This window comes from Bradyrhizobium sp. AUGA SZCCT0158, from assembly GCF_018130065.1.
Lineage (GTDB): Bacteria > Pseudomonadota > Alphaproteobacteria > Rhizobiales > Xanthobacteraceae > Bradyrhizobium.
In genome coordinates, this window is the sequence record NZ_JAFCME010000001.1 from 170594 (window position 1) to 227332 (window position 56739).

The following is a 56739-nucleotide window of genomic DNA, read 5'->3' on the forward strand; positions in this document are numbered from 1 at the left end:
TTCCGGGACCTCATCGGGCAAAAAGCCACGCACCGAGCGGCGGCGCCGGATCGCCTGATCGATGCTCATGGCCGGCCGTTCGCGCATGCTCATCGTTCTTCCTCGATCAACGCGACACCGCGCGCGGCATAGGCCCGCGCCAGATGCCGTCCGACACGCGCCGCGTCCGGCAACACCCCGGTGCCGAGATCGCCGCGCGCAGCGACGCCGGCGCTGCCTACCGCGCCGCGAAACATCGCGAACACCTGATGGAAACGCGTGAGGCGCTCGGTCGCGCCGGACAGCTCGTAATAGAGCTCCAGATAGTCGCGCTCAGACGGAATCCCCATCTCCTCGAGCGGCAGGCCGAGCAATCCGCCGTTCTCGTCCGGCGCCATCAGCCAGGCCTGGCTGTTGAAGGCGAGATCGACGAGGGGATGCCCGAGCGTCGAGAGCTCCCAGTCGAGCACGCCGATCACGCGCGGCTCTGTTGGATGGAACATCACGTTGGCGATGCGGAAGTCGCCGTGGCACAGCGCGACGGTCTCGCTTTCGGGCAGGCGCTCGGCTAGCCAACGCACCATCCTGTCGAGCGCGGGGTTATCATCGTCGCCGCGACGGAATTTTGTCCATTGCTCCGACCAGCGCTTGAGCTGGCGGGCAAAATAGTTGCCGGGCCGGCCGAAATCCCCCAGCCCCAGCGCCCGATAATCCAGCCTGTGGATGGCGGCCAGTGCGGCACACATCGAGCGGAACAGCTCGGCGCGCTCGGCGCGGGCAAGTCCTGGGGTGCCGAACTCGCTGAAGACGCGGCCGTCCAGCCATTCCATGAGATAGAACGGCGTCCCGACGATCCCGCGATCCTCGCAGTACCGATAGGGTTTTGGCGTCGGGACGGAACTGCCTTGCAGCGCCGTTAGCACACGAAATTCGCGGTCGATCGCATGCGCCGACGGCAGCACGTTCTTCGGCTGCTTGCGCAGCACCGCGCGCCACCCGCCGCGGCTGACAAAATATGTCGGGTTCGACATCCCGCCATGCGTGCGTTCCACCCGCGTCGAATCAGTGCCGCCGAGCCAATCCTTCAGATATTCATCGAGCCGCGCCACGTCGAACTCGATGCCGCGGTCGGAGGCATCAGCCCCGGTCATCCGCTGCTCGCACGCTTGCCGCTGAAGTTGAACAGGTATTGGGCGACGCGCCTTATCTGCACCTCCTCGGTGCCCTCGGTGATCCGATAACGGCGATGGTGCCGGTAGATGTGCTCGAACGGCATTGCACGGCTGTAGCCGATGCCGCCATGCACCTGCATTGCCCGATCGGCCGCCTCGCAGCACAGCCGGTTGGCGCGGAAGTTACAGATCGAGACCATGTCGCTGATCTCCAGCGGGTTCTGGCGGTCCATCTGCCAGGCCGTGCGGAAGATGAAGTTGCGCACCAGTTCGTATTCCGACCACAGCTCGACCAGCGGAAACTGCACCGCCTGTTTGCGCGCGAGCGGCTCGCCGAAGGCGACGCGTGTCTTGGCGTATTCGACCGCCTTCAGGATGCAGTAGCGCGCGGCGCCCGCGCTCGCCGCCGCCTGGCGCACGCGGTTCTCGTGCACAAAGCGCTGCGCGACGACGAGGCCCTCGCCCTCCTTGTGCAAAATCGCGCTGTCGGGCACGCGCACATTGACCAGTTCCGTCTCCGCATGATCGCTGGGCATGTTGAACGTCCAGTGATTGTAGAGGACGTGATGACCGGGCGTGTCGGTCGGAACGATGAAGGCAGTGATGCCCCTGGCCTCGCCCGGCTTGCCGGAGGTGCGCGCAAACACCAGATTGGCATGGGCGCGGGCCACCTGGCTGTTCCAGCGCTTACGCCCATTGATGACCCAATGATCACCATCGCGCACGCCTTCCGTTTCCAGCCACGTCGCGTCGCTGCCATGCCCGGGTTCGGTCAGGGCGAAGGAAAGGTGTTTCTTTCCGGTGATGATGCCCTCGATATAGCTTTTCTGCTCCTCGGTGCCGTAGTCGGCGAGCGCCGGAATGATCGGGAAATTGCCGACGATCGAGGATTCGTCCTGCAGATCGTTGTGCAGACCGAGTCCCTTGGCGGCGAGGTGCTCGCGGATCGCCGCGATCGCAAGATTGGATGCAGCCTGGCCGCCGCATGATTTCGGCAGGCCGTAGCGCAGATGCCCTGCCTTGTCGGCACGGCGCTCCATTTCGCTGATCAGCGTGCGCCATTCGGTGCGCGGGCGTCCGTCATCATCCCAGTCGGTTCGAGCATTCTCGCGGCGATGATCGAAGAACTTGATGTTGTCGCGCTCGAGCGGCTTGATCTCGGCTTCGATGAAGGCGTCCAGTTCGGCCAGCTTGTCGGTGATTTCCTTGGGCAGTTCGAAGTCCATGGCGCCTCTCCCGGTGCTCTCTTTTGTTTTGGGTCGCTGCTAGAGCGCGATCCGCCCATAAGGGTGGGTACTGCTGACGCCGCCGTCGACCGAGAGCAATTGTCCGTCCACATAGGAAGAATCATCGCTGGCCAGGAAAGCAGCGGCGGCGGCGATCTCCTCGGAGCGCCCGGGGCGTTTCATCGGCGTCACATGGCCGAGCTTGGCTTCGACGCCCCGCGCGCGCGCATCTTCGAACACTTTTCGGGTCAGCTGCGTTTCGACCAGCCCCGGCAGCACGGCGTTGACGCGTACGCCGGTGCCGGCAAAGGCATTGGCCGCCGTCTGCGCCAGATTGTTCACCGCCGCCTTGCTCGCGCTGTAGGAAATGGCGCCGGCATTGGCGCGCAGCGAAGCGGCCGACGAGGTCAGGATGATGGAGCCGTAGCCCTGCGCCGTCATGTGCCGGCCGGCATATTTGATGGCGAGAAAGCAGCTGATGGTGTTGATGCGGTAGACTTCAGACCATTCCTCGACCGTCTGCTCCAGCAGCGGCGTGTTGGTTCCGGTGACGCCGATATTGGCGAAGAAGATTTCGAGACCGCCGAATTCCGCCACGCAGCGCCGGACGATCTCGGCAACGTTTTCCTCGACCGCCGCGTCCGTGATCAACGCCGATGCAATACCGCCTTCGCCCCGGATCGCTGCCGCGGTTTCCTCGGTATTGCCGGCCCGGCCGACCACCAGCACGGAAGCGCCTTCGCGTGCGAAACGGATCGCGCTGGCGCGGCCGATGCCGCTGCCGCCGCCGGTAACGACCGCGCGCTTGCCCTCCAGTCGCTTCATCGCGCTTCTCCTATCTGGCAGGGATGGTCCAGCCGCCGTCGGCGGTGACGACGGCGCCCTGGATGTAGCTCGCGTCGTCGCTGGCGAGGAATGCAGCAAGGGCTGCGATCTCTTCCGGTTCGCCAAAGCGGCCGGCCGGCATCTCGGCCTGACGCGTGGCGATCGTTGCTTCATCGAATTGCGCGATCGAGGCCGGCGTGCCGATCATGCCCGGCGCGATCACGTTGACGCGAATTTTCTTTGCACTGAGTTCGATCGCCGATGCCCGGGAGAGGCCGACGACGCCAGCCTTCAGGGCGGAATAGGCAATCGAGTCCTTGGCGGGGTTGAACGCCGACACGGAACTTAAATTCACGATCGAGCCGCCGCCGCGGCGCTCCATCTGCGGCGCCGCCGCTTGCGTGGTCCAGATCAGGCCGTGCACCCCCACCGCGAACATGCGGTCGACGGTCTCGACTTCGATCTGCGCCAGCGGCTCGAAGCGCGCAAAGACCGCATTGTTGACCAGCACGGCTACCGGCGCCGCGAACTCGCGCTCGATCCGCGCAAACAGGGCATGGACATCGTCGCGCTTGCCGACATCGACCTCATAGGGCCTGGCGTCGAACCCCTTGCTCTTCAATCCCTCGACCGCAGGCTCCAGCCGGCGCGCGCTGACGTCGACACAGGCGATACGACCGCCCTCCTGGCCGAAGCGCTCGGCGATCGCAAGGCCGATTCCGCGCGCGGCGCCGGTGACGACGCACACGCGGCCCTGAAGGCGGGAATTCATGCGCTGGCCTTGTGCGGCGGTTCGGCAAAGGCCTTTGCGATCTCCCGTAGCTGGAATTTCTGCACCTTGCCCGCCGGGGTCTTCGGCAGATCGGCGACGATCTCGACGCGTTCCGGCCAATACTGTTTCGCGACCTTGTGCTCCGCCATCAGGGCCTGCACGGCGGCCAGATCGAGCGTCTGGCCGGGACGCAGCACCACGAATGCGCAGGCCCGCTCGCCCAGTCGCGGGTCGGGATACCCCACGATCGCGGTCGAAAGCACGGCGGGATGCTTGAACAGCAGGTTCTCGATATCGAAGACCGGCACGTTCTCGCCGCCGCGGATGATGATGTCCTTGATGCGGCCGTCGATGCGGATGTAGCCCTCGTCGTCCATGTAAGCCATGTCGCCGGTGTCGAACCACCCCTCGGCGTCGAACGGCTCCATGTCGGCGCGCTTGTAGTAGCCGAGGCACATCTGGGCGCCGCGCACCTTGAGCAGCCCCTTCTCGCCGACCGGCGCCGGTGATCCATCCATGCGAAGCACCTTTACGGCAACGCCCTCCAGCGGGCGACCGTCGGTCTTCGACGATTTCTCGAGCGCGCGCTCGGGCTCGGTCAATGTGCTCGACAGCGATTCCGTCATGCCCCACAGCGAACAGACCTTGAGATCGAGTTCGCGGTAGACGCGATCGATCAACGCCGGCGGAATTGGCGCACCGGCGCACAGGAATTTGCGCAGCCGCGCAGGCTTTGCCGCGCCCGCCGCGACCGCCTCGCACATGTCGGCGAGGAACGTCGCAGCGCCAGCCGAATAGGTTACGCCCTCATTGGCCATGATCGCGATGCCGCGTTTCGGCTCCCACACGTCCTGGAAGACGACGGTGGCGCCGATCTTGAGGCCGAGCAGCATGCCGGCCGCAAATCCGGTCATGTGGCCGAGCGGCGAACAGACCAGCATGGTGTCGTTGGTGTCGAGGCCGAAGCGGCCGGCCAGCGCGATATTGCAGGCCAGCAGCGTATTGAGGCAATGCATGACGCCCTTGGGCGAACCTGTCGTGCCCGAGGTGAACATCAACACGGCCATCTGATCTGCGGGCAGCGCGCCGATCTCGCCGATCGGGGGCGAGCCGAGACGATCGCTGCCGGAGAGCAGCGCCTGGTCGAAGCTGTTCGCCCCCTCGCCGTCGACGACGATGATGTGCTGCAGCTTTGACAGTTTGGGCCGCAGCGACTGCGCCATCGCCTCGTGATCGAAGCCACGGAACAGTTTTGGCACGATCAGAAGCTTGGTTTCCGCGAAGTCGAGCATGTAGCTCAGCTCATGTTCGCGGAAGATCGGCATCAGGGGGTTGACGACGGCGCCGACCCGGAACGCGGCGAGCGCGATCACGGCAAACTCCCACCAATTGGGAAGCTGAACCGAGACGACGTCGCGAGGACCGATCCCGAGGCCCTTCAAGGCGGCCGCCGCCCGCGAAATCAGATCGCCGAGTTCGGCATAGGTGAAGCGCTTGGCCTCGGGGCGATCGGCGCGGTCGGCCAGAAGGGCGAGCTTTCCCGGCGTGGCCGCGATGGTCGCTTGCAGAAACTCGTCGAAGCTCTTGTCGATCCAGAAGCCGCCTGCGCGCATCGACGTTGCGTGGGCGACGGGATCAAATCGATTTCCGCTCATGCGTTCTCTCCCTGAAATCTTATCGCGGCGCTTGACGGCCTATTCGTTAGCTAGTGTACTAGTTTTAGAATGAACCGCAACTGCAAAATCGACCGGTCCGTTCACCTATCGACACCGGACCGCATCCCGACCGCGGCGGGCGCGACGGCGCCTTGAGGGAACAAGCACAGGACGCATATGATAAACGTGTGTCCGAATACCGGAACGCGCGACGGGCAAAGCAGGAGAAGGCACCATGAAAGCGGCGGTCCTGGAACGGCGCGGAGCCGAAGGCGTCAGCTGGCGGGATTTTCCCGATCCGGCCCCTGCCCCCGGCGAGTCCGTACTCAAGGTCGCAGCCTCGTCGCTCAATCGCGTCGATCTCTATATGCGCGACAACGGAGCGGGTATCACGCACACCTTGCCGCAGGTGATGGGCGTAGAGGCCGCGGGCGAGATCGTCGAGGCCGAGTCCGGCAGCGGGCTGAAGCCCGGCATGAAGGCCGTCCTGTTTTCCGAGGCGTTTTGCAACAAATGCCGCTATTGCCTCGCCGGCGACCAACCGCTGTGCGAGAACGTGAAGATCATGGGCGAGCACCGCCATGGCGGCTTTGCCGAATATATCGCGATGCCGAGCCGATGTTTCCTGCCCCTGCCCGACGACGCCGATCTGGTCGCGGCCGGCGCGCTGATGACGGGCCACCTCACCGCCTGGCGCATGCTGTTCGGCAAGAAGACCTTGCAGCCCGGCGAGAGCGTGCTGATCGTCGGCATCGGCGGGGGCGTCGCCGTCGCCTGCCTGCAGCTCGCAAAACTGGTGGGCGCGCGGGTCTTCGTCACCTCGTCCAGCGACGCCAAGATCGAGCGCGCGATCGCGCTGGGCGCCAGCGGCGGCGTCAACTATCAAAAAGACCGGGTTTCGAACGCGATCCTGCAAATGAGCAATGGCGGCGTCGATATGGTGATCGACAGCGTCGGCGAAGCAAGTTGGGGCGAATCGCTGCGGTCGCTGCGGCGCGGAGGGCGGCTTGTCACCTGCGGCGCGACGACGGGCTCCAACCCTCCGGCCGATCTGCAGCGCGTGTTCATCCGCCAGTTGGAGATCTACGGGTCGACCGGCGGCAGCCTCGCCGAATTCCGCCAGCTGCTCGATGTGTTCAATCGCGGTCTGGTGAGACCGGTGATCGATACGACCTTTGAGATGGCGGACATACGCGCCGCATTCGATCATCTCGCGTCCGGGGCGCAGTTCGGCAAGGTGTCGCTGGTGGCGTGACAGGCAGGCTGCGAAAGGGCGCCGCCCGGCAAAGACAATTCGGCGCCGGTATCGAAACTTGATCGACATCGGCGCCGGATTGCTCACTTCTTGCAGGCGGGATCGACCGGCGGAATGATGTCCGGGCCCGGCTCGATCTTCTTGATGTGGTAGGTCGGCTTGCCGTCCTTGCCCGGCAGGATCTGGCTGATCGCCATCCGCCGCACGGCCTGGTGGTCGCCCGCGCGCATCTCCACGTCGCCAAGCACCGTATCCGCCTTGAGGCCCGACAGCGCCGCCCGCACGGCGTTGATGTCGGTCGAATTCGCCTTGTTGAGGGCGGCCGCGATCAGCTCAATGGCAGCGTACTGGTCAGCGCCGGTGTAAGGCGGCAGTTCGCCGTTGTACTTTTCGCTGTAGGCCTTCACGAAGGCTTCGGCCTGTGCGCCCGGAAAACCGGCAACGAAGCCGATGTTCTGATAGACGCCGAGCACCGTGTCGCCCTGCGCGGGCAGCGTTTGCGGGATCACGAAGGAATTTCCCAGCACCATCTTGTACTTCTTGAAGAGGCCGAACTGCTGTTGCTGCTTGGCAAGGTTGATGGCGTCGCTGCCGAAGATCGTCACGAACAGACCATCAGCCGGTTCTGCGCCGAGCTCGGAAATCTTGGCGCCGAAGTCCGGCGTTCCGAACGGGGTGAACAACGTCTTCGCGATCGTTCCACCCTGCGAGGTAATCAGGCCCTTGAATTTGTCGGCGGAGTCGCGCCCTGCCGCATAGTCGACTGCGATGATGTCCCATTTCTTGACGCCCTGGTCCTTCAGGAATTCCCTGTAGGAACCCATGATCATCGAATCGTTGGCGTTGACCCGGAAATAGTTCGGCGAACAGCCCTTGCCGGTCAGACTGTCGGCATTGGCCATCACTTCGACCATCAGCGCTTTCAATGCGGGAAGCTTTGCCTGCAGCGCAGGCGAGACGGATGAGGTGTCCATTCCGGTAATGAACAACGCGCCATCCTTCTGGACGGCACGGGTGGCGCCGTCCACGGCAGTGTCCGGCGTGCCGGGATAGGTGATGAAGACGGCTTCAAGCTTCTTGCCGGCACCACCGCCGGCGGCATTGATCCGCTCGATCGCCAGATTGACCGCTTTGGTCTGGGTTTCCTTCAGGCCGGCCAACGGGCCGCTGTCAATCAGCAGGACGCCGATCTTGACGGTATCGTTGGCGGAAGCTGTGGTCGGCGCCGTCGTTGCCATCGCGATGGCGAGAGCCGCCGAAAGCAGCGCGCCGAAGCCCGTACTGGTAAGTGCCTTCCTCATATGTCCTCTCCCTACGCCTGGTTTAAACTTTCTGATTACAACGCCATCAGTGCCTGGTTCTCAGGCGCACCGATCGCCGGTGTCGGTCCTGAACCGACGACTTCTCCCTTGGCCAGAATGATGAAACGATCGGTCGCGCGCTTGACCAAATTCAAATGCTGCTCGACCACCAGCACGCCGGTCCCGGCCTGGCGGATCGTATTGAGCGCGCCGACCAGCCCGTCGATCAGCACCGGCGAAAGGCCCTCTGACGGCTCGTCGAGCAAGACGAGGCTCGGATTGGCCATCAGCGCCCGGCCGATCGCCAGCATCTGCTGCTGGCCGCCGCTCAACATGGTGCCGGGCCGGTTCGCGCGCTCCTCGAGTACCGGGAAAAGTTCGTAGACGGCTTTCAGATCCCAATACCCCGCCCTGCCCGTCGCCTTGCTGAGCAGCAGGTTCTCCTTGACGGTCAGATTGGGCAGGATGCGACGGCCCTGCGGTGCAATCGAAATGCCGAGTTTCGCCGCCATATAGCCGGGCAGATGATCGACCCTGCTGTCATGTACCCAGATCGCGCCGGAGATGATGTTGGTCTCGCGAAAAACCGAGAGCAGCAGCGTCGATTTGCCCGCCCCGTTGCGGCCCACGACGGCGACCGATTCCCCTTCATTGACCGTGAGGTCGATCCCGTGCAGCACCGTCGAGGCGCCGTAGCCGGCAACCAGTCTCTCGATGCGGAGCGCGCTCATGCCGCGGTTCCGAGATAGGCGGCGACGACGCGATGGTCGGCGCGAATTTCCTGGGGCGTGCCGGTGGCGAGGTGGCGGCCGAGGTCGAGCACGGTGACCTTGCCGCAGCAGGCGAATACCGCGTCGACATCATGCTCCACCACGACAGCCGCGATCTTCCGTTCGCGCACGAGATCGCGCAGATGCTCGAACAGATGCAGCGTCTCCGCCGCCGAAAGCCCTGCGCCCGGCTCATCCAGCAACAGCAAATGCGGGCGGCCGATCAAGGCCAAAGCGACGTCCACCCTGCGCTGCACACCATAAGCGATACGGCCGGCCTTCTGGTGCAGATAGCCGGCGAGATCCATCACCTCGATCACGTCATCGAGCCTGTTATCGCCAAGATGCTGCGCAACCAGATGAAGCTGCTCGTGAACGGTCAGTTCCTGGAATACGCTGGTGCGCTGAAACGAGCGCGCCATGCCCTGCCGGCGCCGCCAGGCCACCGAGCGCCGCGTGATATCCTCGTTGCGATAGTGAACGGTTCCCGCAACCGGACGGCGGCGGCCGCAAACCGCGTCGAGCAGTGTGGATTTACCGGCGCCGTTCGGACCAATGACGCCGTGAAGGATGCCGTCGCCAAGGACTTCCAGGTCGACGTCCGACAAGGCGCGGACCGATCCATAGCTCACCGAAAGATTCTCGATCTTGAGCATGTCAGGACGTCTCCCGTCGTCCGCCGAACGCAAGCTTCCGCAGCCATGCCATGCTCGACAGTCCGCCGACGACACCGCGCGGGAAAACCACGATGAACACGACGATGGCGATGCCGGTCAAAAGCTGCGTGAGCCCGCGCGCGCCGAATTCATCCTGCGCAAAGGAGAAGATCACGCCGCCCAGCAGCGGTCCCACGGAGCCGGCGATGCCGCCCATCAGGGCTGCGACCAGCGAATTGGTGCTGACCGAGATCCCGAGGCTCTCCGGCGAGACGAAGCCGGCGTTGAGTACATGCAGCAGGCCGGCGACGGCGGCGACGATGTTGACGAGGACATAGGCGATCAGGCGCGGCAAATAGGTGTCGAACCCCGAGAACCGCATGCGCTCCTCGTTCTCCCGCACCGCGCGCAGGATGGCGCCGAGGCGGGAGCGGCCCACGGCCCACAGCGCCAATCCGGAAAGCCATGCGGCGACCCACATCACCACCCAGAACCGCGCCGGGCTGGCAAAGTCCGCAGCCTCCATGCCGAATACCGTACCCTTGAAGCTGACGACGAGGCCGTCGGCGCCTCCGGTATAGTCGCGCAATGCCTCCAGCATGACCGCGTGGCTGATCATCTCGCCGGCGGCAAGCGTCAGCATCATGAAGGCGAGCGGATTGGTACGCACGATCAGCGCGCCCAGAACCGTGGCGTAGACGACAATGATGAGAAAGGCGGCGCACAACGCCCACGCCGGGGGCAGATTCCAGTCGTTCATCGCGATGGCGAACAGCAAACCGGAGCCGCCGTAGATGCTCGCCGCGCCCAGCGCCACCAGTCCGGCCTGGTTCATCAGGAACGCGACGCTGAGGGCGAGCATGCCGAGCAGCAAGCCTTCGTTGGCCAACCGGAGCACGAAATCGCCGGCGAAGCGGGTTGGCGCCACCGCGCCGACCACGACCACGATCGCAACCGCGACAAGGGTCAGCGGCACGCGCAAGGAAGATCCGCCCATCGCGCCTAGCGGCGCAACGCGCTCGCTTGCCGCGGTCGTTGTCCGGTTACTCAATTGAGCACCCTGCCGCGCCCGATGCCGCGGGGAGCGACCAGCAACACGATCATCAGCAAGATGTAGGGAACCAGGGCCGCGATGTTTGGCAGGAAGACCGATCCCGCGACCTGCATAAAGCCGAACAGCAATGCTGCAACGATCGCGCCGCCGATGCTTCCGGTGCCGCCGATCACCACGATGATGAGGCAGTTGACGATCATCGTGACGTCCATTCCCGGGTCAATCGACAGATAGGGACCCGCCAGTACACCGGCGACACCGGCGAACGCGGTGCTGAGACTGGTCACCAGCAGGCTGAGCCGGTCGGCATTGATGCCCATCATGCGCGCGACGGACGGATCCTGACTCACCGCGCGGACATAGAGTCCCGACGATGTGTATCTGAGCCAGAGCGCCAGCAGCGCGCACGACCCCAGCCCCATGACGATCAGGAAGATGCGGTAGACCGGATAGGACAAGTTCAGGACTGTGACCGAGCCCGACAGGATCTGCGGCGCATCGACGCTGCGCGCAACGCCGCCATAGAAGAAGATGATGACCTGTCCGAGGATGATGCCAAGGCCGAGCGTGACCAGCGCGACCTCGATATGCGACCGGCCTTGCAGCGGCCGCAGCGCCAGATATTCGAAGGCAATGCCAAGCAATGCGAGCAGGATCGGCACCACGATCAATGCCAGCCAGAATCCGCCGACCAGCGAGACGGTGTAGCCTAGATAGGCGCCGAGCATGTAGATCGCGCCGTGACCGAAATTGATGACGTCGCGCAGCCCGTAGATCAGCGCGAGGCCGCTGGCGAGCATGATCAGCAGCGAGGCAAGCGCCAGCGAATTGGCGATCAACAGCGCGATCACGCCGGCGCCCTTCCGTCATGCGTCCGCGGACGAAACGCGTCCGTCCGATACGCCGCCAATTTGCGCACCCGCTTCCGCAAAGCATCCTCCCGCCTCGTTAAGCGCGCGCCGACGATCCGATCGCGGGCGTGACGCCGAACTGCTTCTTTTCCCGCCGTGCCGGCGGAGCCGGGTCTATGCCCGTTATTTAGTACACGTGTTTATCATATACTTATATGTCCCGCAAACGCAAAACGCCGACTGGCCTGCGCTGCTCTGCCACACGTATGCCGTCACGCCGGGAGTTTGCTCGTCGAATTAGTACGCAAGCTCAACGATGCGACGGATTTCGGCGCGCGCAGCTGCAAGCCAACGAAGATCAACTATCGAGCGCATCCAGGTCGGCCATCGCCGTCGTCATCCGCTCGATCATCGTCAGCGTCGTGGCCTCGGGCTGCATGTTCGGCAACAGTGGCGAGTGACACAGCGTGATCGTCCACATTGCGAGCGCGTGCACGATCTGCTGCCGGTAGCGCTGGAAGCTGAGATCAAAGTCCGGCTTGACGCCGGTATTCTCCGCGAACCGCTCGATATAGCGGGCCAGCAGTTCACGCTCCCAGCTCCGGCGATTCTCGGGCGTCAGCGACGCCGTCACGGCGTAGCTAAAATCGCGTGACCAATGGCCGCGCGAAAGGCATTGCCAGTCGCACAGTCCCATCTGGCCCGCGCCTGTCCGGTACCAGTTGCCGATATGCACGTCGGAGTGAATGAGGCCCTGCGGCTCGCTGTCATGCAGCGCAAGAGCGCGCATCGTGGCCGGCCAGACATCGTCGCGGCGCGCCATGACCGCAGCCGGAATGACGTGAGCGGCGGCGTCAAACGCTTTCCTTGTGTAATACTCCGTGCCCATTTTTGCAGCCCCGATGGTGAACCATCGGGGATAGCTAGCGAGCCAGCGGTAGCGTTCGGCCAGCGTCGGATCGCCGTAGAAGCGGCCGTGCAGCGCCGCCAGGAGATCGATCATGTCGTCGGCCATGGCGCGGGTGACGTATGTCTTGTAATTGCAGAACGTCGCCGACTTGGTTGCGACCAGATCTTCCAGCAGATGGATCGCCGCGAACGTTCGCCGATCATAGGCGGAATGATAGCACAGCGGGGCTTCGATCTCGAGCTGGGGGCGGATCTGCGTAAAGAAGCTGCCCTCCACGCGCGCCGTGCCGTTGAAGCCGCCGATCATGCGGGTGACGATGCTCGGCAGCGACTTGGTGAAGATCGAGACCGGCAGGCCGGCGCGGCGACCTTCCTCGTTGTAGGAGACCTTCAACTGATGCCGCTCGTGGGTGCCCGCACTCGCAGGCTTGACTTCAACGTCTGTGACAATGGCCCCCGGGACCTTGCCGCAGATCACCGCCGTCAGCCATTCCGGCGTGACGGCGTAAGGTGTGCAGGGCACATCGTCGAACCGGCGCGCCATTGGCCGCGCCAGGCGCTCGTAAGCGACACGTCCACTGATTTTCAGCGCGGCCAGGGCCGTATCTGTTGATTGTCCCATCTTCTCAATTTCCCCTTAAGCGGCGCAAAGCTCAGCCGATCACACGTTCCCGACGCAATTCGCCGATTGTTTCGGATGACAGACCTATTTCACCCAGCACATCGTCGGTGTGCTGTCCCAGCACCGGCGGCGGCCTGCCTGCGCGACGTTCCGCGCCGTTGATCAGTACGGGGTGACCGACACCCTTCAGCCTGCCCGCGGTCTGGTGCTCGTACTCGACAAGGATGCCGCTCGCTTGGGTGTGCGGATGGTCAAGCAATTGCGCGATCGAATTGATCGGCGCGCAGGGCACGCCGACGCCGGTCAGCACCTCGTTCCAGTGCGCGACGGAATTTTGCCGCAGCGCCGCCTGGACGTGGCCGAGGGTTTCCTTGCGGTGCGCAACGCGATCCGCATTGGTCCTGAATCTGATATCATCGACGATCGTGCTCAAGCCGGTGACCGCGCAGAACTTGCGCCAGAGATTGTCGTTCGCGACCCCTATCATGATCGGCCCGTCGGCCGCCTCGAAGGCCTGATAGGGACACAGCGATTCATGGCTCGAGCCGCATTTCGGCGGCTGAACGCCGCGCTCCCAGAAGGTCTGGAGATTATAGCCCAGCAGGCCCAGAGCAGTTTCGAACAGCGAGACCTGGATCTCGCCGCCCTTCCCGGTTTTTTCTCGCGCATACAGCAACGCCAGAATGCCGCTGAAGGCGTGCACGCCGGTCATCTGGTCGATCGGCGAGATCGGACTGCGGATATATCCGCCGTCCTGGTCGCCGGTCATCGACATCACCCCACAGAACGCCTGCAGGATCACGTCATAGCCGGGCGAGTTCTTCAGCGGCCCCGCACGGCCAAACCCGGAGATGCTGCAATGAATCAGGCGCTCATTCAGGGTGCGAAGCGTCGGTGCATCGATGCCCAGCCGTTCGGCGACACCGGTTCCAAAGCTTTCGATGGCGACGTCGGCGGATTTGGCCAGCGCATGAACGATCTCGCGCCCCTTCTCCGATTTCATGTCGACGGCGATGCTGCGCTTGTTGCGGTTGGCGCTGAGAAAGACCGTGCCGAGGCCCGGCGCCGGAAACGGCGGCCAGCCGCGTGTCTCGTCGCCCTGCCCGACGGTCTCCACCTTGATGATATCGGCGCCGAGATCACCGAGATATTGCGCACATAGCGGACCTGCCAGGACCTTCGACAGGTCGAGGACGCGGATGCCGGTCAGAGGTTTTGACAATGTCGTTCTCTCAATTGAGTTGCGCGAGCCGCGGTAGCTGAAGTTTCGACGCCGGCATCAGTCAGGCGCCCGGCTGAGCGGACGAGAAGACACCTGCCATGTAGGCGGGAAAGCCGTATTTCGTGACCAGCAGATAATCCGCCGCGCGGCGCTGATCCTCGGAGAAGGTGGCCCGCCATTGGTCTGCCACGGCATACGCCTGCGCCAGCCGTTCGCGCAGCGCGCGTTTACCGTCGGTGACAGGCTCCGCCTCCAGCCAGAACATTGACTGCGCAATGACGCCATCGAATGCCGGCGCCTTTCCTGACCCATGAAAGCCGGCGCGCGCGAACGCATTTGCAAGCGTTGCATCCGCTCCGACTTGCAGCGCTCCGGATACCGCCGTCACGGCCTGTTCGACGGGAGGGGGAATGCCTCCCGCCTTGCGAAAACGGTCATGATCGAGCCGGCCGAGAAACAGCGTCCTGATCATGTTGCGCGGCTCGCGCCGCTGGATGAGCTTCGAGAAGATCTCCATCTCGGTGCGCATCGCCGCATCAAAGGGCTGCGGCAATCCCTGCGCAACGCAATCGAGAATGGCCAGCGGCGCTGGATAGTGCCCGAGGGTCTCGGCCAGAACGCTCTCGCGCTTCCGTGCGATGATCGAGGCGGCATCATCGACATCCGCTGGCCGCCATCCGGAACGATCCCAAGGCTGCGACGCCGCCGGGTATGACAGCACCCATCGCTCCGCCGCCGCCACCTCTTCACCGGCAGGAACCAGTTGATCGACCACGCCGGCGCTGACAGCCGCCTGGCCGGACAGCCGCGCACCTTCCAGCAGGATCGGAAATGCCTTCTCGATTCCGGTCAGACGCGGCAGCCGTTGGGTTCCCCCGCCTCCCGGCAACAGCCCGACCAACGACTCCGGCAGGCCGAACGCGACCTTGGGATCGTCGACCATGACCCGGTGATGGGTCGCCAGCGCCAGTTCGCCGCCGCCGCCGAGCGCCAGGCCCGCGATCGCCGTCGCGACCGGCTTGCCCGCGGTTTCGATTCCACGCAGCGCCTGACTGAGACGGAAGAAATGGTCGAACGCCACGCGATCGCGCGTCTCGGCCGGTGCTGCCATGATCATGTCGTAGGCCAATCCCAGTTCGGCGAGATCAGCACCGGCACAGAATGCCGATGGCTTTCCCGAGCGGATCACCACGCCCTTGACGTCGCTGTCGCGGAGCCACCGGCTGAAAATGGCGAGCTCGGCGATCGCAGCGTTGGAGAACACATTCATCGGGCGGCCGGGCATGTCGAAAACAAGGTGCAGGACATTGTTTTCGCTGCGTTCGGCCCGGAATTGCTGCAACTTTCCCAGTTCGTCCATGGATTCTTCTCCGTCGCCGTTTTTCGCCCTATAGCATATCGTATATCTGTGTACTAGTTTAAACGGATGGTTTTGCCGCCGCGAAAACTCTACAGCGGTTGCAGCGCTGATCTGGCGGCAACGCACGCGAAAGTCCTGACACTGACGTCGTCGACCCATAATGCAAAAAGCCCGCGGCGCCAGCTTGCCTTTTACCATCCCGGAACATATAGTACACTACCTAACTAAATTGATGTGGACGGATGTCGATGATCGAGCGCACCATTTTCCGTGAGGAACATCATATTTTCCGGGAATCGGTCCGGCGCTTCGTCGATCGCGAGATCGTGCCGTTTCATGCGCAGTGGGAGAAAGACGGCATCGTGCCACGGGAACTGTGGCTCAAGGCCGGCGCCGAGGGGCTGCTCTGCTGCACCGTTCCGGAAGAATATGGCGGCATGGGCCTCGACTATCTGTTCGACGTGGTCGTGTTCGAGGAATTATGGCGCTCCGGCGCGAGCGGCCCGGGGTTTCTGATCCACACCGATCTCGTGGCCACCTATCTGCTTTCGTTCGGCACCGAAGCGCAAAAGCGGCAGTGGCTGCCGAAGATGGTGTCGGGCGAAGCGATCGGCTCGCTCGGCATGACGGAACCGCATGCCGGCAGCGACCTCAAGGCGATCCGGACCCGCGCCGTGCGCGATGGCGATGATTTCGTCATCAACGGCCAGAAGGTCTTCATCTCGAATGGCCAGCTCTGCGATTTCGTCGTGCTGGCGACCAAGACCGACGGCAGCGCCGGCGCCAAGGGCGTCACGCTGTTCATCGTCGAGAGCAACCGGCCCGGCTTTGAGCGCGGTAGAAATCTCGAAAAGATCGGAATGAAGGCCCAGGATACCTCCGAACTGTTCTTCGAGAACATCCGCATTCCCGCCACCAACATGCTCGGACAGGAGGGTAAGGGCTTTGCCCTGATGATGACGAAGCTGTCGCAGGAGCGGCTCGCCCAGGCGATCCGATCGGCCACCGTCACCGAAACCGTGCTGGACTGGACCGTCGAATACACGTCGGATCGCAGCGTGTTCGGGCAAAAGCTCGCCAACTTCCAGAATACCCAGTTCAAGCTCGCCGATCTCAAGACCAAGGCGACGGTCGCCCGCGTCTTTACCGATCGATGCATTTCGCTTTTCATGGAAGGAAAGCTCGATCCGGTCGACGCTGCGATGGCCAAGATGTTCACCTCCGAACTTCACTGCGAAGCGGTCGATGAATGCCTGCAATTGTTCGGCGGATGGGGCTATATGACGGAGTACCCGATCGCGCGCGCCTATGTCGACGCGCGAATCGTCAAGATTGCGGGCGGATCGATCGAGATCATGAAAACCATCATTGCCCGCCAGATGTTCGCCCAATGTGGCTTTGCGCTCACCAAGAGCGGTTGATCGCCATTCAGGGCACACGGCCGGCGGACGCCAAGGGGTCCGCCGAGACAGAACAGACGACCAAAGCGTCGCAAACCAAGGGAGTGAGATTTGAGAGGCTTATCAGGCAAGGTAGCGATCGTTACCGGCGGCGGCCAGGGCATCGGCCGCGCCATCACCCTTCGGCTCGCCGAGGAAGGCTGCAAGGTCGCGATTTTCGACATCAATCCCGACGCCGGACATGAGACCGCGAAACTGGCGCCGAAGTCGGCGATCACGACCTACACCGTCGATGTCGGCGACCGCGCCTCGGTCGATCGCGCGGTCGCGCAGGTCGAAGCCGAACTCGGCCCGATCTGGGTTCTCGTCAACAATGCCGGCTGGGACCGGCCGATGCCGTTCCTGAAGACCGACAAGGAACTCTGGGACAAGATCATCCGGATCAATCTCTATGGTCCGCTCAACACCCACCACGCCATTGCGCCGCTGATGGTCGAACATGGCGGCGGCCGCATCATCAATATCGCCTCCGATGCCGCCCGCGTCGGCACCAGCGACGAGGCGGTTTACTCGGCCTGCAAGGGCGGCCTGATCTCCTTCACCAAATCGATCGCCCGCGAACTCGCCCGCAAGAACGTGCTGCTGAACGCGGTGTGTCCGGGTCCCACCAACACGCCAATGATGGCGGCGGTGCTGGGCGAAGGCGAACAGGCGGTAAAGTGGAAGGACGCAATGGTTCGCGGCATTCCCTTAAAGCGCATGGGCGAGCCCGACGACTATGCCGGCATCATCGCCTTGCTGGCGTCGGACGACGGCAAATTCATCACCGGACAGGCCATCTCGGTCTCCGGCGGCATGAACATGATCTAGCAGATGTGAGGACAATACGATGTTCGACCCCAGCAAATTCACCGACGTAATCTATGAAGTCCGCGATCGTGCCGCCTGGATCATCATCAACCGGCCCAAGGTCTACAACGCCTTTCGCGGCCAGACGCTCGAAGAACTGATTCAGGCGTTCCAGATCGCCGCCAACGACCGCAATGTCTCCAGCATCGTGCTGACCGGCGCCGGCGACAAGGCGTTCTGCACCGGCGGCGACCAGTCCGCCCATGAGGGCCAATATGACGGCCGCGGCGTCGTTGGCCTGCCGATCGACGAGCTGCAGGGCCTGATCCGCGACGTGCCCAAGCCCGTCATCGCGCGCGTCAATGGCTTTGCGATCGGCGGCGGCAACGTGCTGGCGACGCTGTGCGACCTGACGATTGCCGCCGACACCGCGCAATTCGGTCAGGTCGGACCGAAGGTCGGCTCCGTCGATGCCGGCTGGGGCACCGCCCTGCTGGCCCGCCACGTCGGCGACAAGAAGGCCCGCGAAATCTGGTTCATCAACGACCGCTACACCGCCGAACAGGCGCGTGAAATGGGCCTCGTCAACAAGGTGGTTCCGGCCGCCGAACTCGATGCCGCGGTCAAGGACTGGACCGACAAGCTCGCGCAGCGGTCACCGACCGCGATCGCGCTCGCCAAGCGTTCCTTCAATGCCGACAGCGACAACATTCGCGGTATCAGCAACCTCGCCCTTCACGCCGTGAAGCTGTTCTACGATACGGCGGAATCGAAGGAAGGCGTCGCTGCCTTCAACGAGAAGCGGACGCCGGACTTCCACAAGTTCACTTAGCCATTTTGGCAATGAACACGTCGCTTCCCCCGCGTTCGCCGATGCCCTCGCCCCGCATCGGCTGAACGCGCATCGCAAGAGGAAAACACCGTGCCGGCACGTAAGGTCATCATTTCCTGCGCAATCACGGGATCGATCCATACGCCCTCGATGTCGCCTCACCTCCCGGTGACGTCGGCGGAGATCGCGGAATCCGCTCTGGGGGCGGCCGAGGCAGGCGCCGCGATCGTGCACCTTCACGCCCGCAATCCGATAGATGGCCGGCCGGACCAGTCGCCGGAAGCGTTCGAGCCGTTTCTTCGCGTGATCAAGCAGCGATCCGACGTCGTCGTGAATCTGACGACCGGCGGCTCGCCCTATATGACCGTCGAAGAGCGGATCAAGCCCGCGGCGGTCTGGAAGCCGGAGGTCGCCAGCCTCAACATGGGCTCGATGAACTTCGGCCTGTTCCCGATGCTCAAGCGGTACAAGCAGTTCAAGCACGACTGGGAGCCCGCGATGCTGGAAGGCTCCCACGACCTCGTCTTCCGCAATTCCTTCAAGGATATCCGTTACGCGCTCGAAACGCTCAACTCGACCGGTGCGCGCTATGAGTTCGAGTGCTACGACACCAGTCACCTCTACAATCTGCATTACTTCTGGACCGAGGGCCTGGTGAAAGCGCCGCTGTTCATCCAGACCGTGTTCGGCCTGCTCGGCGGCATCGGCGCGCATCAGGAAGACGTCATGCATATGAAACGCACCGCCGATCGCCTGTTCGGCGACAATTATCGCTGGTCGGTGCTGGGCGCCGGGCGCGCGCAAATGCCGGTCGCGGCGATTGCAGCGGCCATCGGCGGCAATGTGCGGGTCGGCCTGGAAGACAGCCTCTGGATCGGCGCCGGCCAACTCGCAGCGTCAAACGCTGATCAGGTGACGCAGGTTCGAAAGATCATCGAAGGGCTGGGACTGGACGTCGCGACGGCCGACGAGGCGCGCGAGATCCTTGAGCTCAAGGGCGGCGACAAGGTCGCGTTCTGACCGCTGCGGCGGCCGGATCGCCAAACGCAATCATCGGGAGGCCTCAATGCTGCCCCATCGCAGGGTTTACGACGAAGAACATCAACAGTTCAGGGAAACGGTACGGCGCTTCGCAGCATCAAAGATCGCGCCGGATTTCGCACGATGGGAAGAAGCCGGCATCATCGACAGGTCGCTCTGGGGCGCCGGCGGCGCGGCCGGCCTGCTCTGCCCGCAGGTCCCCGAAGAGTTCGGCGGCGCCGGCGGCGACTTCCGGCACAATGCGGTCGTGATCGAGGAATTGAGCTATTCCGGCTTCGCTGGTCCCGCCACCGACTTCTCCGTGCACAACGATGTCTGCTGCGGCTATTTGCTCAGCTACGGCACCCCTGAACAGAAGAAGAAATGGCTGCCCCGCATGGTCTCAGGGGAGACTGTCTGCGCCATCGCGATGACCGAGCCCGGTACCGGCAGCGACCTGCAGGGCATCCGCACCCGCGCGGTACGCGATGGCGACGAGTTTGTGATCTCGGGCCAGAAGACCTTCATCTCGAACGGGCAGATGTGCGATCTCGTCATCGTCGTTGTCAGGACCAACCCGGAAGGTGGTTCACGGGGAATGAGTCTGGTTCTGGTCGAGACCGACCGGCCCGGATTCCGCCACGGCCGCAACCTCGAAAAGCTCGGGCACCTCTCCTCCGATACGTCAGAACTGTTCTTCGACAGCGTGCGCGTCCCGGTGACCAATTTGCTGGGAGCGGAAGGCGGCGCGATGGGCGCGCTGATGAGCGAGCTGCCGCAGGAGCGTTTGACCATCGCGCTGCATTCGATCGCCGCCGCCCAGAAGGCTTTTGATCTTGCCAAGGACTACGTGCAGCAGCGCAATGCCTTTGGATCGCCGATCGGCAGCTTCCAGAACACGAGGTTCAAGCTGGCCGATTTGAAGTCCGATCTTGCGGTGGGCTGGGCCTATGCCGACCAGTGCCTCCATGACCACATCAATCACGAACTGACGACCTACGCGGCATCGACGGCAAAACTCTGGATCACTGAAATGCATGGCCGGCTCGTCGACCAATGCCTCCAATTCTTTGGTGGTTACGGCTTTATGCGCGAGTATGAGATTTGCCGCCTCTATGCGGATGCACGGGTGCTGCGGATTTACGGTGGCACGTCGGAAATCATGCGCGAGCTGATTTCGCGTAATCTCTGATCCTCCTAATAACTCTTCGGCAGCTCCAGCACTTTTTCGGCAATAAAGCTGAGGATCAACTGCTCGGTGATCGGCGCCAGCCGCGTGATCGAGACTTCGCGGAACAGCCGCTCGACGTGATACTCCTTGGCGTATCCAAAGCCGCCATGGGTCATGATCGCCTGCCACGCCGCGTCGTGGCCGGCGCGGGCGCCGAGGAACTTGGCGGCGTTGGCTTCGGCGCCACAGGGTTTGTCGTGATCGTAGAGCCAGGCGGCGCGCATCGCCATCTGCCAGGCTGACTCCAGATACATCCAGTTCTCCGCGAGCGGATGCTGGATGCCCTGATTCTGGCCGATCGGCCGGTCGAACACCACACGCTCGCGCGCGTATTTTGCTGCCCGGCGCAGCGCGTCCTGGCCGATCCCGATCGCTTCGACCGCAATCAGGATGCGCTCGGGGTTGAGGCTGTGCAGGATGTATGAAAAGCCCTTGCCCTCCTCACCGATCCGGTCGGCCTCCGGAATAAACAGGCCGTCGATGAAGATGGCGTTGGAATCGACCGACTTGCGGCCCATCTTGGGAATGCGATGAACGTCGATCTTGGACCGGTCGAGATCGGTGTAGAAGATCGTGATGCCGTCGGTCGGCCGCTTGCAATCCTCGTACTTGGTGGTCCGGGTCAGCAGCATGATCTTGTTGGCGACCTGCGCGGTCGAGGTCCAGACCTTCTGGCCATGCACGAGATAGCCGCCGGGGACCTTCTGCGCGAAAGTCTTGATCCGGGTCGTGTTCAGCCCGGCATCCGGCTCGGTAAAGCCGAAGCAGCATTGATCCTCACCGGCGACCAGCCGCGGAACCCAGCGCGCCTTCTGCTCCGGCGTACCCTTCACGACGATCGGATGCGGTCCGAACAGATTGATATGCACCGCCGAGGTCGCGGACATGCCGCCGCCATGGCTGGCGACTTCATGCATCATGATCGCGGCCTCGGTCACCCCGAGGCCGGAACCGCCATATTCCTCCGGCATGGTGATGCCGAGCCAGCCGGCGTCGGCCATCGCGCGATGAAATTCGAACGGGAACTTGCCGTCGTCATCGCGCGCCAGCCAGTAGTCGTCGCCGAAGCGGGTGACGACTGAGCGCACGCCTTCGCGAATGGCCGCCTGATCGTCTCCCGGCTCGAACTCGTTGGCCAATGCACTCATGTGACGTCCTCCCCGGCCGAGGCGAGCGCGCGCTTGGCCGCGATCAGATGCGGCATGTCGTACATCTTGCCGTCGATGCCGAGCGTTCCCGCATCGGGCTGCGCCGCGAACGCCGCCACCACGCGGCGCGCATGCGCCAGGTCGGCCTCCGACGGCGTGAAGCATTCGTTGATCGTCGCGACCTGAGCGGGGTGAATGGCGATCTTGCCGACAAAGCCGTCGCGGCGCGCGATCCGGCAGCTTTCCGCCAGTCCCTTCTCATCCCTAAAATCCCCATACAGCGTGTCCAGTGCCATGGCACCCGCAGCCCCCGCGGCGAACAGACACTGCGCCCGCGCGACCTGATACGGGAACGTCCAGCTTCCGTCGGCTTCCTTGTTCGAGAGTGCGCCGAGCGCCGCGCCCAGATCCTCGGCGCCCCACGTCATGGCGACCAGGCGCCGGTTTGGCGTTGCATAACCCGCAAAGCCGATCATGGCGGCCGGCGTCTCGGTTGCGACCACCAGCAGCTTCACGTGATCCGGCGTGACGCCGGTGGCGACCTCCAGCACGTCGATGTAATTCGAAATCAGTTCGATGTCCTGCATGCCGTTGACCTTGGGGATCAGGATGCCGTCGAGGCCGGGTCGGACAATCGCCGCGAGGTCGTCAAGCGTCAGGCCGCTGCCGAGCGGGTTGATGCGCACCAGGAACACCCAGTCGCGCGCCGGACCGCCCAGCAGATTTTTCACCATCTCACGCGCCAACGCCTTGCGCGGCGGCGCCACGGCATCTTCAAGATCAAGGATCAGCGCGTCGGCGCCGATGCCGGATGCCTTGGCGAATTTGTGTTCGCTGTCGCCAGGCACAAACAGAAGGGAGCGCAATCTCATGCGGGGCGCCTCATCATCAGACCTATGCGGCGGCAATAGGCGACTTCCTCATTGTGCTGATTGAAGCCGCGATGCTCGAACGTCACGATACCCTGGGTCGGGCGGGACTTGCTCTCGCGCACCGCCAGGATCTTCGTTTCCGCCCTGATCGTATCACCGGCAAAGACCGGGCGCGGAAATTTCGTGTCTTCCATCCCGAGATTTCCGACCGTCGTGCCCAGCGTGGTGTCCTGCACCGACAGACCGATGACCAGGCCGAGGGTGAAGATCGAATTCATCAGCGGTTTGCCGAATTCGGTCGATTTGGCGTATTCGTGATCGATGTGCACCGCTGCCGGATTATAGGTCAGCGACGAGAACAGGATGTTGTCCATGTCGGTGACCGTCCGCCGGATTTCATGAATGAAAGTTTGTCCGACCGAAAACTGCTCGAAATAGAGTCCCGCCATCTGGTTTCCTCGCCTTTCTTGTATTCGTACATACGCGTACGAAATCTTCGCTGCCCGACGGGAGTCAGGGCGCTTTCTTCAACGCCTCCGGAAGCCTGGAGCGATGAAAGCCTTCAAAGGGCGCGCTACGACTATGCGGCTCGAGCCTCCACGTCGTTCGCGCATTCGGCGTCCCCCCGTCCACCCGGATGCAGGAACCGGTGACGTAGGCTGCAGCCGGCGACAACAGATACACGATCGCCGCCGAGATTTCGGCCTCGGTGCCGAACCGCTGCAGCGGCACACCGGCGGTGAAGTCATGCAGCTTCTTCTGCATTTCGGGCGTGTAGGTATCGAACCCGCTTGACACGATACCACCGGGGGCGACCGCGTTGACGCGCACGCCCGAGGAAGACCATTCGCACGCCGCGGTTTCGGTCAGCGTCAGCATGCCGCCGCGCGCAGCTCCCGAGTGCGCGAATTCGGGCCAGCCATGCCAGATGTCGGCGATGATGTTGACGATGGCCCCGCCATTGGCCTCCATCCAGCGATTGTAGACCTCGCGCATGAAAATGAACCCGCCGGTCAAATTGCTGCGCACCACCGCCTCAAAACCCTTGGTCGAGATGGTTTTCATTGGCGCGCGGTATTGACCGCCGGCGTTGTTGACGAGCCCGTCGATGCGGCCGTAAGTGCCGAGCACGGCGTCGATCGCCGCGATTACCATCGTCTCGTCGCGGATATCGCAAACCTGGGTGAGAACCCGTCCGCCGTCGTCCTCGATCTCCGACCTCACCTCCGCCAGCTTTTCGGCGGTGCGACCGAGGATCGCGACATTGGCGCCGAGGGCCACCAGTTCGTGCGCGGTGCAACGACCGATCCCGCTGCCACCGCCGGTGACGATGATCGTCTTGCCCTTGAACAGATCCGGCCTGAAAACCGATTGATACGGCATCGTGCTCTCCGAAGGGATGGGCGCGATCGGCAGTTGACCGCCCCGCGCAACAAAAATTAGTACACTATATTATGATATGGTGTATTCTGTTTCGCAAGCGCTTTGCTGAGCGCCTCGACAGGCCGAAGACGACTTGGAACAATCGGCCGCTTATGGCCATCCACACCGCACCGTGACATCCTGCTGTCCTGGCGCGAATGGGAAACGCACGACATGGACAAATTCACCACCATCACCGTCGAGCAACGTGACACCATTGAGATTCTTTCCCTCAATCGGCCGGATGCCCTCAATGCGGTGACACCCGCGATGGCCGACGAGTTGATCGCCTATTTTTCGGGGCTCCACGATCGCCTGAGCACGCGCATCGTCATCTTCCGGGGCAATGGGCGGGCGTTTTGCGCCGGGGCCGAGCTCGGGTCCGATGCGTTCGCAGCGCCCGGCGCGGGACGTCCGCAGCGGCAGCTCGACACGCAGCAGCGTTACTCGCGGATCATCCGCCTGATGCGGAGCTGCCCGCAGCCGATCGTGGCACTTGTTCAGGGCGCGGCATGCGGCGCCGGGTTTTCTTTGCTGCTGGCCTCCGATGTCAGATTTGCGACGCCGGCGGCGCGGATGAACGCCGCCTACATACGCGTCGGCGTCGGCGGCTGCGACATGGGGTCCGGCTATCTGTTGCCGCGGCTGGTCGGTCTTTCGGTGGCGTCGGAACTATTGCTGACCGGACGGTTTCTGGGTGCGGACCGGGCCAAGGCCGTGGGCCTCGTCAGCGACGTTGTTGACGACGACAAATTGCTCAAGACCGGCCTTGCCTTCGCCGCCGAAATGGCCCGCGCCTCGCCGATGGGTTTGCGTCTGACCAAGCAAACGCTGAACGCGCTGATTGACGCGCCCGGCATCGATGCCGCATTGATGATCGAAGACCGTCAGCAGGTGATGCTGCTCGAAACCAGCGATCACCAGGAGGCTGTCGCGGCATTTCGCGAGAAGCGCGACCCGACCTACCGGGATCAATAGAACTACCGTCCCGCAAATGTCGGTTTGCGCTTCTCCCTGAAGGCTTTTACGCCCTCCTGGGCGTCCGCCGTTCGCGAGATCGCGGCCAGCGTTTGCGCCTCGTCTTCCAACTGGCTTTCAATGGAACGGTTGAGCGTCTGCAGGAACAGGCGCTTGATCCCGCCATAGGCTTCGGTGGGGCCGGAAGCCAGTTCGCGCGCGATCTTCTCGGCCTCGGCAACGACCGCATCGTCATTCACGACATAGTCGACCAGTCCAGCCGAAAGCGCGGCGTCGGCGTCCATCGTTTCCGCCAGCAGGAAGAACCGCCGGGCACGGGCGACCCCGATGCGCCGCGTCACGGTTGTCGTCGAGCCGCTGTCCGGCGTGAAGCCGATCTTGGCGAATGCGGATGAAATACGCGCCGATTTGCCGATCACCACCAGATCGCCTGCGGCCATCAGCGAAACACTGCCGCCCGCGACATTGCCTTGCACCGCTACCACCACCGGTGCACGCATGCGGACCATCCGCACGATGGCCGCATGCAAATCCGCCGTCCACGACTTGATGGTCACGGGCAGCGCGGCGCCACGGGAGGCGAGCGCTGCGAGATCGCCGCCGACACTGAACAGCCTTCCGCGCGCGGAAATCAGCACCGATCGTACATCGTCACGCTCGCTCAATTCTGCCATGCAAAGGCCGAACTGGCGGCAGAAGTCGCCGTCGATCGGGTTGCCGCGTTCGGGCTGATTGAGAACGATATGCGCGAGGCCACCGTCGATCGTGCATTCGAAGCTGGTGGTAGCGTTTGCCAGACCCATTGCGTCTCTCCCGGTCGTTCGGACTTGTTGGAAATGCGTTCGAGGCCGGCTCTTCGCCACCGGCCTGGTGTCAGGCTGACCGGCCTTCCTTTTCCTTGCGCGTCGAAGCCTGAATGGCCTCGCGCGCCCGCTGCCAATCGTCAGGCGAAAGTTTTGAAAGCCCGGCAAACGTGCTTGGCGCCGCCAGATGATGCCCGCCGTCAATGCTGATGGTGTCGCCGGTGATGTAGCTGCAGCCATCCGACATCAGGAAGATCATGAGATTGCGCAGCTCATCCATCTTGCCGAACCGCCGCAGCGGAACTTCATCCGCCTGGGTCGCCCCCACGCCGGTCTCCGCCAGCGGATTGAGCTTGTCCCAGGCATTTTCGGTCGGAAACGGCCCGGGCGCCACCGCGTTGACGCGGATGCCCTTCGGTCCCCATTCGACCGCAAGCGACATCGTCATCGCATGGACGGCGGCCTTGGCCATCGCGGCCGGCACCACATAGGCCGATCCGGTCCAGACCCAGGTGACGAGATTGCTGATGATCACGCCGGGAAGCCCCGCGGCGATCCAGCGCCTTCCGCAGCCCTGCGCCGCGTAGAACGAACCGTCCATGATGGTCGACCTGATCGCCTCGTAGCCGCGAGGCGACAACGTCTCGGTCGGCGCCAGGAAATTGGCGCCGGCGTTGTTCACGAGGCCCGTGAGAGGTCCGGTGGCCCAGATTTCCGCCATCATCTTTTCAATGCTGTCGGGATCGCGAACGTTGGCGACCAGCGCCTCGGCCTGCCCGCCCGATCGCGCGCGGATTTCGCGAGCCGCCTGCTCGAGAATTTCCGGCCGGCGGCCGCAGATGAAGACATGCGCGCCGTGCGCGGCGAAGCCTAAGGAAATCTCCTTGCCGAGTCCCGTGCCGCCGCCGGTCACGAGGATGCGCTTGCCCTTGAGGACGTCACGGCTGAACATGAACGGCAAATCCCGCTATTCGAAGCTTACATGACAGCCGAGCCAGGCCGCCAAGCCAAATTAATACACTAATGTACTTCATCTGTAAATCGCGATCGTCCCGGCTCAAAGATGTCCCCGGGAGCTCGATCCGGCTCAACTCCCAGCAAATAGAGCCGATTCCTGGGGATACGCCCCGCCGGGAATCGCCACGGCCGGGTTCGCCGCGGTGCGTTCCTTTTAAAATACGCTTGTGTATGATATCAGTTGAATCGCCAGGATCGACACGCATCGGTATCAGGCTTCTGACGAGGAAAAACGACATGGTCGACCGGCCCGACTGGGATCTCCGACTAGGCTACCTCATCCACGACGTTTCCCGGCTGCGCCGGATGATGTTCGATCGCGCCCTTGCGCCGCTCGGCATCACGCGGTCGCAATGGTGGGTGCTCGCCTTCATCTCGCGCAAAGACGGGCTGCCGCAGACGCAGCTCGCCAATGAGCTCGACGTCGGCAAGGTCGGCGTGGGGGCGCTGATCGACCGTCTGGAGTCTTCCGGCTTCGTGCTTCGGCAGGCGGACCCGGTCGACCGCCGCGTCAAGCGCGTCTTTGTCACCAAGCAGGCGCGCGGCTTCCTGGAAAAACTTCGCAAGGAGACCGACAAGTTCAATGCCCAGCTGACCCAGGGGATTGACCGCAAGGCACTGGAAGCGGCGTCGGACGCGTTGCTGGCGATGAAGCACAATCTGCTGGCGATGTCCGATGGAAACGCCCTGCCGAGCGAAAGCGAAGAGGACGTCGGCAAGAAGAGTAAACCGCGAAAGAGCAGGAAAGCGGCGTAGCCGCTCATCTTCCCTGCTTGCCGGGCGGACCGCGTCGATCGTTGGCGATGCGGTGGCGCTCTATGACACGATGTCTCGCCCCCAAATATCGGCATTGGGGCGAGCCTGCTTGATCAACTCGGCAATTTTTGCGCCCAGCTCGTTGGGATCCTCGACCGGCTCTATCCCCGGCCCCGCGTGCCAGCCTTCCGCAATTTTGAGAATGCCATCGCCCGCTTCGAACACGCGGCCTGTCACATCGCCGGATTCCTCGCTGGCCAGCCAGACGACGATCGGCGCGACCCAGCGCGGATTGCGCCGCTTGATCTCTTCCTCGGTGCGCTCCCTCAATCCCTCCGTCATCCGGGTCTGCGCGCGCGGCGCAATGGCGTTGACGGTTATTCCGTATTGCCGGAGTTCGGTCGCGCTGATGATGGTGAAGGCGGCGATGCCCGCCTTTGCCGCGCCGTAATTGCTCTGACCGACATTGCCGAACAGGCCCGACGCAGAAGACGTATTGATCAACCGAGCGCTCACCCGGGAACCGCGCCGCTTGGCCTCCTGCCGCCAATATTGCGCCGCATGGTGCGAGGGCGCGAATGTCCCCTTCAAATGCACCTTGATCACGCTGTCCCATTCATGCTCCGTCATGTTGACCATCATGCGGTCCCGCAGAATACCGGCATTGTTGATCAGGACGTCGAGGCGCCCAAAAGTCCCGACCGCCTCGTCGATCAGCGCCTTGGCGCCGGCCCAATCACTCACATCATTGCCGTTCACGATCGCCTCGCCGCCGGCCAGCCTGATCGCTTCGACAACCGACTGCGCCGGCGTCAGATCGGCGCCCTCGCCGGCCGCGGTGGCGCCGAGATCGTTGACGACGACCTTCGCCCCCTGCTCGGCCAGCATCAGCGCGTATTCACGCCCGAGGCCGCGGCCCGCACCCGTCACGATCGCAACACGTCCCGCACACAGATTTCCCATTTTCAACATTCCTGGATCGTTTCGTTTCACTGACACATACACAGGAGAACTCGCCATCGCCGCAGCGCCATTTGCGCATTTCGACGAACAGCCGAGCGCCGTTCACTTCTTCTCGATCTTCGCGGTCGCGACGATCTCGGCCCAGCGCCTTGTATCGGCTTCCTGAAAGGCTCCGAGCTCCTGCGGCGTCGAGGGAAATGGCGCAGCACCAATCGTGGTCAGGTACTTTCTCGCCTCAGCGCTGTTGACGAAGCCGGTGACCAGAGCGTTGAGCCTTGCGATGATTTCGGTTGACGTCTTTGCCCGGACGAAGACGCCGACCCAGGCCGTTAATTCGTAACCCGGCAATCCGCTTTCCGCGATGGTGGGTAGCTCCGGCATCGTCTCCAGACGCTTCGCGCTGGTCACGGCCAGCGCCCGCAGCTTGCCGTCCTGTACCAGCCCTTGCGCGCTCGCGGGATCAGCGAAGACACAATCGATCTGCCCGCCCATCACGTCGGTCAAAGCCTGCGGCATGCCGCGATACGGCACGTGCTGCATTTCGATGGCCTGACGATATCTGAATAGTTCGGCCGCGCCCCTGCTCGATGTATTGCCGCTGCCAAAGGACAAGGGCTTCTCGCGTTGCTTCGCCAGAGCGACGAATTCGGCAACGGTCCTGGCCGGAAAATCAGCCTTTACCGTCAGCATCATCGGTATCGTCATGATACCGGCGACCGGCGCGAAGTCCGTTTTGGGATCGTAAGGCAATGAATGGAACAGGCTGATGTTCGCCGCCTGCGTCGAATTCGTCGTGACGAATGCCGTATAGCCGTCGGGCTCCGCTTTCAGGACCGCGAGCGCGGCAAGATTGCCGTCGGCGCCCGGCTTGTTCTCGACCACAACGGTGGCGTTGGTCGTTGCACGAATGCTTTCCGCCAAATGGCGCGTTACGCTGTCGGTCGCGCTGCCGGGCGGGAACGGAACGATCAGGGTGATACGCTGCGAGGGATAGGGTTCCGCAGCAGCCGCCGGGAAGCAAGCGGCCAGGAGAAGTACGACGGCAGCGACAGCCCGCGTTAAATTGGCCCTCAAGCTGATCTCTCCCCTGTTGGCGTACGGGCGGCATCGCCTTCCGGATCGACCTCGACATAAAGGCCTTGTCCGATATAGTACACATACGTACTATCTTTGCGGACTAATGCAAGAGGATCGGTGGGACGCTCGTCGCGTTCGCGCACCGCATACCCTCCAACAGGAACCGTTGGCCATGAAGAACAATCGCAATCGTCAGGTCATCCTGAAATCCCGGCCGACCGATATTCCTCAGGCCGATAATTTCGAAATCATCGAGTCCGATGTTCCCGATCTGCGGGACGGTCAAATCCTGGTGCAGAACCTTTATCTTTCGGTCGAACCTGCCATGCGCGGCTGGGTCAGCAATGTCGCCAATTATTCGGAGCCGGTGCGCATCGGCGAAGTGATGCGCTCATTCGCCGCCGGCGAGGTGCTGCAATCGACACATCCCGACTTAAAGCCGGGCGACAGGGTGATAGGCATGTTCGGATGGCAAGAGTTCGCCGTCGTCGGACCTGCCGCGATCACGCGAAAGATCGGGGAAGACGGACTGCCGCTTTCGCTCTCGCTCGGCGTCACCGGTCTCAATGGCATCACTGCCTATTTCGGGCTGCTGGACGTTGGCCAGCCGCGCCCCGGCGACACCGTCGTAGTGTCGACCGCGGCCGGCGCGGTGGGATCGGCGGTCGGGCAGATCGCGAAACTCTCTGGCTGCCGGACGGTCGGGATTGCCGGCGGGCCGGCGAAGGTCGCCCAATGCCGCGAGCTGTTCGGCTACGACGCGGCGATCGATTACAAGAGCGACAATCTGGAGACCGCGCTTGCCGCGGCCTGCCCAGGGGGTGTCGACCTCTATTTCGACAACACCGGCGGCGCTATCAGCGACGTTGTGCTTCGCCATCTCGCCGTCGGCGCGCGCGTCGTGATTTGCGGAACCGCGTCGGTCTCAAGCTGGAATCCCTGGCCCAACGGGCCACGCGCCGAGCGTCATTTGCTGGTCAAGCGCGCACGCATGCAGGGATTCGTCATCTTCGACTACGCGTCCCGGTTCGAAGAGGCCGTCACCCGTCTGGCCCAGTGGATCCGCGATGGACGATTGCGCTATTCCGAAGACATCCTGAACGGCATCGAACACGCGCCGGGAGCGATCGCCGGTCTTTATCGCGGCGAGAATACCGGCAAGCGGCTGATCAGGATTTGCTGACGGCGGGTAACAGGCTTCATAGGCGTAACTCCGAAGAAGGCATTTCGCGAGCTGCGTCGCCCTACGCGCAAGCGCAACCTTGCGCGCCGCCTGCGACAAATCAACCCGACGGGCAAATCACTTCTGATATACGGAAATCGTGTCAAGCCCTGAAATCAAAAATATTTCTGTTTACCAGTAACTAAAATCAGGAGCATACATCTGCCCATCCCGTCCCACTCAGAGGGCGTCGGCCGTCGTCACGGACGTTGGACGGGTTGCGGTGGACGCCGATGTTGCGGAGACGTAACGCGACAGAGGCGTACGGCGAAGACGCGTGGTCCTGGCGCCCGTTGCCGGCGTCAAGTTCCTGAGAGGCCAAAAGCTGATCAGGGGCGACGGAGTCAATCGAGAACTCGTCTCCGGGGAGAGCGCGTTATAAGCCGTAAAGCCATTGCGCAGGGAATGTCGGATGTTCTCCGCTGCCCTGTATGCTCGTGTGCAGCCTACTTAGCACAATCCGCACACGAGACCGCGGGTGCAGCGCGCATCCGGCATTCCCTGCGCCCTCTATTTGCAGAGGGCGGGAAGGTTCTGGCAAAGCTCGGGCACAATGCGTCGCGAGAATGCGAAGTTACGTTCTGAATGATTGCGCATCTACAATCACCGCCGTCGTCCCGGGCTTGAGCTCAGATGCGCAATTGCGCATCTGAGCTCAAGGCCGGGACGACGTTAGGGATAGTCACGCCATCACCCCCTCACCGCTCCCTGCCCGCCTCATCCAAGGCCTGCATGATCGGCGAGAGCAGATATTGGATGACCCGCCGTTGGCCGGTCTTGATCTCGGCCTGCACCGAGAGCCCGGGGCCGAGCGCCTGCTTGCGGTCGCGGACGCGGTTGAGGACATGGGCCTCGACCTCGATCTCGGCGCCGTCGGGGACGATGATCATCAGGGCCTGCGCCGGCTGCATGACACCGCCGATGGTGGTGACGGCGAGCTGCTGTACCGTTCAGCCCATCCGCCGCTTGCCGATCAGCTTGAGCGCGCCGGCGGCGGCCTTCTCATCCGTCACCAGCACCTTGCCGATCCGCCCCTGCAGCGCCGCCGCGATGACCGGCACCTTGTTGGTGCCGCCCGCGATCAGCATCACGGTCGGCGCCCGCGCCAGCTTCTCGATCGGCAATGCGATGGCGCGCGCATTGATACCGTGGTTGATCTGCCGGCCGGACTGCTCGAGATATTGGCCGAGCACGTCACCGACGGCGCCGGCGGCGCGCAGATCCTCGATGCCGACATCGGGCGGCAGCCCGTGCCGAACCAGGAGCGAACGCGGCGAGAGGTCGCCCATGCTGAGCAGCGCAAGATCGATCCGCTCAACGCGGTCCAACACCTCCGCATAGACCTCCTGCGCCATGAAGGTGTCGCGCGAGCGGCGGCTGCTGGCATAGATCGGGGCCGCCAGATAGCTGCACTTGGCGTGCAGCCGGCGCGCCAACTCGCCTGCGATCTCGAAAGTATTGAGTTCGAGCCCGCGCGAGAGCCCGCCCATCATCGAGACGATCCACAGATCCGGATACTCCGCAGGCGTCACATGGCGGATGGTTTCGCGCAAGGTCGCCCCCCAGCCGATGCCGATGGTGCGCGGCTTCTTCTCTTCCAGGAATTTCGACAAATAGGCTCCCGCGGCCATTCCGATCAGGCTTGCCACCAGTTCGGGATTTTCCGGACTCGGGATCACCACCGCGTCGTCGAGCCCGCATTGCTGCCGCAACTGATGTTCGAGTTCGGTGCAGCTTGCGAAGGCCGAGTTCAGCCGGATACTCACGATGCCGCTGTGCCGCGCCTCCGAGAGCATGCGGTTGACGCGCGCCCGCGTCAGTCCGAGCCGCTCGCCGATCTCGGCCTGGGTCAGGTTCTCCATGTAATAGAGCCACGCGACCCGCAGGATGGTTTGGTCACTCAAAGCGCAATCTCCTCGAGCAACCGCAAAAGCTCGTCATGAATGTGACCATTTGAAGCGATCTTTTGCAGATCGTCAAACTGCGAAGCCTCGCCCGCGATCGTGGTCACGCATCCACCTGCTGCGCGCACCAGCGGCATTGCCGCAGCGTGCGAGACGAGATCGGCCTTGATCGACACGAAGGCGTCGAGTTGGCCGGCCGCGATCCATGTCATCTCGAGCGCGCCCGAGACCACGATGCGGACGCCGCGAACTGCCGAGCCGAGCCGCTCGATGATGGCAGCGGCCGTCCGCACCTCGTCGGGTTGATAATGCGATGTCAGGATGACCGATACCACCGCATCGGAAAGCGACCGCGTGCTCGACACCCGCACGGGTTCATCGTTCACGGTGGCAAGCGCGCCCTGCGCGTAGCGGGCGCAGACATCGGCCAGCGGCGATTGAACCAGGCCGACCAGCGCCTCACCTTCATCATGGTAGGCTGCGCTGACCGAATACCACGGCAGCCCGGAGGCGTAGTTCACGGTGCCGTCCAGCGGATCGACGATCCAGCGCGGTCCGCTTGTGTTGCCGCTAAAACCCCGCTCCTCCGACAGGATCGCCGCGCCTGGTGTCAGCGTCCTCAGTCCATCGATCACGATCCTTTCCGCGGCAAGGTCGGCGTCGGTGACGATGTCACGTAGTTCCTTGCGTGCGGTCGCAAGCGGTGCGCGCTGCATCGCGACCAGCGTCGCGGCCGCCTCCGCCACCACCGCCTCGGCGCCGCGCATCAGCGCCATCAGATCTGTCCTGGCGGATGTCGGCATCAGGCCGCCTTCACGCCGGGCGCACCATCCTCGACCACGAAGGTCGCGAGCCGGCGCACACTGCTGTTCACATCCTTGACGTCGTCGAGCGCCTCGAAACCGACCGTGCAGGATCGCGCATCGAGCTCGACGGTCGCATAGCCACGCTTGTCGCCCCGCGCATAGGTCAGACCCGGATTGTCGGCGAGCGCCCTGGCCACACTGCTTCCGCTCGGCCCCTCGGAAGAGATCGAGGTGCCGACGAATTCGGTCGCGATGGTCGCTTCATGCGGCTGCGAATAATCGCGCTTGAGGTCGGCTGCAAAGTAAGCGTGGCGATCGCCGCCGATGACGACCGGGTTGCGCAATTTGTGCGACACGATCGAATCGAGCAGCCGGCGGCGGGCATTGGGGTAGCCGTCCCAGCCGTCCATCCAGAAGCGGTTGCCGTCGTCCGCCTTGCGCTTGCTTTCGGCCATCAGAGTCTGCTGCGCTACGACGGTCCAGCGCCCGCGGCTGTCGCGCAACCGTGCGTCGAGCCACTGCTCCTGCGGCCGCCCGAGCATGGAGCGTTCCTCCTCGGTTCGCTCCGGACAGTCCGGCACCGTGGTCGGGCGCCCTCCCTTCACGCAGGCGGGCGCGGAGCGGTACTGCCGGTCGTCGAGCAGCATGACGTCCAGCATGTCGCCGAAACGATAATGCTCGTAGATGGTGGCATTCGGTCCAAGCGGGCGGGCGGATGGCGGCAACGGCATATGCTCGTAATAGGCCTGATAGGCAGCGGCGCGCATCTTCAGGAACTGCCCCGGATCGCGCGTCGTGTAGGAGCGGTCATTGGCGTAATCATCCGCCACCTCATGGTCGTCCCAGATCGACAGCCACGCAAACGCGGCGTGCGCCGCCTGCAGGTCGGCGTCGGATTTGTACAGCGCGTAGCGATTGCGAAACTCGGCAAGCGTGGTTGGAATCCCGACGCCGTGCTGACGGACGTGACGCGAGCCCCAGGACTTTTCGTAGATGTAATCGCCGAGATGCACGACCAGATCGAGATCGCGCGCCGCCATGTCGCGATACGCGGCGAAATAGCCCTGCTCATATTGCTGGCAGGAGGCAAAGGCGAAGCGAAAGCGGCTGTTGCCGACGGCCGGCGCGGTGCGGGTACGCCCGACCGGGCTCACCGCCGCACCGGCGCGAAACCGGTACCAGTAGACGCGGCCCGGCCGCAGGCCTGTTGCCTCGGCATGCACCGAATGCGCGAGCTCCGCGGTCGCCTGCACGACGCCCTTCGCGGCGACGCGCGCAAATCCTTCATCCTCCGCGACCTGCCACTCGACGTCGACCGGCGCAGGCGGCATGCCGCCCTCTTCGAGCGGTCGGGGCGCAAGCCGTGTCCACAGAATGATGCGGTCCTCGCGCGGGCAGCCGGAGGCTACGCCGAGCGTGTATGGGTCCGCGTTGAACGCCACCGGCGCACCGCGCACGATCCCGAATGGCGCGGCCATCGCGGCACTGGCCAATGAGCCTGCCAGGAATCGCCGGCGCGGGATCGTGATGCCGCTCATGACGGCACAGATGCCGACGTCAGTTCGCGCCTGATCTTCACGGCGAGATCGGGCCGGTCGGTGGTGATCTGCCGCACCGGCTGGGCGAGCCAGTGGGCGATATCCTGCGGCTCGTTCGTCACCCAGGCACCGAGCCGTTCGCGACCGAAGACTTTCAGTGCCAGCGGCAGTGTCAGCGTCAGCAGCGACTTCTCGACCGCAACGATGCAATCGGGTATCGCGGCGAGACGGTCGAACGCCGGCGAGATGCCGCCCATCATTTCCGCCGACCTGCGGTCCAGCGAGGCCAGCACCCGCGCCTGCGGCGACAGCCTCCGCAACGTCGCGAGCACGTCAGGGACAAAGCAGGTGAGCACCGCGCGCCGCTCCAGCCCGCGCCGCTTGACCGCCTCGATGAGGCGCCCTTCGATTCCCGGATAGGGATTGCCGAAGGCGTCGGTCTTGATTTCGATGTGAAGCTCGAGCGGTAAATCGCTGTACACGTCGAGCACGGCATCGAGCGTTGGGATGCATTCATCGCCGGCCTCGCGCAGACGGATGGCGGTCAATTGTTTCAGCGTCCGAACGCCGACCGGACCGGTGTCGTGCGCGGTGCGATCGAGCAGCGGATCGTGGATGACGACCAGCGAACCATCGACGCTCTGATGAATATCGAACTCGACCGCGTCAACGCCTAGTCCGCGCAGATTGCGAAAGCCGAGCAGGCTGTTCTCCGGCCAAAGGTCGCGGGCGCCGCGGTGTCCGGCGATAAAAACCATGATGGGTCCCCTATTTACTGCTGTCAACGAGCCCTTTGAGGAACCAGCGCTGCAACAGCAAGATCACCAGCGTCGGCGGCAGCATCGCGAGCAGTGCGCCGCTCATGGCGATGTTCCAGGCCGGCTCGCTGTCGGCGCGCGGGATCAGATTCTTCAGCGCGATCACGGCGGTCGCCATGTCCTTGTCGGTGGTGAACAGCAGCGGCCACAGATACTGGTTCCAGCCGAACAGGAACAGGATGATCGCGAGCGCGACGATGTTCGAGACCGACAGCGGCAACAGGATGCTCCAGAAGAACCGCAGCGGCGACGCGCCATCGAGCCTTGCCGCCTCACACAACTCATCCGGCACGGTGAGGAAGAACTGTCGGAACAGGAAGGTCGCAGTGGCGGACGCAATCAGCGGCAGGATCAACCCCGGATAGGTGTTGACCATGTTCCATTCCAGCGCGATCGTCACGTCGTGGCCGCTGATCCACTTCCAGAGATCGACAACATGCAGCATATCGGCGAGCCACTGCAGGGGCAGCGCGGCGTTCGCCACCGCCTCGAACGTCGGCACGATCCGCACCTCGATCGGCAGCATCAGCGACATGAAGATCAACCAGAACGCCAGCATGCGGTAACGGAAGCGGAAATAGGTGATGGCGAAGGCGGAGAGCAACGATACCACGATCTTTCCGGCAGTGATTCCGAGCGCCACCACAATGGAATTGAGAAAGCTGCGGCTGAAGTCGGCCTTGACCCAGGCCGTCTGCAGATTGGCAAGAAACTGGTCGCCCGGCAGCCACGGCAGCGGCACCTTCTGCACCTCGGCGATCGTCAGCGAGCCCGCGACGAACGCGAAGTAGAGCGGCACGCACACCAACATCGCGCCGGCGATCAGGATCGCGTGGCAGATCATATCGAGGATGGGTGCGCGCTCCACCATGCGGTCAGACCCCGTAATTGACCTTGTGGTCGAAATAGCGGAATTGCAGCAGCGTGCAAATCAGCGCGAAGGTCATCAACAGCACCGACTGCGCCGCCGAGGAGCCGAGGTCGAGGTTGATGAAACCATCGACGAAGACCTTGTAGACCAGGATGTTGGTCGCGCCGGCCGGCCCGCCATGGGTGACGGCATCGATGATCGCGAAGGTTTCGAAGAAGCCGTAGATAAAATTCATCACGGCGAGAAAGAAGATGGTCGGCCCGAGCATCGGCAGCGCGATGAGAAAGAACCGCCGGATCGGCCCGGCACCGTCGACGGCGGCGGCTTCCATCAGCGAGACCGGCACCGCCAACAGGCCGACCACCAGGAAGATGTAGTCGTAGCAGATGTGCTTCCATGACGCCGCCATGATCACGAGCCACAGCGCGTCGTTCGGGTTGCGATTGGGATCCCAGGAGATCCCGAGCGCGTGCAACATGTGTGCGAGCGGCCCAACGACCGGATTGAAAAGGAACGCCCACAGGATGCCGGCGATCGCGGGCGCGATCGCATAGGGCAGCAGGATGAGGGTCCGGTAGACCGATCGCGCGCGCACCACCCGGTCGGTGGCGAATGCCAGCACGACGGCAATCGCCAGCGTAATGACGTTCTGCGCCACCGTGAACCAGACCGTCGTCACGAGCGATTGGCGATACTCGCCGTTCGCAAACAGCGCCTTGAAGTTGTCGAACCAAACGAAATGGACGGTGGTGCCGAACGGATCGCTCAACAATACGGACTGCGTGAGCGCCCGCAGCGACGGGATGAAGAAGAAGAACACCAGGATCAACACCTGCGGCAGCAGCAATAGCGTCGGCAGGCCGACGCCGCGGCCGAAATTCGCTCGCTTCAGTCCGGGCTCCCGATCAGGCTGGCCACGCTTGGGCGTCCACGCCTTACTGGCCCGTTCCGTCACAGCCCTACGCCCGGCGGCAGTTTCGCCGGGCGACTTGTGCTGCGATCTGGCCAGGCCGGAAGGCGAGTCTGCCGGCGCCTCCGGCCAGATCGACGAAGGTGCGATCGGCGCGCTTGCCTTCATTTCGCCTCGGGGGACCACTCGGTGCCTTTTCCGGCGTTGAGCTTCTCGAACTGGCGCAGGATCTCATTGCCGCGCTTGACGGCATCATCCATCGCCTGTTGCGGCTGCTTCTGGCCGGTGAACACCGCTTCCACCTCGCTGCGCTGCGCCAGCATTGTCTGCACGAAATTGCCAAAGCGGAAGCCGCGCGAATTGTCATTGGGCGTGCCGCGCGAGAGTTGCAGCACCGCAATCTCGCGTGTCGGATGGTCCTTGTAATAGCCGCGCTCGCGCGCCATCGCATAGGCTTTGTTGGTCGCCGGGACATATCCGGTCACGCCATGCCACCACACCTGCGTCTCCGCCTGGGCAACGAAATCGAGGAAGGCGGCGACCGCGTCGTAGCGTTCCGGCGTGTGGCCCTTCATCACCCAGATCGCGCCGCCGCCAATGGTGCTGTTGAGCGGAGGATTGATATCGCTCTCGTGCGGCAGGAAGGTGGCGCTCCAGTTGATCTTGGCGTTGCGTTCGATATTGCCGTGCGACGCGGTCGAGTTGACAAAGGTCGAGCAGCGTCCGGAGGTGAACAACTGTTCGGGGCTAAAGCCCTGACCGGCGATCTGCATGACGCCATCATCGAGCCATTTTTTCAGGCGCGCGACTTGCGAGACCACCTTGGTCTTGTTGTAGACGAATTCGGTGCCAAGTCCGTCGAAGCCGTTGGCGAGCGTACCGTAGGGCTGGTTGTTGATGGCGCTGTAGTTTTCCAGCAGGCTCCAGAAGAAGTCGCCCGGCAGCACCGTGCCACATTCACTGACGCCCTTGGCCTTGATGGCGTAGAGTTGTTTCTCCAACTCCTGCCAGGTTGCGGCCGGCTTGTCGAAGCCGGCTTTCTGGAAGTGGTCCTTGTTGTACCAGAAGATCGGCGTCGAGGAGTTGAAGGGCATCGCCGACATCCGCCCCTTGTAGCTCCAGAAGCTCGCCACCGGCTTGACGAAGTCGGAGAAGTCGACCTTGTAGCCCTTCTGGTCCAGAAGTTCCTGCACCGGCACCACGGCGCCCGACAGCAGCATGGTCATGTAGCCGCGTTCGGCGATCTGCACCATTTCCGGCGGCCGCTTGGCACGATAGGCCGCGATCACTCCATTGGTCACTTCGTCGTAATTGCCCTTGGCGACCGCCACGACGGTGTATTTATCCTGCGATGCGTTGAACTTCTCGACCAGCTCGTTGAGCCGTTCGCCCAGTACGCCGCTCATGGCGTGCCACCATTGCACCTCGACACGCGCCGCCTGAGCGGGCGCGGCCAACGCCAAAACCCCGAACAATGCCGCAATGAATGCCATCTTCTTCACGGGTGATCCTCCCTCAGCGGTCCAGCGAGCCGGCGCTTCAAACCCGGCTTCGATCATTTGTATTTCTACAATGACATATGTGTCGCTTTGATGAAAGGGGGCCCGATACACGGATTTTGTTGCGGGGAGCACGCGTGCTCAGGCCCGGCTGGTCAGTGTATGGTGGTGTATGGCGCAATCGACCGGGAGCGCGGCGCCAATCGCCGACAGCCGCCCTCTCTGAAATCAACGCGAGCCCTCGGAAAGAGCCCCTCATGTCAGATAAAAAATCCGCTCATGCCAAAGACCTCTCGCTCAAGGCCGAGGTCGACGCGCTTCTGATTGAACTCGGTGTCGAACCTGTCAGCTATACCGGTGGCACGCTGGTCGCGAGAACCCCGATCAGCGGTGAAACCGTGGCGCATGTCAGGGAGGTCGACGCCGCCGGCGCGACCGCGGCGATCGAAAAAGCCCATGCGGCTTTCCTGCAATGGCGTCTGGTCCCTGCTCCCAAGCGCGGTGAACTGGTGCGGCTGCTCGGCGAAGAGTTGCGCGCCAGCAAGCGTGCGCTTGGCCGGCTGGTTTCCATCGAGGCGGGCAAGATCGAGTCCGAAGGTCTCGGCGAAGTGCAGGAGATGATCGACATTTGCGACTATGCCGTGGGGCTTTCCCGGCAGCTCTACGGCTTGACGATCGCGACCGAGCGCCACGAGCACCGGATGGCGGAGAGCTGGCATCCACTCGGTGTCACCGGCATCATCTCCGCATTCAATTTTCCGGTCGCGGTCTGGTCATGGAATGCAGCGCTGGCACTGGTCTGCGGCAACAGCATCGTCTGGAAGCCGTCGGAAAAGACGCCCCTCACCGCCTTGGCGACCGACGCGCTGTTCGCCCGCGCCCTGAAGCGCTTCAAGGCCGATGGCGGCGCAGCGCCCGACGGGTTGTCTGCCGTGCTGGTCGGAGGGCGCGAGATCGGTGAGGCCCTCGTCAACAACACCAGGGTTCCCTTGGTCTCGGCAACCGGTTCGACCGCGATGGGACGCGCCGTCGCGCCGAAGCTCGCGCAGCGCTTCGCCCGCGCCATTCTGGAGCTCGGCGGCAACAATGCGGCGGTAGTCACGCCGACCGCCGATCTCGACCTGACGCTGCGCGGCGTCGCCTTCGCGGCCATGGGCACGGCCGGTCAGCGCTGCACCACGCTGCGCCGCCTGTTCGTTCACGAGAGCGTCTATGACAGCTTCGTGCCGCGCCTCAAGAAGGTCTATCAGTCCGTTTCCGTCGGCAATCCCCTCACCGGCAATCTGGTCGGCCCTCTGATCGACGGCCTCGCCTATGAATCGATGCAGCGCGCCCTCGGCGAAGCCAAGGCCGCCGGTGCTGCCATCGTCGGCGGCGACCGCGTCGCCGTGGCAGGCGCCGACGCGGCTTTCTATGTCCGGCCGGCGCTGGTCGAGATCGGTGGACAGACCGGAACGGTCGAGCGCGAGACTTTTGCGCCGATCCTCTATGTCATCAAATACAGCGACTTCGATGCGGTGATCGAATTGCACAATGCCGTTCCGCAGGGGCTGTCGTCTTCGATCTTCACCAACGATCTGCGCGAGGCCGAAGCCTTCTTGTGCGCGCGCGGCTCCGATTGCGGAATCGCCAACGTGAACATCGGCCCCTCGGGCGCCGAGATCGGCGGCGCATTCGGCGGCGAGAAGGAAACCGGCGGCGGACGTGAGTCCGGGTCGGATGCCTGGAAGGCCTACATGCGCCGCGCCACCAACACGATCAACCATGGCCGCACGCTGCCGCTCGCCCAGGGCGTCAAGTTCGACGTGGATTGAATGGAAATCGCCGTGAACGCGCCGCTTCCGGGCAAGGATGTCATCACCCTCCGCCCCAGAAAGGCCGACTTCGAGCTATGAACAGATGTTTTTTGTATTTCTCATATGTTGCATCATATGAAATACGAATGTAATAGAGCACGATAGGACTGTCCCACGAGGGAATGGGTACAAGCCGGGTGCAAGGGTTTATGAGCCGAGCTCTCTTCATCGACGGGGCCAACAAAGCGCGGGTCGCGCAGTTCAATCTGCGCGAGGGGCGCGAGGACGAAGTCTTGATGGATGTCGCCTCGGTCGGCGTCTGCGGCAGCGATCTGCACTATTTCAAGGACGGCGGTATCGGCAGCGCGCTTATCAACGAACCCTTTGTCCCCGGGCATGAGTTCGGCGGCTATCTCTGTCAGGACGTCGAGGAACTCGGTCTCACGCGCGGCCAGCTCGTTGCCGTCGATCCGAACAAGGCATGCGGTCGGTGCGACTGGTGCCATGAGGGCCATCCCAACCTCTGCCCTAACGTTGAGTTCATTGGAGCTCCTCCCTTCGACGGCGCGATGACGGAGCGCATCTGGGCACCAAGGTCGCAGCTCGTCGCGTTGCCGAATGGCTTCGACGCGCTGGACGCCGTCATGCTGGAGCCGCTCGGCGTCGCCATTCACGCCGTCGGGCTCGCCAAGCCGCGCATGCTCGAACGCGTGGCCGTGCTGGGCTGTGGCCCGATCGGCCTGCTCATTGTCCAGGTGTTGAAAGCTGCCGGCGCCGGGGAAGTCCTCGCCTGCGATCCGCTGCCGCATCGCCGCGCAATGGCCGAAAAGATCGGCGCCGATCGCGTCGGTGAAAGCGCCGCCGACATTGCCGAATGGTCCAAGGGCGGCTGCCCCCTTGTGCTGGAAGCGACGAATTCGCCGTTCGGCTTCCGCGACGCCGTAACCGCGACACGCATCGGCGGGCGGATCGTGCTGGTCGGCATTCCCGACGGCGACATTTACACCTTGCCGGCCGCGGACGCGCGCCGCCGCGGCCTCAATATCAAGTTCGCGCGGCGGATGGGCGACGTCTATCCGCGCGCGATTGAGTTCCTCGCAGCGGGGAAGATCGACGTACGCTCGATCGTGACCCACCGCGTCGCGCTGGAGGAAGTGCCCGGCATATTCACGGCACTTGCCGAGAATGCGCCCGGCTACATCAAGGTCCTCGTCGATCTGAAAGGGAGTTGAACCGACGCCCGAATGACACCTGGCCGCCACTAGCAAATGGGAGCATCACGATGAAGCCGGTGTATGCGTGAGGTGAAGTTGTGAGCGACACATCAGACAGCGAAACGACGACAATGCGTATCAACGCCGAGGACCTGGCCGAAGCGCAAATCCAGGCTCGAGCGTGCTGGTATTACTATGTCGGCGCGATGACGCAGCAGGAGATTGCCGATCGGCTCGGGCTGACGCGGCTCAAGGTCAACAAGCTGCTCGGGCAGGCTCGACAGGACGGGCTCGTCAGCGTCGAGATCAAGCTGCCGCTCGCCAACTGCGTTGCGCTGGAAGAGAAGCTGAAGGCGCGCTTCGCGCTCGACGATGTTTCGGTAGTTCCCAGCCTGCCCGATCCCGATGCGCTGCAACAGGTGATCGGCGAAGCGGCGAGCACGATGCTTCATCCCCTGCTGAAGGATGGCATCGGCCTCGGCGTCGGCTGGGGTCGCACGCTCAGAGCCGCCGCGCGCACGCTCAAGCAGCGACGATTCGCCCGCAGCTGGGTGACTTCCCTGATGGGCGGCATGACGCGCGGCGCCGGCACCAACACGTTCGAGGTCGCGACCGAGTTTGCTCGCCTGATCGGCGCCGAATGCTACTACGTCGCGGCACCGATCTATTGCCCGTCGGTCGAGAGCCGTTCCACACTCCTGACGCACTACGGACTTGCGGACGTGATGCGCCGGGCTCGCGAAGGCCAGATCGCGCTGGTATCCTGCGGCGACTTGACACCACGTTCGCTGCTCGCGGCGACCCATATTGTGAATGAAGCGCTGGACGGACTGCGCAAGGCGGGCGCGGTCGGCGACCTGCTCGGAACGTATCTGGACGAATACGGCCGCCCGGTCGACCACCCTCTCAATTCCCGAGTCATGGCGCTGAGCCCGCAGGAGCTGAAGGCGTATCCGATCTCCATCCTGGCCTCGGGCGGGTTACCCAAGGCGCCGGTGATCCGCGGCATTCTGAACGCGCGCTATGTACGCTGTCTCGTCACAGACGAGTCTGCGGCAGAGGCGCTGCTGCAATGAGCCTGCTGCTCGCCATCGATGTCGGTACGATGTCGGCGCGCGCCGGGCTGTTCGACGCGTCGGGCCGGCTGGTGTCCGCGCGCAGTCATCCGTTCGAACTGCTGCGGCCCGCGGAAAACCACGCTGTCTATCGGATGGACGAAATCTGGGCGGCGGTATGTGCCGCCATCCGCGCCGCCATTGCCGATACGCCGGGTGCGGCAGCAGCGATCGCGGGCGTCGCCGTCGACGCAACATCCTCCATTTATTTCGAGGCGAACGGCGGAGCGCCGCTGCAAGGTGATGCGGACGTGGTCTGCTGGATGGACCATCGCGGCGAACGCGAGGCAGAGGAGATTGGCGCATCCGGCGACCACTATCTGGATCATGTCGGCGGCACGGTCTCGCCGGAGATGTATCTGCCCAAGATCCTCTGGGTAAAGCGGCACACGCCGGAGGCGTGGGCGCGCGTCACCGCCGTGCGCGACCTCACGGACGAAGTCGCTCGCCGGATGACCGGCATCGATCGGCACTCCGTCTGCGGGCTTGCCTGCAAGTTTCCCTATTTGCCCGCCGACCCTGATCCGTGGCGCCGCGACCTGCTCGCTACGCTTGGTCTCTCCGATCTGCTGCGGCGCGGCAAGCTCGCCGAACCGCCGGGCCTGGTCGGCCAGGTGCACGGAACGGTCTCCGCGGATGCGGCGAAGGCGCTCGGCATCGCGCCGGGTGCGCCGGTCGCGATCGGATTGATCGACGCGGAAGCAGGCGCTCTCGGCGTCGCGGGCCACGGATTTCGCGACAAGATGAACCGCACGCTGGCGCTGATCGGCGGCACCTCGAGCTGCTACATGTGCTGGGCCGAGGATAAGCGGTACATCTCCGGAGTCTGGGGTCCTTTCAAGGACGCGGTATTTCCCGGCTACTGGATGCACGAGGCCGGGATGAGCATTTCGGGCGCGGCGCTCGACGCCGTGCTGGATCAGCATCCCGCCAGCCCCGGCAAGGCGTCGGCGGCCCAGCACGCGGAAACCGCGTGCGATATTCTCGCGCTGCTCGATCTCGAAGGCCCCGCCTTCGGCACGCGGCGGCATATCGTCCCCGACTGGCTCGGCAACCGCGCGCCCCATGGCGACGGTGCGGTGCGCGCGCTCGTCAGCGGCCTTGGCCTTGAGACGAGCCCACGCTCCTTCCTCGAACATTACTACGCGACGGCCCGCGCGCTCGCGCTGCAAAGCCGTCATATCCTTAAGCATCTCAACACGCGTGGTTATGCGATCGACCGCGCCTGTCTCTCCGGCGGGCACACCAGGAATCCGCTGATGGTGCGCCTTTATCGTGATGCGCTTGGCGCCGACCTCGTCATCTCCCACTCGCCCGAACCGGTGCTACTCGGCACCGCGATGGTCGCCGCCGTCGCGGCCGGGCTTTACCCGGATCTGTTTGCGGCGCTCGACGCGATGGCGCCGGAGCAGACGGTCCACCGGGCCGACCCGATATGGGCGGCGGCGAACGATGCCGCCTATTCGACCTATCTCAAGCTGTTCGCCGTCCGCAACGAAATCGAGGCGGAAGGTCGGCGACCGGCCAGCCGCCCCTCCTCGTCCGCTGGCGCATTCTGAACGCGAAGTCTTTTCTCGTCAGCAATTGACTTCAACATTCCGTCCCCGGCTTGCGAGGTAGATGCGAGCCGCATTACCGCCGAAGATAGCCGCCTTTTCATCCGGTGACAGACCGGCGAGCAGGGTTTCGGCGGCGGCAATCCATTTTTCATAGCCGCCCGCCAGATTGACTACCGGCCAGTCGCTTCCCCAAAGCAGGCGATGTGGTCCGAAACACGCAACGACATGATCCACCGCTTTCCGCAGATCCGCAACTTGCCAATCCGGTAAGGCCTCTGTCACCAATCCCGATAGCTTGCAGACGATGTTGGGGCGTTCGGCAAGCAGCGCGACGTCGCGATACCAATCTGCTGTCTCGCCGGTCGCAAGCCGGGGCTTGGCGCAATGGTCAAGCACGAACTGCAGATCGGGATGATCATCGACCAGGCTCAGCAGTCGCGGCAAATGGCGCGGCAGCACCAGCGCGTCGAACACCAGGTTGTTTCGGGCCATCACTGCCAATAGCCGCGCCAAGCCAGGGCGGAGCAGCCAATCGTCATCGGGCATGTCCTGCACCATCGGCCGCAGTCCAACCAGGAGGCTGTGCACGGCGAGTGCATCAATGCGCGCCCCGCCGTCGGCTACATCGAAGTCCGTCCAGCCGACCACACCCCGCACCACCTGTGCCTTCGCCGCGATGTCGAGCAGAAACATGGTCTCCGCCTCGGTCGGTGCAGCCTGCACCAGGATCGTCCCCCTGATGTTCGCGGCAGCGAGGTGTGGCGCCAGATCCGAAAGGGAAAAGTCGCGGTGGATCGGCGCGAGCGCGGGAGTGAGCCAGCCATAATCGCCACGTGCGAGAGTCCACAGATGATGATGCGCATCGATCCGCATCAGCCGGCTATCGGCAGCGGAACGGGCGCTTCCGCAGCCAGCAGGCGCTCGGCCTTCAGATCGGCCCAAAGCGCCGCCGGCACGTCGCAGGACAGCGCGGCTACGTTGCGTTCGACCTCTTGCGGACTCTGGCCCCCCAGCACAACGCTCGCCACCGCCGGATGGCCCAGGGCAAAATGCAACGCCGCGGTTGGCAGGGCAACGCCATGCGCATCACAGATGCTTTCGATCCGAGCCACCCTTGCCAGGATCTCAGGTGGCGCATCCCGATAATCGTATTTGGCCCCGCTCACCGCGCCGGTTGCCAGAATACCTGAATTGAATACGCCGCCGAGTAACACGCCGATTCCCTGTTGTTGCGCAAGCGGCAGAAACTCCGCCAGCGCCGGCTGCTCCAGCAGGGAATAGCGCCCCGCGAGCAGCATGGTATCGAATGATCCGGCTTTAGCGAAACGCACGCACATCTCGGCCTCGTTTACGCCGATCCCGATGCCCGCAACAACGCCCTCTCCGCGAAGCCGGTCCAGCGCCACGTACGCGCCAGCCATCGCTTCGCGAAACCGCTCCTCGATCGCGTCGGGGCCATGAGTCCAAATGTCGACGTCGTGGATCAGCAACAGGTCCAGCCGGTCGACCCCTAGCCGCAATAGCGACTGTTCCACCGAACGCATCGTGCCGTCATAGGAATAATCAACCACCGCCCGGTGCGGCAACCCTCCTGCAAAACCGGCACGGTCGCCTCGACCGCGAAACGGATCCGTCCAGCGACCGACCTTGGTGCAAACGACGATGTCCTGGCGCGGCACGCGCCTGATGGCGGCGCCGCAACGATGTTCGGCAAGGCCGTTGCCATAGAGCGGAGAAGTGTCGAGGAGATTAATGCCCAGTTCGAATGCACGTTTCACCGTATCAATGGCCGTGCCGTCATCCAGTTGCACGTAGAGATCACCAAGCGGCGCGGTTCCGAATCCCACAACCGAAACCTGAAGCCGCATCCCACCAAGAGCACGACGCGGCACCGCAAATACTGGTTTCATATTGACCGGCTCTTTTCGGCCCATCGCCCAGTCGCGGGGATGCGCCTTTACCTTGCTTGCCATTGGACATGTCCGCTGGCTGTGAACCTGGCGATATTGCCAGCCGCGGCCGCCCGTTCAATGGGACCACCTTGGCTGGCGTCTGAAAACATTCAAACTGCGCAACGCGGCGGATCTTGCCCAGCTATCTCAACACGATCTCCTGGTCGGCCCACCGCAGGTAGCTGCGCGGCGCAGCACCAAGTTCGCGCCTGAACATCGCCGTGAAGGCGCTCGGGCTGTCGTAGCCGACATCGAGTGCGACGTTGGTTACGGATTCGCCGGCGCCAAGGCGCGCGAGCGCTTCCAGCAACCGGACGCGCTGGCGCCAGGCCGCAAAGCTCTGGCCGGTCTCACGACGGAACATCCGCGTCAGCGTACGCCGGCTGAGGCCGCTGCGGTCGGCCCAATCGTCGAGGGTGAGGTCGGAACTGGTATCGGCGATCACAGCTTCGCAGATCCGGGCGAGACGCGGATCCAGCGGGATCGGCACGTGCAGCAACACTTCCGGCATCCGGCCGATCTCGCCTAGCAGGAGATCAACCAGCTGCCCGTCGCGCCCGTCCTCGTCGTAATCCACCGGCATGCGGACAGCTTCATCCATCAGCGCCTCGAGCAGCGGCGAGACGCGGATCAGGCGGCACGTCGCCGGGTAGCTCGGCACCTGATCCGGCTCGACATAGATGGTCTGGGCCTCGATATCGCCCCAGGCGCGCGATTGATGCACGATTCCTGCGGGAATCCACAGGCCATGCCCCGGCGGGATGACGAAATTGCCGCGTTCCGTCATCATCGAGGTGACGCCGATGGTCTGGAGGATGAACTGCCCTCGCCGGTGCGCGTGACGCGTGCTGGTGCTCTCGGACGGATACGTCGCTGCCATAGAGACGACCGGCCGCTTCTGCGTCTGCAGGTGACCGGCATAGTTCGCTGCGGCTATCGGTCCGCATCGCTTGTGGCATGGGCGCTCAAGGCTGTCGCCGCCGGTCGGTGCTGTGCCGACTCTTACATTTATGTTCATCTGGGCTCTTGATGTGAGATGCCTGCTCTCCCCACAGCCATGCATCTTCCGGGCCAGATGGCCCGATCGCGACGATCGCTGTCCCATGCCGTGTAGCACAGAATGCGGCGCTCCGTCACGATGGCGCAATCCGCAACGAAGGGGTTGGTCCATGAACAGGCGCGAATTCACTGCTGCAATGCTGGCCGCCAGCGCGGCCATCCCGCTCGGCATCACCAGAGCGGCTGGTCAGCCAAAGGGCGGCACGCTCAACACGATCATCCAACCCGAACCGCCGATCCTCGTCACGGCGTTCAACCAGCAACAGCCGACGCTGACGCTGGGCGGCAAGATCTACGAGAGCCTGCTGAAATACGGCGCCGATTTGAAGCCGTTGCCGGGTATGGCGCAATCGTGGGAGGTCTCGCCTGATGGCCTCACCTATACGTTCAAGCTGTTCCCGGGCATCACTTTTCACGACGGCAAGCCGATGACATCGGAGGACGTGGTCTTCAGCTGCATGAAGGTGCTGACGGAGACCCATCCCCGCGCGCGGCAGAATTTCGCGCGCGTCGCGTCCGCCGAGGCGCCTGATCCGCTGACTGTCGTATTCAAGCTGAAGCAGCCTTTCGCGCCTTTCCTCGGCTGCTTCGACTGCACCTCGGCCCCAATTGTGCCGAAGCACATCTACGAGGGAACCGAGTTCCGCAAGAACCCGATGAACGACAAGGCGATCGGCACCGGCCCCTTCAAGCTGAAGGAATGGGTGCGCGGCTCGCACGTCCATCTCGTTCGGCACGATGGCTACTACCGCAAGGACCAACCCTATCTCGACGAAATCATCTACCGCATCATCCCGGACAGCGCCTCGCGGGCGCTGGCGCTCGAGAATGGCACGGTCCAACTCGTGCAATGGTCCGACGTCGAGTTCTTTGACGTGCAGCGCTTCAAGTCGCAGAAGAACCTCGCATACACCACCAAGGGCTACGAGTATTTCGCTCCGCACCAGTGGCTCGAGATGAACAATCGCGTCGCGCCGATGAACGACAAGCGGTTCCGGCAGGCGGTGATGCACCTGATCGACCGCGACGCGATGAACAAGCGCGTCTATTTCGGCAACGCCAAGGTCGCAACCGGTCCGATCTCGTCGAAAACCAAATTCTACGACCCCAAGGTAAAGCGCTACGATTTCTCGGTCGAAAAGGCCATTACGCTGCTCGACGAGATGGGCCTGAAGCCCGGCGCCAACGGCAAGCGGGCCGAGATCAAATACCTCGTGCCGCCCTATGGCGAGGTCTATCAGCGCGCCGGCGAGTTCTTCCGCCAGAGCTTCTCCAAGGCCGGCATCGATCTCGTTCTGGTCGGCACCGACATGGCGGGCTGGGCCGACAAGGTCGGCAACTGGGATTACGAGATGACCCAGAATCTGCTCTATCAGCTCGGCGATCCCGCACTCGGCGTCGCCCGCACCTACATCTCCTCAAACATCAAGAAGGGCATCCTGTTCTCGAACACCCAAGGCTATTCAAACCCCGAGGTCGACAGGTTGTTTGAGGAAGCCGCCGTCGCGCTCGACGAGGCCAAGCGGCAGGAGCTCTATTCCAAGGTGCAGCAGATCCTGGTCGAGGAAGTGCCCGTCGCCTGGACCCTGGAGCTCGAATACCCGATCATCTACGACAAGGCTTTCAAGGAAATCGTGACGACCGGGATCGGCTCCCACGAGACCTTCGGCTCGGTCTACAAATCGTGACCGGCACCAGGAGCACCGCAAGAATTGGACTCTTGGTCGCCGCCTGGATTGTGCGGCTGGTCGCCATCATTCTGGTGATCGCGACCTTCAACTTCGTGCTGGTCCGCGCAGCACCGGGCGATCCGGCCATGGTCATGGCCGGGCAGTCGGGCGCGGCCGACCCCAAGATCCTCGACGATCTGCGCAAGGAGTATGGGCTGGACAAGCCCTATCTCGTGCAGCTCGGCACACATCTCGCGCGCGTGCTCACTTTGGATCTCGGATATTCCTATCGCCAGCGGCGGCCGGTCCTTGATCTCATCCTCGAGCGCCTGCCGGCAACGCTGCTGCTGACGCTCACCGCCTTCTGCCTCGCGCTCCTGATCGGCACGACACTCGGCGCGCTCGCGGGTCTGGTCGCCGGAAGCATTGCGGACACGGTTTTTACCGTGCTCTCGCTGTTGCTCTACGCCACGCCGGTGTTCTGGCTCGGGCTGATGCTGGTGCTCGTCTTCTCGGTGACGCTCGGCTGGCTGCCGCCGTTCGGCTATGAGACGATCAACGCGAAGCACACGGCGATCGAGCGCATCTTTGACATCATGAAGCACATGATCATGCCTGTCATTTCACTCGCCGCGATCTATCTGGCGATCTACGCCCGTCTGATGCGCTCCTCGATCATCGAGGTCTCGCACCAGGATTTCATCAAGACGGCGCGGGCCAAGGGCTTGGCCCGCCCGCGCATCGTCGTCAGCCATATGCTGCGCAACGCGCTGGTGCCGGTCGTGACGGTTGCGGGCATGCAGGCCGGCGCGCTCGTCGGCGGCGCGGTGGTGATCGAGACCGTGTTCGCCTGGCCCGGCCTTGGCCGGCTCACCTTCGAGGCCGTGCTGCAGCGTGACTATCCGGTGCTGCTCGGCATCTTCCTGATCCTGTCCGTCATCGTGATTGCTCTCAACCTCGTGACCGACCTGATCTACCGCCTGATCGATCCGCGCATGACGACGGAAGCCGCCTGATGGATGCGGTCAAGGCTTTCCTGCGGCATCCGAGCGGAATGGCGGGGTTCGTCCTGCTCATCATCGTCCTGATCGTCGCGATCACCGCGCCCGTGCTGTTCCCGGTTTCGCCGTGGGAGATGAGCGGCACGCCCTTCACGCCGCCCGGCGAGGACGGGATGTGGCTCGGCGGCGATACGCTTGGCCGCGACGTCGCGGCGGGCGTGGCGCACGGAGCGCGGGTCTCGCTGCTGATCGGCATCGCATCCGCGCTGGCCGCCATGACGATCGGCGTCATGATCGGCGCTATCTCAGGTTATTTCGGCGGAAAAGTCGATCTCGTGCTGATGCGGGTGACGGAGTTGTTCCAGACGGTCCCGGCGTTCATTTTGGCGATCCTGCTGGTTGCGACCTTCAGCCCTTCGCTGCTCACCATCATCCTCACCATCGGCGCGGTGAGCTGGCCGCCGCTCGCGCGGCTGACGCGCGCCGAATTCCTGCGCCTGCGCGGGCGCGAATTTGTCGAGGCCGCATTATGCCAGGGCGAGAGCACGGCCCGCATCGTGCTCGGACACATCCTGCCGAACGCGATCTCGCCGATCCTCGTCGTCGTCTCGCTGACGGTCGCGACTGCGATCCTGCTGGAGAGCGCACTCTCCTTCATGGGGCTCGGCGACCCGAACCTGATGTCCTGGGGTTTCATGATCGGCGCCGGGCGCACCGTCATCCGGCAGGCCTGGTGGATGAGCGTCTTTCCTGGGCTCGCGATCCTGGTCACCGTGCTTGCCATCAACCTGTTCGGCGAGGGCCTGTCCGACGTACTCAATCCGCGCGTCTCGAGGCGCCGCGCATGACAAACCCAAGCGTGCAGGACAAAGCATCCGTGCTCTCGGTCGAGAAGCTCTCGATTGCATTGCCCGAAGGCGGCGACCGGCCGTTCGCGGTCGAGGACGTGTCGTTTGCGATCGGGCGCAACGAGGTGGTCTGCCTGGTTGGCGAATCCGGTTCCGGCAAATCGATGATCGCGCATGCGATCCTCTCGCTGCTGCCGAAAGGCGTCGATATCGTGTCCGGCGCCGTGAAGGTGGTCGGGCAGGATACCGCCGCCCTCGATCGCCGTGCCCTGCGCCGGCTGCGCGGTGGCAAAGCCGCCATGATCTTCCAGGAGCCCTTGTCGTCGCTTAATCCGCTGAAGCGCGTCGGCGAACAGATCGAGGAGACGATCCTCACGCACCAGCAACCGGTGCCGCCGGCAGCCGCGATCAAGGCCAGGGTGCAGGAGTTGCTGACCCAGGTCGGCCTGCCCAACCCGTCGCTGCTTGCCAACAGCTATCCCTTCGAACTCTCAGGAGGCCAGCGCCAGCGCGTCATGATCGCGATCGCCACCGCGAACCAGCCTGAGCTACTGATCGCAGACGAGCCGACGACCGCGCTCGATGTCACCACCCAGCGCCAGATCCTCCGCCTGATCGACGATCTCAGGCGCGAGCGCGGCATGGGCGTGCTGCTCATCACCCATGATTTCGGCGTGGTGGCCGACGTCGCCGATCGCGTCGTCGTGCTGCGCCACGGCAAGGTGGTCGAGCACGGCTCGGTCGAGCAAGTGTTGCGCAATCCGCGCGATCCCTACACCCGCGAACTGATCGACGCAGTACCGAAGGCGCATGTGAAGAGCCGCGAGAGCGCTTCGCACGCCACACCGCTGCTCGACGTCGTGGAGCTGCGCAAGACGTTTCGCGTTAAACGCGGCTGGCTGCAGCCGCCGCGGGAAGTGGTCGCGGCCGACGGCATCTCGCTCACGTTGCACCAAGGCGAGACGCTGGCTGTTGTCGGCGAGTCCGGCTCCGGCAAGTCGACCCTCGGCCGCATGATCATGCGGTTGACGGAGCCCGATTCCGGCGCCATCCGGCTCGGCGACCAGGACCTGCGGCTGCTCCGCGGCGAGGCGTTGCGCCAGGCGCGCCGCGGCCTTCAGATCATCTTCCAGGATCCCTTCTCCAGCCTCGATCCGCGCCAGAAGGTCGGCGACGCTGTCGCGCGCGGCCCGATGGCCTATGGCACCGCACGCGACGAGGCGATGGCGCAAGCCCGGCAATTGCTCGCGCGCGTCGGGTTGACGCCCTCGGCCGCCGATCGCTATCCGCACGAATTCTCGGGCGGCCAGCGCCAGCGCATCTGCATCGCGCGCGCCCTCGCGCTGAGGCCGAAGGTGCTGATCGCCGACGAGGCCGTATCCGCGCTTGACGTTTCGGTTCAGGCGCAGGTGCTGGCGCTGCTCGCCGAACTGCGGCGCGAAATGCAGCTGGCGATGATCTTCATCACGCATGATCTGCGCATCGCAGCCGAGATCGCCGATCGCGTGATCGTTCTCCAACATGGCCGCATCGTCGAGGAAGGGCCGACCGCCGCCGTGTTCACCAACCCACGCGAGGCCTATACGCGCGACCTGCTCGACGCGATCCCGGGGCGCCGCTTCTTCGACCAGCCGAATTTCGCGCGACAACGCGAGGCGCTCGCATGATGGACAGTGCTATCCTTAGACACACTGCCGATCTGTTGTGAAACCCTGCAAGGACTGACCCGTGTCGCAAAGCAACGTCATTCCCCTTCCCGCCGGCGTCCGCGAGCGCATTGAAGCCGCGGTCGAGGCCGCCTTCGAGGCGCAGATCGCAACCACGATCGCCTTTTCGGCGATACCGAGCACGCGCGGCCAGGAGGGGCCGTGCCAGGACATGATCGCGCGTCTGCTGCGCCAGCGCGGCTACGAGGTCGACGACTGGATCATCAACCAGGACGATCTGAAAGCGCTGCCCGGCTACGGACCGGTCGAGACCGATTTCTCGCGCGCCCGTACCGTCGTCGGAACCTATCGGCCCGCCGAAGAATCCGGGCGCTCGCTGATCCTGCAGGGTCATTGCGACGTCGTGCCGACCGGCCCGCTCGACATGTGGAAACGTCCGCCCTTCCGGCCCGTCGTCGAGGATGGCTGGCTTTATGGCCGCGGCGCCGGCGACATGAAGTCCGGCACCATCGCTGCGCTCTACGCGCTCGATGCATTGCGAGCTGCGGGACTGGCGCCGAAGGGCCGCATCCATCTGCAGTCGGTGATCGAGGAGGAAAGCACCGGGCTCGGCGCGCTCTCCACGCTCCAGCGCGGCTATCGCGCCGATGCCTGCCTGATCCCCGAACCCACCGACGGCAAGCTGATGCGCGCCCAGGTCGGCGTGATCTGGTTCCGCCTCAAGGTTCGCGGATTGCCGGTCCACGTTTCGCACGCCGGCACCGGCTCGAATGCCATCAAGGCCGCCTACCATTTGATCCAGGCCCTCGAAGGACTGGAGGCCGAGTGGAACGAGCGCGCCAAGAGCCATCGCTTTTTCGGCAAGATCAACCATCCGCTGAATTTCAATCCCGGCATCATCAAGGGTGGTGACTGGGCCTCGAGCGTGCCGGCCTGGTGCGACGTCGATTGCCGTATCGGCATCCTGCCCGGCTGGACGATCGCCGATTGCCAGGCCGAGATCGTCGCCTGCGTCGCGAAGGCCGCCAAGACCCATCCGTTCCTGGCCGACAACGCGCCGGAGGTCGTATGGTCCGGCTTTCTGTCGCCGGGCTACGAGGTGACCGGCGCGCAGGACAGCGAGGCGGTGCTCGCTGCTGCGTATGAGGCCGTGTTCGGCGGCCCACTCGAGGATGCCAGCTTCACCGGCCTCACCGACACACGCTTCTACGGACTCGATTACGATGTCCCCGCATTCTGCTTCGGCGCCAGGATGGAAAACGCGCACGGTTTCGACGAGCGGGTAGAACTCGAATCCGTGAAGAAGGTCACTAAGACGCTGGCGCTGTTCATCGCGGGTTGGTGCGGTGTCGAGGTTGCGTAAAAACGCAACAAGACAGGAGGAGGTCTGCCATGGAGAGCAACGGCGCGGGCGGCAAGCCCCTGGTCCGAACGCCAGAAGATCTGCGTGCGCATTTCGGGCAGCTGAGCCCGCTCGCCGAGAAGAAGGTCCTGTACCATCTCGACAAGTTCTGTCGCGACTTCATCGCGCTCTCCCCGTTCCTGGTCCTCGCATCGAGCGATGGCAAGGGCAACGCCGACGCGAGCCCGCGCGGTGACGCGCCGGGCTTCGTCGCGGTGCTCGACGACAAATCGCTGCTGATCCCGGACCGCCGCGGCAACAACCGGGTCGACACGTTCGGCAACATCCTGGCCTCGCCAGGCATCGGCCTGATTTTCCTGGTGCCCGGCATCAATGAAACGCTGCGCATCAACGGCAAGGCGGAGATTACCCAGGATCCGGCCCTGCTGACGCCGCTGGCGGTGCAAAACGTCGTACCGATCATCGGGCTCAAGGTTCATGTCGACGAATGCTATTTCCATTGCGGCAAGGCGCTGATGCGCTCGAAATTGTGGGACCCCAAGGCCCAGGTCGAACGCCACAGTTTCCCGACGCTGGGCCGCATCATCGCCGAGCAGACGGCGGCCATATCGGTTGAAGTGGCCGAGCAGACCATGGAAGAAGGCTACCGGACGAGGCTCTATTGATGAATTAGCTGTCTCGACCCGGGGCGGCTCTGCCAGCAATATTGGGTTTCGCGTTGTCCAGAGCGACATCGAATCGCCTGGGCCATGATGACGGTCATCACTTTTTCCAAAAAAAGGCGACCATGCGAGCGTTCGACCAGCCGTGGAGAACGTGAGTAACCGTCCAATGGGCGCTCGACTGGCTGCGGTCGGGTTGTTAAGCCCGCCTCCGCAGGGAGCCTTTGAGTCGAGACATGACCGTTGCGATCGAGATGGGCCACACAACGGCAGGCGCCCCGGCTAACCTGGACCTTGAGGAACTGCTGGCGACGCGCCTGCTGGTGCAGGGCAATTCGGGCTCCGGCAAATCCCATCTGCTGCGCCGGCTGCTGGAACAGAGTGCCCCCTGGGTGCAGCAGACCATCATCGACCCCGAAGGCGACTTTGTTGCGCTTGCCGACCGTTTCGGCCACCTCCTGATCGATGCTGAGGACCATACCGAGCGGGGCCTGCAGGTCGCCGGCGAGCGAGCGCGCATACATCGCGTCTCCACGGTGCTCAATCTCGAGGGGCTCGACGCCGAGAACCAGATGCGGCGCGCCGCCGCCTTCCTCGGCGGGCTTTTCGAGGCCGCCCGCGACCACTGGTATCCGATGCTGGTGGTGGTGGATGAGGCACAGCTGTTCGCGCCGGCCGTCGCCGGCGAGGTTTCGGACGAAGCGCGCAAACTCTCGCTCGGCGCCATGACGAACCTGATGTGCCGCGGCCGCAAACGCGGGCTTGCGGGAATCATCGCCACCCAGCGACTGGCAAAACTCGCCAAGAACGTCGCGGCCGAGGCGTCCAATTTCCTCATGGGGCGAACGTTTCTGGATATCGACATGGCGCGCGCCGCCGACCTGCTGGGCATGGAACGGCGACAGGCAGAGGCCTTCCGGGATCTGGAGCGCGGCCAATTCATCGCGCTGGGGCCGGCCCTGTCCCGCCGTCCGCTGGGGCTGCGCATTGGTCCGACGGATACAACGCCGCGCAACGCGACACCGCGCCTGATGCCTCTGCCGGAATCGACGTCGGACGCACACGCCATCATCCTGGCAGCACCGCCGCCCGAGCATAATCGGCCCCAGCGCCGGTCGCCACCCGACCTCCTCGGCCAACTCATGGCGGCGAAGTCGGCGGCGCTGGAGATCCGTCCCGAATCGGTGGAGCAGCCGCTTAGCGCCGAGGCACTGGCGGAGCGGAATGAGCGCGTGGACCGCATTCTGCGCGCCGTCATGGCCGAACCC

General features: G+C 63.7%; 52 protein-coding genes and 1 pseudogene (2 of these 53 only partly in view). 20 read left to right on the top strand and 33 right to left on the bottom strand.

Going from position 1 to position 56739, the window contains the following annotated elements; all coding sequences use genetic code 11:
- The 6 genes in view from JQ574_RS00830 to JQ574_RS00855 are tightly spaced (at most 39 nt apart) and all read right to left on the bottom strand, a layout consistent with a single transcriptional unit that may run on beyond the window.
- A protein-coding gene (locus JQ574_RS00830) for a nitroreductase (protein ID WP_212208312.1) crosses the window boundary here: on the bottom strand, positions 1–93 show its beginning. The gene continues 594 nt to the left of window position 1, outside the view; only the first 93 of its 687 coding nucleotides appear in the window; the start codon lies at positions 91–93; its stop codon lies beyond the left edge, outside the window.
- The gene (locus tag JQ574_RS00835) at positions 90–1130 is read right to left on the bottom strand and encodes a phosphotransferase family protein (RefSeq protein WP_212383163.1); all 1041 of its coding nucleotides are present in this window, start codon (positions 1128–1130) and stop codon (positions 90–92) included. Before JQ574_RS00835 ends, JQ574_RS00830 begins: the two co-directional genes overlap by 4 nt.
- Positions 1127–2377, bottom strand: a complete 1251-nt coding sequence (locus tag JQ574_RS00840) for an acyl-CoA dehydrogenase family protein (protein ID WP_212208310.1) — start codon at positions 2375–2377, stop codon at positions 1127–1129. The genes JQ574_RS00835 and JQ574_RS00840 overlap by 4 nt, the downstream gene beginning before the upstream one ends.
- A 39-nt stretch (positions 2378–2416) precedes the next feature.
- Positions 2417–3202 carry an SDR family NAD(P)-dependent oxidoreductase gene (locus tag JQ574_RS00845; RefSeq protein WP_212208309.1) on the bottom strand — a complete coding sequence of 262 codons (786 nt, stop codon included), beginning with the start codon at positions 3200–3202 and terminating at the stop codon, positions 2417–2419.
- A gap of 10 nt (positions 3203–3212) precedes the next feature.
- Positions 3213–3974, bottom strand: coding sequence for an SDR family NAD(P)-dependent oxidoreductase (locus JQ574_RS00850; RefSeq protein WP_212208308.1), 762 nt, complete (start codon positions 3972–3974; stop codon positions 3213–3215).
- Positions 3971–5629 carry an AMP-binding protein gene (locus JQ574_RS00855; protein ID WP_212208307.1) on the bottom strand — a complete coding sequence of 553 codons (1659 nt, stop codon included), beginning with the start codon at positions 5627–5629 and terminating at the stop codon, positions 3971–3973. The genes JQ574_RS00850 and JQ574_RS00855 overlap by 4 nt, the downstream gene beginning before the upstream one ends.
- Before the next feature lie 235 nt (positions 5630–5864).
- On the opposite strand from JQ574_RS00855, the gene JQ574_RS00860 reads away from it, so the two are divergent.
- Complete coding sequence (locus JQ574_RS00860; protein ID WP_212208306.1) at positions 5865–6884, top strand: zinc-binding dehydrogenase; 1020 nt, start codon at positions 5865–5867, stop codon at positions 6882–6884.
- A gap of 83 nt (positions 6885–6967) precedes the next feature.
- Here JQ574_RS00860 and JQ574_RS00865 read toward each other — a convergent pair whose 3' ends face one another.
- The 8 genes from JQ574_RS00865 to JQ574_RS00900 form a co-directional block, all read right to left on the bottom strand.
- Positions 6968–8185, bottom strand: a complete 1218-nt coding sequence (locus JQ574_RS00865) for an ABC transporter substrate-binding protein (RefSeq protein WP_212208305.1) — start codon at positions 8183–8185, stop codon at positions 6968–6970.
- Between the two features lie 35 nt (positions 8186–8220).
- Positions 8221–8916 carry an ABC transporter ATP-binding protein gene (locus tag JQ574_RS00870; protein WP_212208304.1) on the bottom strand — a complete coding sequence of 232 codons (696 nt, stop codon included), beginning with the start codon at positions 8914–8916 and terminating at the stop codon, positions 8221–8223.
- The gene (locus JQ574_RS00875) at positions 8913–9611 is read right to left on the bottom strand and encodes an ABC transporter ATP-binding protein (RefSeq protein ID WP_212208421.1); all 699 of its coding nucleotides are present in this window, start codon (positions 9609–9611) and stop codon (positions 8913–8915) included. Before JQ574_RS00875 ends, JQ574_RS00870 begins: the two co-directional genes overlap by 4 nt.
- Position 9612: 1 nt before the next feature.
- Positions 9613–10662, bottom strand: a complete 1050-nt coding sequence (locus JQ574_RS00880) for a branched-chain amino acid ABC transporter permease (protein ID WP_212208303.1) — start codon at positions 10660–10662, stop codon at positions 9613–9615.
- Positions 10659–11516, bottom strand: coding sequence for a branched-chain amino acid ABC transporter permease (locus tag JQ574_RS00885; RefSeq protein WP_212383165.1), 858 nt, complete (start codon positions 11514–11516; stop codon positions 10659–10661). The genes JQ574_RS00880 and JQ574_RS00885 overlap by 4 nt, the downstream gene beginning before the upstream one ends.
- A gap of 358 nt (positions 11517–11874) precedes the next feature.
- Positions 11875–13047 carry an aminoglycoside phosphotransferase family protein gene (locus JQ574_RS00890; RefSeq protein WP_212208301.1) on the bottom strand — a complete coding sequence of 391 codons (1173 nt, stop codon included), beginning with the start codon at positions 13045–13047 and terminating at the stop codon, positions 11875–11877.
- A 31-nt stretch (positions 13048–13078) separates the two neighbouring features.
- Complete coding sequence (locus tag JQ574_RS00895) at positions 13079–14269, bottom strand: CaiB/BaiF CoA-transferase family protein (RefSeq protein WP_212383167.1); 1191 nt, start codon at positions 14267–14269, stop codon at positions 13079–13081.
- Between the two features lie 61 nt (positions 14270–14330).
- Complete coding sequence (locus JQ574_RS00900) at positions 14331–15629, bottom strand: enoyl-CoA hydratase-related protein (RefSeq protein ID WP_212208299.1); 1299 nt, start codon at positions 15627–15629, stop codon at positions 14331–14333.
- Between the two features lie 248 nt (positions 15630–15877).
- Here JQ574_RS00900 and JQ574_RS00905 point away from each other — a divergent pair, with 248 nt between their 5' ends.
- The 5 genes from JQ574_RS00905 to JQ574_RS00925 all read left to right on the top strand — a co-directional run bounded on the left by JQ574_RS00905 (position 15878) and on the right by JQ574_RS00925 (position 20922).
- The gene (locus JQ574_RS00905; RefSeq protein ID WP_249119004.1) at positions 15878–17050 is read left to right on the top strand and encodes an acyl-CoA dehydrogenase family protein; all 1173 of its coding nucleotides are present in this window, start codon (positions 15878–15880) and stop codon (positions 17048–17050) included.
- Between the two features lie 90 nt (positions 17051–17140).
- A complete protein-coding gene (locus tag JQ574_RS00910; RefSeq protein ID WP_212208297.1) occupies positions 17141–17899 on the top strand; it encodes a glucose 1-dehydrogenase in 759 nt (252 codons plus the stop codon).
- 19 nt (positions 17900–17918) lie between these two features.
- Entirely contained in the window at positions 17919–18710 is a 792-nt protein-coding gene (locus JQ574_RS00915) for an enoyl-CoA hydratase-related protein (protein ID WP_211996486.1), read from the top strand.
- Between the two features lie 90 nt (positions 18711–18800).
- The gene (locus JQ574_RS00920; RefSeq protein WP_212208296.1) at positions 18801–19730 is read left to right on the top strand and encodes a 3-keto-5-aminohexanoate cleavage protein; all 930 of its coding nucleotides are present in this window, start codon (positions 18801–18803) and stop codon (positions 19728–19730) included.
- A gap of 46 nt (positions 19731–19776) precedes the next feature.
- On the top strand, positions 19777–20922 hold the full coding sequence (locus JQ574_RS00925) for an acyl-CoA dehydrogenase family protein (protein WP_212208295.1): 1146 nt from the start codon (positions 19777–19779) through the stop codon (positions 20920–20922).
- A gap of 5 nt (positions 20923–20927) precedes the next feature.
- Here the strand turns inward: JQ574_RS00925 and JQ574_RS00930 are convergent, their stop codons facing one another.
- The 4 genes from JQ574_RS00930 to JQ574_RS00945 are packed head-to-tail and all read right to left on the bottom strand — an operon-like array spanning position 20928 to position 24364.
- Entirely contained in the window at positions 20928–22109 is a 1182-nt protein-coding gene (locus JQ574_RS00930; RefSeq protein WP_212208294.1) for an acyl-CoA dehydrogenase family protein, read from the bottom strand.
- Entirely contained in the window at positions 22106–22981 is an 876-nt protein-coding gene (locus JQ574_RS00935; protein WP_212208293.1) for a CoA ester lyase, read from the bottom strand. The genes JQ574_RS00930 and JQ574_RS00935 overlap by 4 nt, the downstream gene beginning before the upstream one ends.
- Positions 22978–23454 (bottom strand): MaoC family dehydratase, encoded by a 477-nt coding sequence (locus tag JQ574_RS00940; RefSeq protein ID WP_409363556.1) that lies wholly within the window; start codon positions 23452–23454, stop codon positions 22978–22980. The genes JQ574_RS00935 and JQ574_RS00940 overlap by 4 nt, the downstream gene beginning before the upstream one ends.
- A 40-nt stretch (positions 23455–23494) precedes the next feature.
- The gene (locus JQ574_RS00945; RefSeq protein WP_212208291.1) at positions 23495–24364 is read right to left on the bottom strand and encodes an SDR family oxidoreductase; all 870 of its coding nucleotides are present in this window, start codon (positions 24362–24364) and stop codon (positions 23495–23497) included.
- Between the two features lie 213 nt (positions 24365–24577).
- Here JQ574_RS00945 and JQ574_RS00950 point away from each other — a divergent pair, with 213 nt between their 5' ends.
- Positions 24578–25381: an enoyl-CoA hydratase/isomerase family protein gene (locus tag JQ574_RS00950; RefSeq protein WP_212208290.1), complete on the top strand. Its 804-nt coding sequence runs from the start codon at positions 24578–24580 to the stop codon at positions 25379–25381.
- Between the two features lie 2 nt (positions 25382–25383).
- On the opposite strand, the gene JQ574_RS00955 is transcribed toward JQ574_RS00950, so the two are convergent.
- On the bottom strand, positions 25384–26184 hold the full coding sequence (locus JQ574_RS00955; protein WP_212208289.1) for an enoyl-CoA hydratase/isomerase family protein: 801 nt from the start codon (positions 26182–26184) through the stop codon (positions 25384–25386).
- Positions 26185–26254: 70 nt separating this feature from the next.
- Positions 26255–27136 (bottom strand): SDR family oxidoreductase, encoded by an 882-nt coding sequence (locus JQ574_RS00960; protein WP_212208288.1) that lies wholly within the window; start codon positions 27134–27136, stop codon positions 26255–26257.
- Positions 27137–27438: 302 nt separating this feature from the next.
- On the opposite strand from JQ574_RS00960, the gene JQ574_RS00965 reads away from it, so the two are divergent.
- Entirely contained in the window at positions 27439–27957 is a 519-nt protein-coding gene (locus JQ574_RS00965) for a MarR family winged helix-turn-helix transcriptional regulator (protein ID WP_212208287.1), read from the top strand.
- 60 nt (positions 27958–28017) lie between these two features.
- On the opposite strand, the gene JQ574_RS00970 is transcribed toward JQ574_RS00965, so the two are convergent.
- The gene (locus tag JQ574_RS00970; RefSeq protein ID WP_212208286.1) at positions 28018–28920 is read right to left on the bottom strand and encodes an SDR family oxidoreductase; all 903 of its coding nucleotides are present in this window, start codon (positions 28918–28920) and stop codon (positions 28018–28020) included.
- 102 nt (positions 28921–29022) lie between these two features.
- Entirely contained in the window at positions 29023–29994 is a 972-nt protein-coding gene (locus tag JQ574_RS00975; RefSeq protein WP_212208285.1) for a tripartite tricarboxylate transporter substrate binding protein, read from the bottom strand.
- Positions 29995–30169: 175 nt separating this feature from the next.
- Between JQ574_RS00975 and JQ574_RS00980 the strand changes: the two genes are divergently transcribed.
- Positions 30170–31180 (top strand): NADP-dependent oxidoreductase, encoded by a 1011-nt coding sequence (locus JQ574_RS00980; protein WP_212208284.1) that lies wholly within the window; start codon positions 30170–30172, stop codon positions 31178–31180.
- A 737-nt stretch (positions 31181–31917) separates the two neighbouring features.
- Here JQ574_RS00980 and JQ574_RS00985 read toward each other — a convergent pair.
- From JQ574_RS00985 to JQ574_RS01020, 8 genes and pseudogenes are all read right to left on the bottom strand, one after another.
- Positions 31918–32154 (bottom strand): annotated as a pseudogene (locus JQ574_RS00985) (hypothetical protein); the annotation flags it as partial.
- Positions 32155–32169: 15 nt separating this feature from the next.
- Positions 32170–33123, bottom strand: coding sequence for a sugar-binding transcriptional regulator (locus tag JQ574_RS00990; protein WP_212208282.1), 954 nt, complete (start codon positions 33121–33123; stop codon positions 32170–32172).
- Positions 33120–33926, bottom strand: a complete 807-nt coding sequence (locus tag JQ574_RS00995; protein ID WP_212208281.1) for an inositol monophosphatase — start codon at positions 33924–33926, stop codon at positions 33120–33122. The genes JQ574_RS00990 and JQ574_RS00995 overlap by 4 nt, the downstream gene beginning before the upstream one ends.
- Positions 33926–35467 carry an alkaline phosphatase gene (locus JQ574_RS01000; protein WP_212383173.1) on the bottom strand — a complete coding sequence of 514 codons (1542 nt, stop codon included), beginning with the start codon at positions 35465–35467 and terminating at the stop codon, positions 33926–33928. The genes JQ574_RS00995 and JQ574_RS01000 overlap by 1 nt, the downstream gene beginning before the upstream one ends.
- Complete coding sequence (locus JQ574_RS01005) at positions 35464–36225, bottom strand: glycerophosphodiester phosphodiesterase family protein (RefSeq protein WP_212208279.1); 762 nt, start codon at positions 36223–36225, stop codon at positions 35464–35466. The genes JQ574_RS01000 and JQ574_RS01005 overlap by 4 nt, the downstream gene beginning before the upstream one ends.
- 10 nt (positions 36226–36235) lie before the next feature.
- Positions 36236–37156, bottom strand: coding sequence for an ABC transporter permease subunit (locus JQ574_RS01010; RefSeq protein ID WP_212208278.1), 921 nt, complete (start codon positions 37154–37156; stop codon positions 36236–36238).
- Between the two features lie 4 nt (positions 37157–37160).
- A complete protein-coding gene (locus JQ574_RS01015; protein WP_212208277.1) occupies positions 37161–38234 on the bottom strand; it encodes an ABC transporter permease subunit in 1074 nt (357 codons plus the stop codon).
- Complete coding sequence (locus JQ574_RS01020; RefSeq protein WP_212208420.1) at positions 38231–39559, bottom strand: extracellular solute-binding protein; 1329 nt, start codon at positions 39557–39559, stop codon at positions 38231–38233. The genes JQ574_RS01015 and JQ574_RS01020 overlap by 4 nt, the downstream gene beginning before the upstream one ends.
- A 263-nt stretch (positions 39560–39822) precedes the next feature.
- Between JQ574_RS01020 and JQ574_RS01025 the strand changes: the two genes are divergently transcribed.
- The 4 genes from JQ574_RS01025 to JQ574_RS01040 all read left to right on the top strand — a co-directional run bounded on the left by JQ574_RS01025 (position 39823) and on the right by JQ574_RS01040 (position 45249).
- Positions 39823–41379, top strand: coding sequence for an aldehyde dehydrogenase family protein (locus tag JQ574_RS01025; RefSeq protein ID WP_212383176.1), 1557 nt, complete (start codon positions 39823–39825; stop codon positions 41377–41379).
- Positions 41380–41570: 191 nt separating this feature from the next.
- A complete protein-coding gene (locus JQ574_RS01030; RefSeq protein ID WP_212208276.1) occupies positions 41571–42593 on the top strand; it encodes a zinc-binding dehydrogenase in 1023 nt (340 codons plus the stop codon).
- 113 nt (positions 42594–42706) lie between these two features.
- Positions 42707–43651, top strand: a complete 945-nt coding sequence (locus JQ574_RS01035; RefSeq protein WP_212208275.1) for a sugar-binding transcriptional regulator — start codon at positions 42707–42709, stop codon at positions 43649–43651.
- Positions 43648–45249, top strand: coding sequence for an FGGY-family carbohydrate kinase (locus JQ574_RS01040; protein WP_212208274.1), 1602 nt, complete (start codon positions 43648–43650; stop codon positions 45247–45249). Before JQ574_RS01035 ends, JQ574_RS01040 begins: the two co-directional genes overlap by 4 nt.
- An 18-nt stretch (positions 45250–45267) precedes the next feature.
- Here JQ574_RS01040 and JQ574_RS01045 read toward each other — a convergent pair whose 3' ends face one another.
- The 3 genes from JQ574_RS01045 to JQ574_RS01055 all read right to left on the bottom strand — a co-directional run bounded on the left by JQ574_RS01045 (position 45268) and on the right by JQ574_RS01055 (position 48081).
- A complete protein-coding gene (locus tag JQ574_RS01045) occupies positions 45268–46122 on the bottom strand; it encodes an amidohydrolase (protein WP_249119005.1) in 855 nt (284 codons plus the stop codon).
- Positions 46122–47159 (bottom strand): aldo/keto reductase, encoded by a 1038-nt coding sequence (locus JQ574_RS01050; protein ID WP_409363393.1) that lies wholly within the window; start codon positions 47157–47159, stop codon positions 46122–46124. The genes JQ574_RS01045 and JQ574_RS01050 overlap by 1 nt, the downstream gene beginning before the upstream one ends.
- Positions 47160–47343: 184 nt before the next feature.
- Positions 47344–48081, bottom strand: coding sequence for an AraC family transcriptional regulator (locus JQ574_RS01055; protein ID WP_249119006.1), 738 nt, complete (start codon positions 48079–48081; stop codon positions 47344–47346).
- 289 nt (positions 48082–48370) lie between these two features.
- Here JQ574_RS01055 and JQ574_RS01060 point away from each other — a divergent pair, with 289 nt between their 5' ends.
- The 7 genes from JQ574_RS01060 to JQ574_RS01090 all read left to right on the top strand — a co-directional run.
- The gene (locus JQ574_RS01060) at positions 48371–49948 is read left to right on the top strand and encodes an ABC transporter substrate-binding protein (RefSeq protein WP_212208272.1); all 1578 of its coding nucleotides are present in this window, start codon (positions 48371–48373) and stop codon (positions 49946–49948) included.
- Between the two features lie 23 nt (positions 49949–49971).
- Positions 49972–50946 (top strand): ABC transporter permease, encoded by a 975-nt coding sequence (locus JQ574_RS01065; RefSeq protein ID WP_212208417.1) that lies wholly within the window; start codon positions 49972–49974, stop codon positions 50944–50946.
- A complete protein-coding gene (locus JQ574_RS01070) occupies positions 50946–51779 on the top strand; it encodes an ABC transporter permease (protein WP_212208271.1) in 834 nt (277 codons plus the stop codon). Before JQ574_RS01065 ends, JQ574_RS01070 begins: the two co-directional genes overlap by 1 nt.
- A complete protein-coding gene (locus JQ574_RS01075; RefSeq protein ID WP_212208270.1) occupies positions 51776–53446 on the top strand; it encodes an ABC transporter ATP-binding protein in 1671 nt (556 codons plus the stop codon). Before JQ574_RS01070 ends, JQ574_RS01075 begins: the two co-directional genes overlap by 4 nt.
- A 61-nt stretch (positions 53447–53507) precedes the next feature.
- Positions 53508–54809 (top strand): ArgE/DapE family deacylase, encoded by a 1302-nt coding sequence (locus JQ574_RS01080; RefSeq protein ID WP_212208269.1) that lies wholly within the window; start codon positions 53508–53510, stop codon positions 54807–54809.
- Positions 54810–54838: 29 nt separating this feature from the next.
- The gene (locus JQ574_RS01085; RefSeq protein WP_212208268.1) at positions 54839–55474 is read left to right on the top strand and encodes a pyridoxamine 5'-phosphate oxidase family protein; all 636 of its coding nucleotides are present in this window, start codon (positions 54839–54841) and stop codon (positions 55472–55474) included.
- A 233-nt stretch (positions 55475–55707) separates the two neighbouring features.
- A protein-coding gene (locus tag JQ574_RS01090; protein WP_212208267.1) for an ATP-binding protein crosses the window boundary here: on the top strand, positions 55708–56739 show its 5' portion. It continues 474 nt past the right edge of the window; the window shows 1032 of its 1506 coding nt (coding positions 1–1032); it begins with the start codon at positions 55708–55710; the stop codon falls past the right edge of the window.

What these genes read in the sequence shown, in the direction of transcription:
- JQ574_RS00835 (WP_212383163.1), bottom strand. Translation starts at nt 1,130, where the DNA reads ATGACCGGGGCTGATGCCTCCGACCGCGGCATCGAGTTCGACGTGGCG.
- JQ574_RS00840 (WP_212208310.1), bottom strand. Translation starts at nt 2,377, where the DNA reads ATGGACTTCGAACTGCCCAAGGAAATCACCGACAAGCTGGCCGAACTG.
- JQ574_RS00845 (WP_212208309.1), bottom strand. Translation starts at nt 3,202, where the DNA reads ATGAAGCGACTGGAGGGCAAGCGCGCGGTCGTTACCGGCGGCGGCAGC.
- JQ574_RS00850 (WP_212208308.1), bottom strand. Translation starts at nt 3,974, where the DNA reads ATGAATTCCCGCCTTCAGGGCCGCGTGTGCGTCGTCACCGGCGCCGCG.
- JQ574_RS00855 (WP_212208307.1), bottom strand. Translation starts at nt 5,629, where the DNA reads ATGAGCGGAAATCGATTTGATCCCGTCGCCCACGCAACGTCGATGCGC.
- JQ574_RS00860 (WP_212208306.1), top strand. Translation starts at nt 5,865, where the DNA reads ATGAAAGCGGCGGTCCTGGAACGGCGCGGAGCCGAAGGCGTCAGCTGG.
- JQ574_RS00865 (WP_212208305.1), bottom strand. Translation starts at nt 8,185, where the DNA reads ATGAGGAAGGCACTTACCAGTACGGGCTTCGGCGCGCTGCTTTCGGCG.
- JQ574_RS00870 (WP_212208304.1), bottom strand. Translation starts at nt 8,916, where the DNA reads ATGAGCGCGCTCCGCATCGAGAGACTGGTTGCCGGCTACGGCGCCTCG.
- JQ574_RS00875 (WP_212208421.1), bottom strand. Translation starts at nt 9,611, where the DNA reads ATGCTCAAGATCGAGAATCTTTCGGTGAGCTATGGATCGGTCCGCGCC.
- JQ574_RS00890 (WP_212208301.1), bottom strand. Translation starts at nt 13,047, where the DNA reads ATGGGACAATCAACAGATACGGCCCTGGCCGCGCTGAAAATCAGTGGA.
- JQ574_RS00900 (WP_212208299.1), bottom strand. Translation starts at nt 15,629, where the DNA reads ATGGACGAACTGGGAAAGTTGCAGCAATTCCGGGCCGAACGCAGCGAA.
- JQ574_RS00905 (WP_249119004.1), top strand. Translation starts at nt 15,878, where the DNA reads ATGATCGAGCGCACCATTTTCCGTGAGGAACATCATATTTTCCGGGAA.
- JQ574_RS00915 (WP_211996486.1), top strand. Translation starts at nt 17,919, where the DNA reads ATGTTCGACCCCAGCAAATTCACCGACGTAATCTATGAAGTCCGCGAT.
- JQ574_RS00925 (WP_212208295.1), top strand. Translation starts at nt 19,777, where the DNA reads ATGCTGCCCCATCGCAGGGTTTACGACGAAGAACATCAACAGTTCAGG.
- JQ574_RS00930 (WP_212208294.1), bottom strand. Translation starts at nt 22,109, where the DNA reads ATGAGTGCATTGGCCAACGAGTTCGAGCCGGGAGACGATCAGGCGGCC.
- JQ574_RS00935 (WP_212208293.1), bottom strand. Translation starts at nt 22,981, where the DNA reads ATGAGATTGCGCTCCCTTCTGTTTGTGCCTGGCGACAGCGAACACAAA.
- JQ574_RS00945 (WP_212208291.1), bottom strand. Translation starts at nt 24,364, where the DNA reads ATGCCGTATCAATCGGTTTTCAGGCCGGATCTGTTCAAGGGCAAGACG.
- JQ574_RS00950 (WP_212208290.1), top strand. Translation starts at nt 24,578, where the DNA reads ATGGACAAATTCACCACCATCACCGTCGAGCAACGTGACACCATTGAG.
- JQ574_RS00955 (WP_212208289.1), bottom strand. Translation starts at nt 26,184, where the DNA reads ATGGGTCTGGCAAACGCTACCACCAGCTTCGAATGCACGATCGACGGT.
- JQ574_RS00960 (WP_212208288.1), bottom strand. Translation starts at nt 27,136, where the DNA reads ATGTTCAGCCGTGACGTCCTCAAGGGCAAGCGCATCCTCGTGACCGGC.
- JQ574_RS00965 (WP_212208287.1), top strand. Translation starts at nt 27,439, where the DNA reads ATGGTCGACCGGCCCGACTGGGATCTCCGACTAGGCTACCTCATCCAC.
- JQ574_RS00970 (WP_212208286.1), bottom strand. Translation starts at nt 28,920, where the DNA reads ATGGGAAATCTGTGTGCGGGACGTGTTGCGATCGTGACGGGTGCGGGC.
- JQ574_RS00980 (WP_212208284.1), top strand. Translation starts at nt 30,170, where the DNA reads ATGAAGAACAATCGCAATCGTCAGGTCATCCTGAAATCCCGGCCGACC.
- JQ574_RS00995 (WP_212208281.1), bottom strand. Translation starts at nt 33,926, where the DNA reads ATGCCGACATCCGCCAGGACAGATCTGATGGCGCTGATGCGCGGCGCC.
- JQ574_RS01000 (WP_212383173.1), bottom strand. Translation starts at nt 35,467, where the DNA reads ATGAGCGGCATCACGATCCCGCGCCGGCGATTCCTGGCAGGCTCATTG.
- JQ574_RS01005 (WP_212208279.1), bottom strand. Translation starts at nt 36,225, where the DNA reads ATGGTTTTTATCGCCGGACACCGCGGCGCCCGCGACCTTTGGCCGGAG.
- JQ574_RS01010 (WP_212208278.1), bottom strand. Translation starts at nt 37,156, where the DNA reads ATGGTGGAGCGCGCACCCATCCTCGATATGATCTGCCACGCGATCCTG.
- JQ574_RS01015 (WP_212208277.1), bottom strand. Translation starts at nt 38,234, where the DNA reads ATGAAGGCAAGCGCGCCGATCGCACCTTCGTCGATCTGGCCGGAGGCG.
- JQ574_RS01020 (WP_212208420.1), bottom strand. Translation starts at nt 39,559, where the DNA reads ATGGCATTCATTGCGGCATTGTTCGGGGTTTTGGCGTTGGCCGCGCCC.
- JQ574_RS01025 (WP_212383176.1), top strand. Translation starts at nt 39,823, where the DNA reads ATGTCAGATAAAAAATCCGCTCATGCCAAAGACCTCTCGCTCAAGGCC.
- JQ574_RS01030 (WP_212208276.1), top strand. Translation starts at nt 41,571, where the DNA reads ATGAGCCGAGCTCTCTTCATCGACGGGGCCAACAAAGCGCGGGTCGCG.
- JQ574_RS01035 (WP_212208275.1), top strand. Translation starts at nt 42,707, where the DNA reads ATGCGTATCAACGCCGAGGACCTGGCCGAAGCGCAAATCCAGGCTCGA.
- JQ574_RS01040 (WP_212208274.1), top strand. Translation starts at nt 43,648, where the DNA reads ATGAGCCTGCTGCTCGCCATCGATGTCGGTACGATGTCGGCGCGCGCC.
- JQ574_RS01045 (WP_249119005.1), bottom strand. Translation starts at nt 46,122, where the DNA reads ATGCGGATCGATGCGCATCATCATCTGTGGACTCTCGCACGTGGCGAT.
- JQ574_RS01050 (WP_409363393.1), bottom strand. Translation starts at nt 47,159, where the DNA reads ATGAAACCAGTATTTGCGGTGCCGCGTCGTGCTCTTGGTGGGATGCGG.
- JQ574_RS01055 (WP_249119006.1), bottom strand. Translation starts at nt 48,081, where the DNA reads ATGGCAGCGACGTATCCGTCCGAGAGCACCAGCACGCGTCACGCGCAC.
- JQ574_RS01060 (WP_212208272.1), top strand. Translation starts at nt 48,371, where the DNA reads ATGAACAGGCGCGAATTCACTGCTGCAATGCTGGCCGCCAGCGCGGCC.
- JQ574_RS01070 (WP_212208271.1), top strand. Translation starts at nt 50,946, where the DNA reads ATGGATGCGGTCAAGGCTTTCCTGCGGCATCCGAGCGGAATGGCGGGG.
- JQ574_RS01075 (WP_212208270.1), top strand. Translation starts at nt 51,776, where the DNA reads ATGACAAACCCAAGCGTGCAGGACAAAGCATCCGTGCTCTCGGTCGAG.
- JQ574_RS01085 (WP_212208268.1), top strand. Translation starts at nt 54,839, where the DNA reads ATGGAGAGCAACGGCGCGGGCGGCAAGCCCCTGGTCCGAACGCCAGAA.